The 40,972-nt window shown below is 35.5% G+C and carries 36 protein-coding genes; 24 read left to right on the plus strand and 12 right to left on the minus strand.

Annotated elements, in window-relative coordinates:
• Positions 1 to 499 precede the first annotated feature (499 nt).
• Entirely contained in the window at positions 500 to 2,065 is a 1,566-nt protein-coding gene (locus EXE29_RS14085) for a sensor domain-containing diguanylate cyclase (RefSeq protein WP_120364887.1), read from the minus strand.
• A gap of 323 nt (positions 2,066 to 2,388) precedes the next feature.
• On the opposite strand from EXE29_RS14085, the gene EXE29_RS14090 reads away from it, so the two are divergent.
• From EXE29_RS14090 to EXE29_RS14105, 4 genes are all read left to right on the plus strand, one after another.
• The gene (locus EXE29_RS14090) at positions 2,389 to 2,586 is read left to right on the plus strand and encodes a hypothetical protein (protein ID WP_117008047.1); all 198 of its coding nucleotides are present in this window, start codon (positions 2,389 to 2,391) and stop codon (positions 2,584 to 2,586) included.
• Between the two features lie 168 nt (positions 2,587 to 2,754).
• On the plus strand, positions 2,755 to 2,928 hold the full coding sequence (locus tag EXE29_RS17885) for a type II toxin-antitoxin system HigB family toxin (RefSeq protein WP_350337704.1): 174 nt from the start codon (positions 2,755 to 2,757) through the stop codon (positions 2,926 to 2,928).
• Between the two features lie 512 nt (positions 2,929 to 3,440).
• Positions 3,441 to 3,722 carry a hypothetical protein gene (locus EXE29_RS14100; protein WP_106986345.1) on the plus strand — a complete coding sequence of 94 codons (282 nt, stop codon included), beginning with the start codon at positions 3,441 to 3,443 and terminating at the stop codon, positions 3,720 to 3,722.
• 435 nt (positions 3,723 to 4,157) lie between these two features.
• On the plus strand, positions 4,158 to 5,318 hold the full coding sequence (locus EXE29_RS14105; protein WP_117008027.1) for an MFS transporter: 1,161 nt from the start codon (positions 4,158 to 4,160) through the stop codon (positions 5,316 to 5,318).
• Positions 5,319 to 5,360: 42 nt separating this feature from the next.
• Here EXE29_RS14105 and EXE29_RS14110 read toward each other — a convergent pair whose 3' ends face one another.
• The gene (locus EXE29_RS14110) at positions 5,361 to 6,776 is read right to left on the minus strand and encodes a GGDEF domain-containing protein (RefSeq protein ID WP_120364888.1); all 1,416 of its coding nucleotides are present in this window, start codon (positions 6,774 to 6,776) and stop codon (positions 5,361 to 5,363) included.
• A gap of 254 nt (positions 6,777 to 7,030) precedes the next feature.
• Between EXE29_RS14110 and EXE29_RS14115 the strand changes: the two genes are divergently transcribed.
• Positions 7,031 to 7,513: a hypothetical protein gene (locus tag EXE29_RS14115; protein WP_117008029.1), complete on the plus strand. Its 483-nt coding sequence runs from the start codon at positions 7,031 to 7,033 to the stop codon at positions 7,511 to 7,513.
• A gap of 56 nt (positions 7,514 to 7,569) precedes the next feature.
• Here the strand turns inward: EXE29_RS14115 and accC are convergent, their stop codons facing one another.
• The 3 genes from accC to aroQ are packed head-to-tail and all read right to left on the minus strand — an operon-like array spanning position 7,570 to position 9,841.
• The gene (gene accC / locus EXE29_RS14120; protein ID WP_106986341.1) at positions 7,570 to 8,934 is read right to left on the minus strand and encodes an acetyl-CoA carboxylase biotin carboxylase subunit; all 1,365 of its coding nucleotides are present in this window, start codon (positions 8,932 to 8,934) and stop codon (positions 7,570 to 7,572) included.
• A 17-nt stretch (positions 8,935 to 8,951) separates the two neighbouring features.
• Positions 8,952 to 9,368, minus strand: coding sequence for an acetyl-CoA carboxylase biotin carboxyl carrier protein (locus EXE29_RS14125; RefSeq protein ID WP_106986340.1), 417 nt, complete (start codon positions 9,366 to 9,368; stop codon positions 8,952 to 8,954).
• Positions 9,369 to 9,385: 17 nt separating this feature from the next.
• Entirely contained in the window at positions 9,386 to 9,841 is a 456-nt protein-coding gene (gene aroQ, locus EXE29_RS14130; protein ID WP_106986339.1) for a type II 3-dehydroquinate dehydratase, read from the minus strand.
• Positions 9,842 to 11,080: 1,239 nt separating this feature from the next.
• On the opposite strand from aroQ, the gene EXE29_RS14135 reads away from it, so the two are divergent.
• The 8 genes from EXE29_RS14135 to EXE29_RS14170 all read left to right on the plus strand — a co-directional run bounded on the left by EXE29_RS14135 (position 11,081) and on the right by EXE29_RS14170 (position 16,987).
• Complete coding sequence (locus EXE29_RS14135; RefSeq protein ID WP_130125667.1) at positions 11,081 to 11,560, plus strand: hypothetical protein; 480 nt, start codon at positions 11,081 to 11,083, stop codon at positions 11,558 to 11,560.
• 294 nt (positions 11,561 to 11,854) lie between these two features.
• Positions 11,855 to 12,196: an immunity protein Imm33 domain-containing protein gene (locus tag EXE29_RS14140; protein ID WP_117008031.1), complete on the plus strand. Its 342-nt coding sequence runs from the start codon at positions 11,855 to 11,857 to the stop codon at positions 12,194 to 12,196.
• Positions 12,186 to 12,569 carry a hypothetical protein gene (locus tag EXE29_RS14145; protein ID WP_106986336.1) on the plus strand — a complete coding sequence of 128 codons (384 nt, stop codon included), beginning with the start codon at positions 12,186 to 12,188 and terminating at the stop codon, positions 12,567 to 12,569. Before EXE29_RS14140 ends, EXE29_RS14145 begins: the two co-directional genes overlap by 11 nt.
• A 1,198-nt stretch (positions 12,570 to 13,767) precedes the next feature.
• Positions 13,768 to 14,259 (plus strand): DUF6685 family protein, encoded by a 492-nt coding sequence (locus EXE29_RS14150; protein WP_165382504.1) that lies wholly within the window; start codon positions 13,768 to 13,770, stop codon positions 14,257 to 14,259.
• A 93-nt stretch (positions 14,260 to 14,352) separates the two neighbouring features.
• Positions 14,353 to 14,772, plus strand: a complete 420-nt coding sequence (locus EXE29_RS14155) for a YeeE/YedE family protein (RefSeq protein WP_106986333.1) — start codon at positions 14,353 to 14,355, stop codon at positions 14,770 to 14,772.
• Entirely contained in the window at positions 14,769 to 15,185 is a 417-nt protein-coding gene (locus EXE29_RS14160; RefSeq protein WP_117008035.1) for a DUF6691 family protein, read from the plus strand. The genes EXE29_RS14155 and EXE29_RS14160 overlap by 4 nt, the downstream gene beginning before the upstream one ends.
• Positions 15,186 to 15,189: 4 nt before the next feature.
• The gene (locus tag EXE29_RS14165) at positions 15,190 to 16,062 is read left to right on the plus strand and encodes an MBL fold metallo-hydrolase (protein WP_117008036.1); all 873 of its coding nucleotides are present in this window, start codon (positions 15,190 to 15,192) and stop codon (positions 16,060 to 16,062) included.
• A gap of 163 nt (positions 16,063 to 16,225) precedes the next feature.
• On the plus strand, positions 16,226 to 16,987 hold the full coding sequence (locus EXE29_RS14170; protein WP_117008037.1) for an alpha/beta fold hydrolase: 762 nt from the start codon (positions 16,226 to 16,228) through the stop codon (positions 16,985 to 16,987).
• A gap of 97 nt (positions 16,988 to 17,084) precedes the next feature.
• On the opposite strand, the gene EXE29_RS14175 is transcribed toward EXE29_RS14170, so the two are convergent.
• The 6 genes from EXE29_RS14175 to tssH all read right to left on the minus strand — a co-directional run bounded on the left by EXE29_RS14175 (position 17,085) and on the right by tssH (position 24,869).
• Complete coding sequence (locus EXE29_RS14175) at positions 17,085 to 18,065, minus strand: M15 family metallopeptidase (protein ID WP_120364890.1); 981 nt, start codon at positions 18,063 to 18,065, stop codon at positions 17,085 to 17,087.
• Positions 18,062 to 18,619 (minus strand): hypothetical protein, encoded by a 558-nt coding sequence (locus EXE29_RS14180; RefSeq protein ID WP_130125668.1) that lies wholly within the window; start codon positions 18,617 to 18,619, stop codon positions 18,062 to 18,064. The genes EXE29_RS14175 and EXE29_RS14180 overlap by 4 nt, the downstream gene beginning before the upstream one ends.
• A gap of 144 nt (positions 18,620 to 18,763) precedes the next feature.
• A complete protein-coding gene (gene icmH / locus EXE29_RS14185) occupies positions 18,764 to 19,573 on the minus strand; it encodes a type IVB secretion system protein IcmH/DotU (RefSeq protein ID WP_106986327.1) in 810 nt (269 codons plus the stop codon).
• 12 nt (positions 19,574 to 19,585) lie between these two features.
• Positions 19,586 to 20,950 (minus strand): type VI secretion system baseplate subunit TssK, encoded by a 1,365-nt coding sequence (gene tssK, locus EXE29_RS14190; protein ID WP_120364891.1) that lies wholly within the window; start codon positions 20,948 to 20,950, stop codon positions 19,586 to 19,588.
• A gap of 5 nt (positions 20,951 to 20,955) precedes the next feature.
• Positions 20,956 to 22,080, minus strand: a complete 1,125-nt coding sequence (gene tssA, locus EXE29_RS14195) for a type VI secretion system protein TssA (protein ID WP_120364892.1) — start codon at positions 22,078 to 22,080, stop codon at positions 20,956 to 20,958.
• Positions 22,081 to 22,175: 95 nt separating this feature from the next.
• Positions 22,176 to 24,869 (minus strand): type VI secretion system ATPase TssH, encoded by a 2,694-nt coding sequence (gene tssH, locus EXE29_RS14200; protein WP_120364901.1) that lies wholly within the window; start codon positions 24,867 to 24,869, stop codon positions 22,176 to 22,178.
• Positions 24,870 to 25,256: 387 nt separating this feature from the next.
• Here tssH and EXE29_RS14205 point away from each other — a divergent pair, with 387 nt between their 5' ends.
• The 11 genes from EXE29_RS14205 to EXE29_RS14255 all read left to right on the plus strand — a co-directional run bounded on the left by EXE29_RS14205 (position 25,257) and on the right by EXE29_RS14255 (position 38,966).
• Positions 25,257 to 25,952 carry a hypothetical protein gene (locus EXE29_RS14205; RefSeq protein ID WP_228198816.1) on the plus strand — a complete coding sequence of 232 codons (696 nt, stop codon included), beginning with the start codon at positions 25,257 to 25,259 and terminating at the stop codon, positions 25,950 to 25,952.
• Between the two features lie 19 nt (positions 25,953 to 25,971).
• Positions 25,972 to 26,475 (plus strand): type VI secretion system contractile sheath small subunit, encoded by a 504-nt coding sequence (gene tssB, locus EXE29_RS14210; RefSeq protein ID WP_120364894.1) that lies wholly within the window; start codon positions 25,972 to 25,974, stop codon positions 26,473 to 26,475.
• Positions 26,468 to 27,949 carry a type VI secretion system contractile sheath large subunit gene (tssC, locus tag EXE29_RS14215; protein ID WP_120364895.1) on the plus strand — a complete coding sequence of 494 codons (1,482 nt, stop codon included), beginning with the start codon at positions 26,468 to 26,470 and terminating at the stop codon, positions 27,947 to 27,949. Before tssB ends, tssC begins: the two co-directional genes overlap by 8 nt.
• 48 nt (positions 27,950 to 27,997) lie before the next feature.
• The gene (locus EXE29_RS14220) at positions 27,998 to 28,501 is read left to right on the plus strand and encodes an Hcp family type VI secretion system effector (protein ID WP_120364896.1); all 504 of its coding nucleotides are present in this window, start codon (positions 27,998 to 28,000) and stop codon (positions 28,499 to 28,501) included.
• 80 nt (positions 28,502 to 28,581) lie between these two features.
• Positions 28,582 to 29,058 carry a type VI secretion system baseplate subunit TssE gene (tssE, locus tag EXE29_RS14225; protein WP_120364897.1) on the plus strand — a complete coding sequence of 159 codons (477 nt, stop codon included), beginning with the start codon at positions 28,582 to 28,584 and terminating at the stop codon, positions 29,056 to 29,058.
• Between the two features lie 11 nt (positions 29,059 to 29,069).
• Positions 29,070 to 30,878 (plus strand): type VI secretion system baseplate subunit TssF, encoded by a 1,809-nt coding sequence (gene tssF, locus EXE29_RS14230; protein ID WP_106986319.1) that lies wholly within the window; start codon positions 29,070 to 29,072, stop codon positions 30,876 to 30,878.
• Entirely contained in the window at positions 30,842 to 31,831 is a 990-nt protein-coding gene (gene tssG, locus EXE29_RS14235; RefSeq protein ID WP_117008041.1) for a type VI secretion system baseplate subunit TssG, read from the plus strand. Before tssF ends, tssG begins: the two co-directional genes overlap by 37 nt.
• Before the next feature lie 2 nt (positions 31,832 to 31,833).
• A complete protein-coding gene (locus EXE29_RS14240; protein WP_120364898.1) occupies positions 31,834 to 33,279 on the plus strand; it encodes a hypothetical protein in 1,446 nt (481 codons plus the stop codon).
• A 20-nt stretch (positions 33,280 to 33,299) separates the two neighbouring features.
• On the plus strand, positions 33,300 to 37,142 hold the full coding sequence (gene tssM, locus EXE29_RS14245) for a type VI secretion system membrane subunit TssM (protein ID WP_120364899.1): 3,843 nt from the start codon (positions 33,300 to 33,302) through the stop codon (positions 37,140 to 37,142).
• Between the two features lie 45 nt (positions 37,143 to 37,187).
• Positions 37,188 to 38,147, plus strand: coding sequence for a type VI secretion system-associated protein TagF (gene tagF, locus EXE29_RS14250; RefSeq protein ID WP_117008044.1), 960 nt, complete (start codon positions 37,188 to 37,190; stop codon positions 38,145 to 38,147).
• Positions 38,148 to 38,237: 90 nt separating this feature from the next.
• Positions 38,238 to 38,966 (plus strand): OmpA family protein, encoded by a 729-nt coding sequence (locus tag EXE29_RS14255; protein ID WP_410159316.1) that lies wholly within the window; start codon positions 38,238 to 38,240, stop codon positions 38,964 to 38,966.
• Between the two features lie 117 nt (positions 38,967 to 39,083).
• Here EXE29_RS14255 and EXE29_RS14260 read toward each other — a convergent pair whose 3' ends face one another.
• Positions 39,084 to 40,508: an amidase gene (locus EXE29_RS14260; RefSeq protein WP_120364900.1), complete on the minus strand. Its 1,425-nt coding sequence runs from the start codon at positions 40,506 to 40,508 to the stop codon at positions 39,084 to 39,086.
• Positions 40,509 to 40,972 lie beyond the last annotated feature (464 nt).

The following is a 40,972-nucleotide window of genomic DNA, read 5'->3' on the forward strand; positions in this document are numbered from 1 at the left end:
GAAAAATATTATGGAAATTAGAAAAATTGGAATGTTATAAATAAAGAATATACAGAAAGAGGGCTTGGAGGATGTGATAAGGCATCACAGAATACCGTTAGGAGATAATGCTGTCATTGTTTACATTACCAACTTTTAAGTCCTGCATTATAGAATGTAGACTCATTATTAAAGCGTGACTATTTAGACTGGTTTTTAAAAAAATAAAATATATCAATAATTAGCTGCAGTGAATTGGTATTCGATGTCATATTATTAAGAGCTTATCTTAGAAGTTAAAATACAACTAAATAAGTACTTGCTGAGCTATTGTCACTATATTATTTTCAATTTAAAGAGTGGTGACATTTATATTTTAATCATTGAAATAAAGAAAAACACCATGAGAGAATCTCTTTTATGATCTTTAATAGGCTATATAAGAGCCTAAACAGCATGAAAAACTATTAATATGGTGAGACGTAAAGTAATTTAAATGGATAAGTAAAAGATTTTTTAATTAACATACTTGGTTACGACCTAAATTTTTTGCTTGATACAACCGATTATCCGCTATTTTAAATATTTCTTGTATGTCTTCATTATCTTCAGGATAGAAAGCAATTCCAATCGATATGGTTACCTTCGGCAGATTGTCGGACTGTAAATTTTCCATTCTTTTACGAAGCCTTTCAGCTGCTTTATAAACAGAGTGAGCTTCAGCACTATGTACCAAAACAACAAACTCCTCACCACCTAAACGACAGCAGACATCATTCTCACGGAAATTTTGCTTAATCTGCTGTGCAAGTGAGATTAAGACAGCATCGCCTTGGTCATGTCCGTATGTATCATTAACCTGTTTAAAATGATCCACATCAATCATTAATAATGCAAACTCGCTATGCATTTTTTTTAATTCATTAATAAATAGATCCATACCACGACGGTTAAATAAACCAGTGAGTGGATCTGTATTGATATGTTGATTCAATTCACTAATCTTATCTTTAAATTTTTTAGAACTAAATAGTAAAGCAGTGCGAAAGCGTAAAACCTCAAAGTACCATGGATTAATTTCGCGAATTTTATCATCCGTTTCTGGCTGATTTAATATACCTGCCATTTGCGCAAGACTATGTAACGGTGAGGAAATATAATAAGTTATCCTCCAAATAATTATAAATATGAGAACATAAAATATAAATATTCCAAATGCGGCTTTGAGTAAAATACTATTGGCTTGTTCTAAAAGCTCTTCTGTAGGTTGCTGTGAAACTACTAGCCAGTTCACACTAGGAATATGAGAAAAACCTGCGAGATTGTCTATACCTTTACTATTTACTAAATGAATTGAGCCATTTTTATACTGTTTCATGTAGTCTAGGCCAGTATTTCCGATAATTTTTTCACCAATTCGTGTAGGATCAGGATGGAAAATAATTCGATTATCTTGATCTACGACATACATATAGCTTCTTTTATAATCATAGGAACCAGATAGAAGCTGATTTATTAAATTTTTGCGTTGTAAATATATTGATCCAGTGATCATACCTTGGTAATTTCGGTTTTGATCAAAAATAGGTTGCGTCATTAAGACAATAAGATTATTGGATATTGCTAGATACGGCGGGGAAATATATGTCTTTTTCAGTTTTAATGATTGTTCTATACCGACAGTTCGGTGACTAACATTCGTATTAAATTTAAAATTATGCGGTTCAAAATGTTTGATGATCGCATTTTGATCTACGACAGAAACGGTATTGAAATTATTGGATTGGTATTTAAGTCGATGTAATTCACTTTTGATAATAGTTTGATTACTAAAGTCATGACCAATAATTTTTGCACTATAATTTAATCCTTGTAGCATGCTTTTTAGGTGTTGATCTGCACTAATTGCAACTTTTGAAGCATATTTTTGATTTGTTAAAAGAGAGTTTTCTATTAATTGTTTTTTAATGACATAGTTGATAATGCAAATTGATGCAATAAATAGACAAGAAACACAGATGATATTTAGGATTAAAATCAGCTTTTGTAAATCTAATTTTAAAAATGCCGCAATCTTCTTTAGCACCCGTCATATCCTATGTTTGAGTTGAGTTATCTTAGTATATTTTTAGTACTTCGGCCAATATTTTATGAAACAGATCACATTTTATTCCATATTCTTTTTGTATTCTGAAGACATAGTATATTGTAATGTTTTCCACATCAATAGAATCAATACATAGTGTAATGAATTGAGACAATCTATTTAAATGATGAATCATGCCTGCAAAAAAAAATCTAAAAACGATTTATTTGCTTTATTTTGCTAATTAAGTCACATTTAAGATAAATATTGTTTACTGTACATCAATAAGTTGTATGTGCTTTAGATTGATAGAGGTAAATGATATGAATGCTATTATGTGGGATGAAGAAAGTATTTTTCCAGAAAAAATCGAAAATTTTAAGAAATTCTTAAAAAAATACCTTAAATTAAATAATTGCACTACTTTACTGGAAAATAAGCCTTTTCATTACGATCCCGAACGCGATGAGTTTTTAAATCGAGATATTCAAGAGTATTACCACCTTTGGTCGATGGTCTAACTTATTGAATGACATATTGTAAAATAATGGATTGAAAATATAGCTACTTTACGTCTTAAAATATTAAGTTAAGGTAAATATAAAAAATAGCTAGGATTTGAAAATCAACCGTTTATTATAAAAAGTGGTTACAACTGATGGTGTAAAAATAACAAAACTTTTTGAAGTATTGGGAAGGTTGATGATCCTAATGATTTTGCGGAAATGAAGTTGCTCTTTCTTGCTACAAAAAGTGTGAAAGTTGTATCTTATTTTATAGTAGGTAGAAATAAAATACGGTTACTTGCGGTTGTAATGTATCAGGCAAAGCACGTATACATTCGTTATATCTTTCCCCCATAAAGAATTTGGCAAAGCTAAATTGAATGAGTCTGTATGAATGGGCTTTGTTATATAAAAGTGAAAATAACTAGACCACTTTTATCCAAGTGCTTCAATTTTTTTCAATAACTTATTTGCTCTCGAGACATAACGTGTTGATCTACTAAGGCTTTACATTCTTTATTGCTGGAATGATTAGCTACAAATCTCAATTTAAAAAATTTATCAGCTGTACTTTGTGTGACGGATAAGATTTGTATTGGCTGGATCAAACTGTTCATCAAAGTAAATCTTTGTGCTTGTAACTTGCGGACATTATTTGTGTTGAGCTGTATGCGTATATGAAGGATTTCAGCATCTATGATTGCTCTATGAATATGAATTATCTGGAAGTAGTACAAAAGGTTTACTTGGATAACAATAAATTGTAGGTAGATTTAATTTGTACTGAACATTACTCAGACAAAAAATGATAAAAATCACATTTTTCACTTATTATGTTGCTAAGTATAAATACTTTGTTGAGCATAGAAGTGAAAAAATTATTATTAGTTTTGAGCATATTTATGTCCATTCAAGCGTTCGCTGTTAACATGCAGTCGATTCGAGGAAATTTTGGTTTTGTTGAACTTGGTGATAGTTATAGCAAAATGCAAGATGTATTGGGTCATCCTGAATCTTCTTATGAGCATACTATTCGTGATGCGAGAGGACGAGCTCATCCAGCCATCACCTATAAATATAAAGTAGATAATTCTTACTATGCTATTACTGTCGTAGATGGAAATATTTACAAGATTGACTGGGAACGTTAAGACGATTTTTTATTGAAATCCTATTTTAAAAGCAGTCGAATCGATATATTTAAAAATTTTCTATAATTTAGAATCAGTAATTGCATAAAATTGGAACTAAGAGGATAACTTGCAATATGTTGTTGATTAGAATGAAGGGAATCTGCAATTTTTAAAATTAACTCGTACCACACGCTGATAAAGCAAATAACTTCTATCTAGAACTTCCTTATAATGGTTTTTTATACATAAAAACGATAAATTTAGATAAATATAAATACATGATTAATAATGTGTATTTTTCTCTAAAGTATACAAATTTTGAAATAATTTAATTAAAATAAATTTGTATACTGATTTGTATACCTGTTATCTCCTAAAACCGCCTTTTAGATGCAATGCAATACAACTCTAAAAAGTTAATAACTTGTTGTAAATACTAAGGAATATAGCTTAATGCTTAGCATTCCAATCCAGTCCAAACTAGGTGGATTCTACTTTTTCTACTATGCCATTGTTGGTACATTTATGCCATTTTGGAATCTTTATTTAGAAGACCAAGGGTTTAATTATCAACAAATTGGGTTGCTTTCATCCATTGCAATTATTACACGTTTTTTTGCGCCTTTTATTTGGGGGTGGATTGCAGACAAATCAGGAAAGCGTATGTTGCTGGTACGTATAGCAACATGGATGGAGTGTTGTATATGGTTACTGATTTTTATTATTCCTAATAGTTTTCAATCAATTGCATTACTTATGCTGATATTTAGTTTTTTTCAAAATGCGATATTGGCACAATTTGAAGGTGTGACCTTATTTTGGTTAGCAGAAAAAAGAGCACAATTATACGGTAAGGTCCGTAAATGGGGTTCTATAGGATTTATTATTGGGGTGTTTGGCATTGGAGCGTTGCTCGAAATAGTCCCAATATCAATGTTACCGATTATGTTGTTATGTATTGCCTCTTTGGCTTTTCTTTGGTCATTTACAATACGTGAACCAGCTACAGCACCTACATCGCAAAAAATACTAGAACCACTATGGCCCATTTTAAAACGTCCCGTGGTGGCAAGTTTTTTTGTCATAGAACTGATTATGCTATTTTCACATGCACCGTTTTATAGTTTTTATAGTAATTACTTAAAGCAAGCCAATTATAGTACAACAGAAATAGGCTTTTTGTGGTCAGTGGGAGTTATCGCAGAAATAATCATGTTTGCATATGCCAATTTATTTTTTACGCGCTTTTCATGGCGGATGTTGGTGGCAATCTGTTTAATTTTAACCAGCTTACGTTGGATAATGGCTGGACTTTTCCCTGACTTATTTGCAGTACAATTCTTTGCTCAATGCATTCATGCTTTTAGCTTTGGTTTATTTCATCTCATTGCAATGCGGATTATCTTCCAAAATTTTTCGGCGGGACAACAAGGTCGTGGGCAAGCCCTTTATAGTACGATGTGGGGACTTGGCGTGGCTATTGGTAGTATTTTAGCTGGGCATTATTGGGAAATATATACAGGGCAAGTAATGTTTGTTGTGGCAGGTATTGTGGTTCTATGTGGTTTATTCTTTGTAAAAGGCTTACCTAAAGCGGTGAATCTTAGCCATTAAGAAAAAGTTTGAGATCTAAAATGCACGATATTATTGCTTCTTTTAGCAGCTCATTATTACCTTGTTACGGCCTTGTTCCTTTGCTTGGTAAAGTGCAAAATCGGCTTTATTAATTAGATTTTGAATTGTTTCGGGTGATGTGGCTGCATATTGCGTCATGCCTATACTCACGGTAATTGGAATATCTGCTTGGCCATGAATTTGTATTGGTGAAGTTTCGATAATATTTCGCAATCTTTCCGAAATACGCAGAGCTTCATTGTGTTGAATGTTTTCTAAAAGAATAACGAATTCTTCACCACCTAGTCGTGCAAACAAATCTTTATCGCGTAAATGTTGGCGAATCTGTTCGGAAAACTGCTGTAAAACTTGATCCCCAGCATAATGGCCGTATTGATCATTAATTTTCTTAAAATGATCAATATCTAACATGAGTAGCGTAAAACTACGTTTAGGGTGAAGTGTTAAGAGCTCTTCACTGAGTTGGAAGAAGTAACGGCGGTTCATGGCTTGGGTTAAGCTATCGTAATTTGCAAAATAGAGAACTTTTTTATATAAGTGATGTCTATTTTCACTAATGATACACAGCAGTAAGGGTGCGAGACTGAGCATACACAAACCAATCCGCACTGACATGGACGTACTGAGATAAATCTCAGGGGATACAGCGACATAAAACTGGTTGAGACTGTGGTAGGTTGCAAGTAAGGCTAAAAAGTTAATAACAGTGACAGTAAAGAGTCGATAGCTAAGTGCAACCCAAATTAATGCAGCTAAAGGATAGAGTAAAGCACCAGGTCCAGAAAATAGATAAGTTAGGGCCACACAAAAAATAACAGCAATTGCCGGAAAAGCTTTTTGAATGGGGTAGGTTTTAGTACGACGATTATGAATAATTTTTTTGAATTCGTCATAGGTTGGGAATGCCAATACCAAAGGTAAAATTAAAATACAGTTCAACATTTCTCCTGTCCACCACATACTAAAATCGACCAGTAGGCGGTCTGTAGACATGAATGTATTGGGGACAAACGGAACGGTAAAAATAGCAAAGACAGCACTCGCTAAACATCCACCAAAAGTACAAATGCTAAACAAGCCTAAAAAAGTTAGACCTTGATGATATTTTCTATAGTTAATTTGGAAAAATTGTATAAAAAACAATGAAACGGCTGTATTAATTAAATTTGCGAAAGTTAAAATAGTGGTCAGTTGTAGAAAGTTACCCGTGAGTAAGTATGCAAGCATGTAGCCACAAAAAGCAACTAGCCAGCCACTGCTTGTATTTAAATTTGGATAGCGTAGAAAAATAGCGAGCAAGACAGCATTGGCTGGCCAAAAGAAAGCGAGAAAAGAAAGTGGTCGAGAAGCAATACCAACGAGACAGCTGATCAAGATAATCAGGGCAACGCCCAAAAAAACACTACTTTGTATGATATTCGGTGAGGCTGTACGCATAAATGGATTGACTTCCCTTATATAGCCTAAGTAATACGGTATTTATTGAAGCATTTTACTAAATTAATTATAAATGCACGAGTTGTCTCCGATGAAGCTCATTGTGTGAATACCATAAATATAAGGCATTAAATATGATAACGGGCATTGTTGAATATATTGGTGAAATGATTGTTATAAATTGGTGATTATTGGTGGTTTTTTAAAAAAATGTGTTAATTTAGCACACATGGATAATATGACTGAATAAACGTATGAAAAAGACATCTTTAACCATTTTACTAATGTTATGTGCTGGTGTAGCTTCTGCTTCAGATAATAAAAAAAATGATCAAAATCAAACTGTCACGCCACAACAAAATGTAGCTAATTCATTTAGGGTGATTACTCGTCCTGAAATTGTGGGTCTATGGGGAATGGAAATTCCAAATAATCGCAAGTGCATCGAATATTATAATTTCAAAAGCGATAATGATGTCATTATTAAAAGCGGTGAGGAGTGGTCATCTGGTATTTACGATTACCAACCTTCAGCACAACCAGACGAACAATTGCCTGCTTTAGTGTTGCAAGTAAAATTTGATAACAACCAAAAAGATTGTTCAGGCCAGCAAGTCGATCAAACTGGAGAAATTTCACAGTATTTTGTGAAATGGAAAAATCCAAGCACAATTAATTTCTGTAGTAATGATCAAGCTGAAAAATGTTTTGCAACTCTATATCGTGTATTGCCATAAGTGATTTAAAGCCAATAAAAAACCGCTCAATTGAGCGGTTTTTTATTTACTGTTGTTTATTCTTTTTCAGAATGACCTTCAACTTGTTTCAACATGTGCTTTTCTAAGTAATGGATATCCATTGCTTTTTGGCAGAAGTTTTCATCTTGTAGGATTAAATCTTTATGTAAAGGAATATTGGTTTTAATCCCTGTCAAAATGATTTCGTCTAAAGCTTGCTTCATACGTGCAATACAAGTTTCACGGTCTTTGCCATGAGCAATCAGTTTTGCAATCATAGAGTCGTAGTAAGGCGGAATACTATAACCTTGATAGATGTGAGAATCTAAACGAATGCCCGCACCACCTGGTGCATAGAAATGCTCAATTTTACCTGGTGAAGGCATAAAGGTTGTTGGATCTTCAGCATTAATACGGCATTCCATGGCATGACCCTTGCACTCGACATCTTCTTGTTCGATGTTAAGTCCGAGGCCTGCAGCAATGCGTAATTGTTGCTCAATAATATCGATACCTGTCACCATTTCAGTGACAGGGTGCTCTACCTGTACGCGTGTATTCATTTCAATAAAGAAGAATTCATCTTCTTCAAAAAGAAACTCGAAAGTACCTGCGCCACGGTATTGCATCATTTTACAAGCATTCACACATGCTTCTAAAATTTCTGCGCGTGCTTGTTCTGGTAAGCCCGGTGCTGGTGCTTCTTCAAGTACTTTTTGATGGCGGCGCTGTAAAGAGCAGTCACGGTCATACAGATGAATTGCATGGCCATTACCATCTGCTAACACTTGTACTTCTACATGGCGAGGTTTTTGTAAAAAACGTTCCATATAGACTGTATCATCGCCAAACCACATTTCAGCATCACGTTGTGCAGCTTGTACAGATTCGAGTAGGGTATCTACACGTTCTACAATACGCATACCACGACCACCACCACCAGAGGCAGCTTTTACGATCAGTGGGAAGCCAATTTCTTTGGCTTCAGCCAAGGCATTGTTTGGTGTAACTGCATGAGCAGAACCAGGTACAGTAGGCACACCAGCTTTACGCATTGCCATAATGGCAGAAACTTTGTTCCCCATCAGGCGAATATGTTCTGGGCGTGGGCCAATAAAGATAAAACCTGAGCTTTCTACAATTTCTGCGAATTCAGCATTTTCAGATAAAAAACCATATCCAGGGTGGATTGCATCAGCACCTGTAATTTCAGCCGCTGTAATAATGGCTGGAATATTTAGATAACTTTCACTGCTCGCACCTGGACCAATGCAGACTGCTTCATCACAAAAGCGTAAATGCATGAGGTCTTTATCTGCATCGGAATAAATCCCTACGGTTTTAATTCCTAAAGTTTTGCAGGCCCGTGTAATGCGTAGTGCAATTTCACCACGGTTTGCAATTAAAACTTTTTGCAACATTATTTTTCCCCGAGGTTTTAGGCGCGGTAGCGGAAAAGTGGTTGACCAAATTGAATCACTTCGCCATTTTTCACTAGAATTTCTTCAATCACACCACTTTGAGTTGCCTCAATTGGGTTCATGATTTTCATTGCTTCAATAATACCGAGTGTTTCACCTGCAGACACAGTTTGACCAACTTTTACAAATGGTGCTTCGCCCGGATTTGGTGCTGCATAGAACACACCAACCATTGGTGAAGTTTCAACAGCACCACGAGGTGATTTTGCTGCTGGTGTAGGTGCAGCAGGAGCAGGCATTGCTGGAACAGCTGCTGCTACAACTGGATTTCGACGTGTGAGAGCGATAGATTGATCGCCTTCTTTCACTTCGATTGCCTGTAAGTCAGATTCAATCATCAGGTCGATGAGTTTCTTGATTTTACGGATATCCATGAGACAGTATTCCTAAATTAAGATTGCAAAGTTGGTTGAATTTTGTCGATTGCAAAGTCAAGCGCTGACGCGTAGCCTTTTGCACCTAATCCGCAGATAACACCTACGGCTTTATCAGATAAATATGAATGATGGCGGAAAGCTTCACGTGCATGTACATTAGATAAATGTACTTCGATGAATGGAATTGCTACGCCAAGAAGTGCATCACGCACCGCAACCGATGTATGTGTTAAGGCTGCTGGATTGATAATGATAAATTGAACGCCGTCTTGTTGTGCTTGATGGATTCGGTCCACTACAGCACCTTCCCAATTGCTTTGGAAAGTTTGCAGAGAAATAGAGGCTTTTTGTGCTTGTTCGGTGAGTTGCTGGTTTATATCCTCAAGTGTGAGGTGTCCATAAACTTCTGGTTCGCGCTTTCCTAGCAAATTAAGATTCGGTCCGTGAATGACCAAAATGGTCGAACTCATTCAGCATGCTCCAATTAAAAAATTGCAAAATTACTTTGCAAGATATCTGCAAAGTTTGCGTATTATGGCACATTTTTCCATATTTTATTTATAAATTCTTTGAATTGACATGAATCTAGTGTGCCAGATTTGGGCTATATAATGCGAATTTTGCGGACATTTGGCAATGTTAAAAGATTACAAATTTTATAGTTATGTCTGTTTTTTACATTGTAAGCCGAATTGGCTAAAACTGTTATTATCATTTGTGTAACGGATGTTTTGATGTTGAAAAATGTAAGGAGGAAAATAGTCCTGCTTTAGATCCTATTGAACCTGCGCCGTATAGTGAGTCTATAAGATTGAGTTGAATCGATCGGTTGTTGTACTCACTCTTTCAAAATTTAAATGCATAATTTGATCTATGTGGAATCAAAATTAAACGTTTAAATTTTAGTGTACTTTTATGTTGAGCTTTTCTAAATTCACATTAGATATTAAACATAAATTATGATTAAAAACAGTATTTTGGCTAGTTACTCTAATTTAAGTCAGCGTATAAAGAAGAATTTGAATGTTTGGAAATAAAAAATCTAAATCTGATGTGTTACTTAAAACAATAACTAAGGGCTCATAGTTGATCAATTTTGTACTCACTGTGTGATACAGCACTTTTTAAGAAGTACGAAATTTTGAATAGGTTTGTAGATACATTGCGCATATACAAAATTTAAAAGCCATTGAGTGTACTTGAGAAAAGTTCAAAGCCTTGGATTGACGAATGTGCTCAATATTGTTTATTGAAGTTTCTACTTGTTTGAATGGATTTTAACCACAGGAATGGCAAAAGCACTATTTATGGGATTGGTTTATGTTTCATATATATATTGATGTTATTTCGATGGTATCTGTTTGAGCATTTTTATAGCATTAATGGCAGTCTAGGTTGACGCTATTCATGGGTAAGATAAGGTTTTGAGTGGAAGATGATGAAATCGGGGGGGGAATTGAGAACATTAGTCCAATAGTAGTTTAAAAGCAGTATGTAAATTGTCAGTATTAAAACAAAAGTACATTTTGTCGTGAGTGTTACTGTTTACTTTCAGCCTCTACAGAATCTTAAATGGCTCAAATGATTGCATATAATCATTTCAGATCATATTGTTGTGCTATGTTTAAAATATGAACAGAATGGTATTTAATACTTTATGGAAATAAATACATAAATATTGTCTATTTAAATGTTATGAGGGTGAGCTTGTGAAAAAATACATTTTAAAAAGTCTTGGACTGACCATGGTACTTAGTGCTCTTGTTGCATGTCAGACTACGCCTATGCCTCAAAAGAATGCTGCCTTGGGTTTGTTGATCTGTGAGCCAAATGAACTTTGCCCGATTGTGCAAGTGAGTTGGAATGAGCAAGCTTTAGATCATGTTGGTATTAAAGTATCATTAGATAGCGTACAACAAAATTACGATATCCAAAAAATTACCTTTAGTAATGGTACAGAAGAGTTAAGTTACGGTCCTACTGCGAAGACGACAAATCGTATGTACTTTGGTATGCACCGTTCTCAAAATAATTTTAGTATTCCTACATCGCTTGTTCATACATTGAAAGGAGATAATATTTCAATGTCAGTTCATACAAATCAAGGGACTTTAGAGCGTTATATTTATAAATCAGGCCAAGAGTCTTTAATTTATCAGCAACTCAAATCGATACGCGCCCAAAAATAAGCTTAATCATCGGCTTACAAATTTGAATAGACTCCAAGTGAGTAAGCTTACTTGGGGTTTTATATTGAGATCTCGAATAGTTACAAACTGTACTTAATGTATAGTCTACACGCTTGAAATCATCCGTCAGCTATCATTTGTAGAAAAAACTCACCGCGATTCAGTAAAGCACTTTATTTTACATTGATAAGAAGCTCAGACTGAATGAAGCTAAATCTGACTTCACTTGATTGTATAAGGTTAATGAAAGCCTTAAACTGCGTGCATGATTAAACACAGAAAAGAGCTTTAAAGATGGATGCTGATTTAATTGAAGAACAGCAGTTGGTCTGTGAAGAGTTTGGTTCGGCATATCGCGCCGTAAAAGAAACAGATACAGTAGCAATTGCCTTGCAAACCTTAAATAAAGAACCTGTAGTTGGTCTGCGTAAACTACCAGATGATAATAATGTATCGTGGTTTATTTATGGTGGTGAGTTAGATGCTTCAGAAGATTTTTTTGAGCTCATTAGTGTAAAAGAATTGATGAAAGAGTTCCCTGAAGCACTTCCATATTTAGCGCTGGACACTGGTTATAGGTTTATGATCGATTCAGATGATTATGAAGATGTGTGGAAAGAAGGCGATGAAGCATAAAAGTCTTTATGCATTTCTGCTGACTTGTACTGTGCTGTCATTAAGTCAGATGGCACAGTCTGAGGTCCTAACACAGCAAAATTATGATGCACAGATACAACATTATCTTGATGTAATTAAAGCAACTAAGCCTATTTTGGATGATCCAAAATCAACAGCAGATGCATCGGCGAAAAGTGAGGCTTTTTGCCAACGTATAGATGCCTATCAACGTATAGTGAAGTTGTCTGAAGACAATAGCCAACTCGATATGGCTTCTATCATGCACATGGCAGCTAAAAACTTTTTGGATCGACAGCAACAGAGTTTAACTAAATCTGGTATGACGACTGGCGCAATGTGTAAAACTACACCAGCAAAACCAGAGAAATGATTCAAAAATTGTAAAGAGAAGGCTTAAGTTGAAGCCAACTTGATAAAATGGCATATAACGACACAAAAATAGACAAAAGTGATAACTAGTTCGCATTAATATATAGGCTTAAGCTTAGACATAAATAATACTTCCCTGGTTATTTATGCTCTGGCTGAATAACTTCATCGTCATGCTTGATGTTATTCAATTAGCCACTGAAGAGTGGCTTTTTTTGCCTTATTTTTTTCCTAAGCTTCTTGCCTCAAGTATTCACTTCATACACGGCGCTTAGTAGCCAGCTTTGGATGATTTCTAACTAAGCTTTTGAGTTGTTTTTAATAGAATAAGCCTAAGCATCCTTCTTATATCTTATACAGCTTTATTGTTTTATATCGCTTCCAAAGAGAAAGAGTATTGATACGCTTTTAAGTATCTATGTATGGGAGGACGTGTTCTACTATCGCTAATCTGGTATTGATGTACGTGTGCTGTACAAATGACGTTGTACCCGTTCAAAGAGCTGTCGTATTTCATTATTTAGGTGACTTAAGCATTGTATATATCTAATAAAAATAAGATTGAGCGAGTATTTCATCTCAATTTTGAATTTTATGTCAAAAAATAGACAATAGTGAAGTTAATATGAATAAAAATATATGTTTGTTCGAAATTTCTCGGGGATATATCTCGTGAATTTTAAATATTATTAAGTTTTTTTAATAAAAATATAGGGTGAAATTCTATGATAATTGCCGTATTGGCGTGATTAGGATGCCTTAATGGATTTGAATACTTAACAAATAGAAGAAATTATCGAAACAATGGAGTAGAGGTGATGTTCGGTTCATTCTGGAGTGAAATTTTAGCTCAGTTTTCTCATAATTTTGCTTTGTATCGTTATTTAAAACAGAAGAGGACTACTAAGTTAGATTTAACGCAGCACAACTCGATTGATTTATCTGATGTCTTTGCATGGCATAATTTAAAAATTAAGGCGCTTAAGGATTATCATTTTTATAATAATGAACTTTATACGCATTTCATTTCTCATTTTAAGACCAGTGCCGAGGAGTTAGAACAGTTACGTGCTGTATTAACCCTATATTTGAAACGCAAATATATACTCAATATCAGGTTGATCTTTCAATGTTAAGTGGCTTCTCAAATTCTAAGTCGCCATTACAAGAGTTTCAAACGATAGATGCATTTTGTAGCGATGTTGTCATATCGGGAAATTAGGATCATTCATTCGCCAAATACAAGCACTGATGAATTTGTGGTTTTTGCTTGGTTAGAAAAACTATTTATTTCCAATTCTGGAGGTTCTCACCATTTGGCGGCCGCACACTATATTGCAAAGCAATTGAATTATGCGGTTCCCTTAATTGCAAATTTAAGGTGCTATGTATTGAATGAACATTACTTCAAAATATTCGATCAACATTATGTCGCCTTTGTATTGCCAAGGGCCGAATTGGATGATGCCTTTCAATATTTTGAGCAGAGTAATATACGCTTTATAAAATTAGTCGAAAGGCATAAAGAATTAGAAATCTTCTTTTTTGCTAGATCTACAGACAATCATAAAATTATTTCTATATTCGAAGAAAAGTATCGTTCACTCAATGAGATGATTTCTTGGTGTGTCGCTAAGCAAGCTCACAACGTCGTATTACAACAAATTCTATCTAAAAATAGTTGTTTATAATGAATTGTTCAAAGAATAGATGAAATAAGACTTGCATAAACAAAAAATATACATATTATAAAAACATATAATGTTTATTGGATCATCACTCCCATGCATGACTTTCTTTGGGCTTTTTTAGGTGGCGCCCTATTAGGCATTTCTGTCGTTGGTTATTTGTATATCAATGGCAAGATTGCAGGTATTAGTGGCATGATTGGTCAGATAATACATCCAGAAGGGCTTTTGCAGAAACCCGCATTTTGGTTTTTACTAGGGATTGTCGTGATCCCATTTATTTACGGTCTATTTATACAACCAGAAATTGTACTTAATGCGAGTATATGGCAATTGATTGTTGCTGGCTTGTTAGTCGGCTTTGGTACACGCCTTGGTTCAGGTTGTACTAGTGGGCATGGTATTTGTGGAATCAGTCGGCTCTCAAAGCGTTCATTAATTGCAACAGGCATATTTATGTTAACCGGTGCTATTACAGTATTTGTGGTACGTCATGTTGTAGGAGCAGGCGCATGAAAAATATTTTTGCTTTTCTGTTTGGTGGATTATTTTCAATTGGGTTAATGCTGTCAGGTATGTCTAATCCTGAGAAAGTATTAGGCTTTTTAGATGTTGCAGGCCAGTGGGACCCGAGTCTGGCATTTGTAATGATGGGTGCAATTTTAATTACATTTATACCATTCCAATTGGCTGTGCGCCGTAATCGACCCAAAACAGTTTTTGGTGATGCAATTGATTTACCACAAGCAACACAAATTGATTCTAAATTAATTTTAGGCGCTGCAATCTTTGGAATTGGTTGGGGTTTAACAGGTGTTTGTCCAGCACCAGCATTTACTTTAATTGGCTTAGGTTATACACAGATTTTATATTTCATTGTTGCGATGTTTATAGGCGTATTTGCCCATAAAAAAATTACAGGACATTAATTACATGGCGATAAAACCTTGGATTCAACATTTTTTTGATGAGCGGACCAATACGTTTAGTTATGTTGTTACTGATCCTGAGACAAAAAAATGCGCCGTAATTGATAGTGTATTAGATTATGATGCGGCTTCTGCGACAACGTATACCCAAAGTGCTGATCAAATTTTAGCTTTTGTTCAACAAAATAGCCTAAGCGTTGAATGGATTCTTGAAACTCATGTCCATGCAGATCATTTGACTGCGTCCCAATACCTAAAAGAAAAGGTGGGGGGTAAAGTTGCTATGAGCCACAATATTAAAATTGTGCAAGATACGTTTTCACAGATATATCATTTAGATATGAAAAGTATTAATGCTCAGCAAGTATTTGATTATCTATTTCAAGATCATGAAGCATTTAAGATTGGCAACTTATCAGCATATAACATACCAACACCTGGACATACCCCAGCATGTTTAAGCTATGTGATCGGTGACGCCGTATTTGTGGGTGATACGCTCTTTATGCCAGATTATGGAACAGCACGTTGTGACTTTCCAAAGGGCAGTGCATCGACCTTATTTGACTCGGTGCAAAACTTGTATCAATTGCCAGAGCAGACACGTGTATTTTTGTGCCATGACTATTTACCAGAAAATCGTTCCGAATATCATTGCGAAAGTAGTATTCAACTACAGAAACAGAGCAATATTCATATCAATGAAAATACTCAAAAACAAATGTTTGTTGATATGCGTCAGCGCCGTGATGCGTCATTGAGTATGCCAAAACTGATTTTACCGGCTATACAAGTGAACATGCGTGCAGGCCATTTCCCTGAGCCTGAGCAAAATGGCATTCGCTATTTAAAGCTCCCTTTGAATTATTTTAAGTAACCCATTCAATTTTATAACAAGGCTGATTATTTCAGCCTTTTTTCATTTACTAAAGCAAGTCAAAATAGCCTAAGCAAAAAAATTAAAATAATTTCACAATTGATTAAATTCTTAATAGACCACATCATAAAGTGTATTCAAAAGTTAGACCAAAGATAGCATTATGATTTTAAATTTCGAACATCATGAAAATCCCAAAAGTAATTCAAACCCTATTATTTTTATTCACGGATTATTTGGCAGCTTAAGTAATTTGGGAATGCTGGCTCGAAGCTATTTTGAAACACATGATGTCATTCAAGTCGATGTTCGCAATCATGGTAAATCAGGGCATGCGACTGATATGAACTATGCAGTAATGGCTCAGGATCTTGTAGAAACCTTAGATTCTTTGAAAATTGAAAAATTCAGTTTGGTGGGGCATTCTATGGGCGGAAAAATTGCCATGTATTTAGCCCAACAACATCCGAATCGAATTGAAAAATTAGCAATACTTGATATTGCACCATTTGCATATACGCAAAATCATCATGACCAAATTTTCAAAGCATTAATAGCTGTTGAACAGGCAACTTTATCTACGCGTAGTGAAGTCATTGCATTGATGAAACAATACATTCAAGAAGAAATGGTTATTCAATTTTTATTAAAATCATGGCATAAAGGACAGTGGCTATTTAATGTAAATGCTTTATATACACATTATGCAGATATTATCTCTTGGCCAACTTCTACAGTATTTACTGGACCTACATTATTTTTAAAAGGTGAAAAATCACCGTATATTGAAAAAGATGAACATTTTGAAGCGATTCGTACTCAATTTCCACATGCAGACATTCAAAATATTGCAGAAGCAGGACATTGGTTGCATGCAGAGCAAACCACGGCCGTACTTAATACATTAAATAGTTTTTTAAAATAATGAAATGAGCTGAGTTGAAATCATAAAGGGTTTCAATATACATGATTAAAAAAAGGGCATCTGAGCTGAATAAAGCGGAATATCAATGTGAATCCATTTATGGATTCACGTTGATATTTGAAGCTTGCAACTGACCTTCTGACGTGAGTTTTTCCGCCATTTCACGCGTTTTTACTAGACCAGGCATGCGGTACTCAGTATGTCCATAATCTTGTATCGATTTCCAACGGCCACCCCAAGTTAAACCGACAGATTCTGCTACTTGGCCGTAGAGTTGATATCCGCGCATGGCCCAAGGGTCACGTTCAGAAATAACCACTTTACCATCACGTTTAAATGCAATATCGGCAGCTAAGCCAAACTGATGATAGCTTTGAAATCCTTTGGCACGAGTTGTATTAATATTCGTCGCTAAGTTATTTTGCCGTTCAGGGCTACGATATCCCTCAAGTAAAACCATCTCGTAGCCATGCTGTTCACGCATCGTTTTCATGACCATCAATAAACGCTGCTTAAAACGCGGATTCATCTTATGCCATTTACGATCAGCTCCAGCTAAATCATTATGGCTATGTGCTTCAAATACGGCGTCATCAGGCATCGTTAAATTTGTTGGGACGGTATTGGTTGCAGAGATTACTGAGTTATTCATGCTTTCTAAGGCCAATGCTTCTGCAATGGCATCTTGTACTAGGTTTTCTTCTACTTCGGCGGGTGCATCTAACATTTCACCATTTAGCATTGCAAAAATCTGTGGATCAACTTTTTTTAGATAGTCAGCTTCCATTTTTGACGCAGTCACGGGTTGAGTAAATGCAAATAATAAAATACTGGAAAACAGTACAGCTCCAGCGATTAATATCCACCATTGTTGTAAATGCCAATGCGATTGAATTTGCTCAGGTGAGGCTGCCGAATTCAGCTCATGTGCAAATTGTTTGGCATTTGTCCAACGATCTTTGCTTTTTGGAATTAAAGATGCAAAAAAACTGTGAAGTATTTGTCTAAGCTCATACGACAGCAATAATGCCGAGACAAAGCTTAAAATTAAAAAACATGTAAAAAGCAGAATAATCATGATTCAGCTTTGGGTTCTTTTGGTGTTTCCTTAACTGGCGTAACTGTTTTAGTTACAGTCACCTGTAATGAGCCACGTGGAGACTCTGGTTCAGGTTCTTCAATGACGGTTGGTTTAGTCGGTTTTACGGCTGCTTTAACAACGGGCGTCGGGATAGGTGTAGGCTTAACTTGAGTTTGTAAAGGTCGAGTTTGTGCGGGATTAGGTTTTGTTGTTTTAATGGTATTAACAACAATATTTTTAGGTTCTGTTTGGGTCAAGGCAAATGGATCTTGAGTATGACCAGTAGTAGGTTGTGTCCTTGTCAGCTGTTGCGGTTTTGCTGTTGGATGTTTAAATACATTTACAGGATCAACAGCCTGAACATTAGGGTCATCATTTGAAGTATGAACTGTTTGCTCATGTTGTGTTTGCGTATGATCAGCAATATTTTCATCCGCTGTCATGACACGTGCTGGTGCTACATTCGACTCACTGAGTACATGCTCTTGTAACTCTGTAGGCTGACTTGTAAGAAGATCTGTATTTTTACTGTCACTCGCTTGCATATTCATAAAAATGAAACCTGCAATTGAAATCACAGAAACACCTGCTAAAAAACCAATCACAGCGGTTATTAGGGGTGATATTGTTGTCTTTTTAGTCGATTGTAATATTCGAACATTATTTGATTTTTCGTTTGCCATTTTATTCTAGTCTTATGGTAAATGAATGGTGATATAAGCTTGTTCTGCTGGTGCGCTAATTACGTTTTGATATTTAGATAAAGCAGCATCATTTTGTTTACCCAACATATAGTGTAAGCCCACAAAAGAAATTACAGAAAACAAAAGTAAAAAAATCAAAATCCAAAAGAATGGAAGCTCACGATGAATAATATGTTTGATTTGATCAGGTAAAGCAGCAAAAGGAGAAAATGCGACTTTTTTTCCTTTTAAATAATCAATTTCATCCCCAATACGTGAGACCAATAGATTCAGATGCTCTATAGATTCAATACGATATTTACCATGAAATCCTAACAACATGCAGTAGTGATAAACTTCCAGTGCAGCCAGTCGTTCTTTACCTTTACTTCGGATCTCTTCTAATTTCTCAAAAAAACGATAGCCTGCAAGTTGTGAGCCAAACAAAGTCAGCTGTAGTGGGTTTAACATCCAATTATTTTGTAAATCAAAAAAACGTGCATCCTGTTGTGTCACAATCGTTTCATCAATTAATGCGCAAAATGCGTATTTAGCATCCTGTATATCATCGGCATTAAACTGTAATTTACGTGCTTGATGATCAAATCGATTTAATAAATCTATAATTTTTTGTTTAAAGCCTTCCGGATCTGATGGTACATATTGATTTTTTAATAAAAAAACAATGTAAAAACCATCATGTAATAAATCAACCATATTTGCAGATGCAGTTTGTGCTTTGACTTCCGTTTGTGTCGGTACATATCCAGTGCCAATCGTGCCATCATCAAACAGAGAGGGTACATTATTCTTCATATTCATTTTTATATTGCCTTATCCATTCATTACTGCAATCAATTCAATTGAAATATCTTGGAAGCCTGTCGGGATATATACACAAATCGCTTCAGAATCCAGCATGCGTTGATACAATTCATTATTTGGTTCAACTTCAAAATAGCTGACACCAGAACGAACTGGAATTGCCGTTGGGACTTGCATTAAATGTTGCAGTGTCACAGCAGGTAATGCCGCCATGACACGTTGTTCTACATCTACTGTACTACCAACTTTAAAGCGTAGAGGGACATAAGAAATTAAATCATGTGTAGGCATAACACCACTTGAAACAGCCAAATACAGGCGAGTATCACGGGTAATTTTGTCAGACTCTAAACTACCAATCCAATAAGAAGGTCGAGTTTCTTTTAAGCTAATACTGATATAGCGATTTGAAATAATCGTATCTAATAAATCACGTAATATTAGATCAAGCTGACCAAAGCTTTCTTCAAGGTGGGTGTGCTTATATTCTGGCAAATGTTCGACATCGTAAGCAGTTGAAAAGGTCAACATAGAACCCGTTAAGCGCAACAACTCAAAATATAAGCGCTCTGGATGAATCAATGGATAACGCAGTAAATGATTCAGCGTTGCATGAGCTGTATTTAATGCATTCACCAACCAAAAAGACACAATATCGCCAGAACGGAATTCAATGAGTTTTTGCTCATTTTCACGGTTATTGGCCTGAATTGTCTTAATTTTCGCTTTAATAATATTTAAAGTTCTTTTTAATCCAGCCAATAAAGAATCACAGGCTGAGATATGTAAAATTGGCGGAATAAATTTAGAATCTAAGATAAAACTGCCAGAACTTTGACGCTTTAAACGACCAATTTGGATATATAAATAGCCATCTAAACTTTGAGCTGGCTCATGTGCATGTTCAAACAATTTTAACTCTGCACGACGCTTTAATAAGGTAATGTCCGCCAAAGATGCATCTGTAAATAAATCATAGGCTTCAGTCAAGTGAGAATAATATCGACTAGACTGCGTATGTTGTTCAAAACTTAAGTTTTTCTTATTGGCTTGCATAATTGGGAGTGCCAAATATACATGCATTTCATTTTTAAGATTTAACTCATCAAGAAGTACTGGCTCTGGCAGTAAATCTTGTGCCGGCGCTTGATAAATTTCACCATCTTGCCAAATCATCTCAACTTTATTTAGAGCCAAAACTTGTGTCGAAAGTTGTACTTCATCAAAATCTAATTGTTGAATGCCATAAGCAAATGGAACAGTAGATCGTACAGTATGATTTAGTCTTTGCTCGTGATAAGCATCTTGCATTTGGAAGTGTTGGGGTCTAAGGAATAGGCCTTCTCCCCATAATATTTTTTCAGCTTTTAACATTTAAGTTACCAATCATTATTTGCATCATTATTTTGTACGCCCAACATTTCTTGGACATTTTCTAACGGATTTTCATTTTTAATGACTTGGGTTAGCCATTCATGTAATGGCATTTGGCCCCATTTAATAGTTTTTTGTAGCATATAGCTAACAGGACTATGAGGCTCATTGACTTGGAAATAATCCGAAATTTCTTGTAATAAACGCATCGCTTGATCACGATTTGCCAAATGACTTTTTTGTTGTGGTTGAAAAGTAGTTGTACTATGTTCAACATGCATATTGGTAGCCTGTTCTACATGGGGTGTTGTAACATTCATCGGTGTATCAATAGGGGGGGATGGACTGCTTTTATTTTGTTCGGTAGATTGTAAAAAAGCCTCGGCTTTATAAATTTTCTTTAAGTTCAAATGAATACTTTCAATTTGGGAGTCAATTCCAGCAAAACTTGGAGCATCTAATCCCATTAGTTGATCCATCGTATCTTTTAACAATTGCCACTGCGTTAGTGTTTCTAAAAAAGCCTGATAGTTTTGATATTGAATGCTTTTGGATGTATTGAAAAGCGCGTGATCAAATTGCTCCATTAAATTAACGGGATTTTCTTGATCTTCATCTTCTGTATTTAATTTACGTTTTTGATTTTGTTGATGCAAAAAAGATTCGTAGTCAGAAAGGGTGTAGTACGGCGAAACATTTACCACTGGAATACTTTTGCATAATGTCGGTAAAAGATTAATAAATCCCTGCAATAAACCTAAGCGTTGATCTAAATCTTCATCTTCAATTTCGGGAAATAGCTGAAACCAATAGCTATTTAAACTCTGTTGCATTAGAGCGAGGCTTTTATGTAGGCCATCAAAACCATATAAATGTGCCCATGCTTCCATTAACCACGTATAAAGGCGAATATCCTTGCTTTTTTCAGTAAGCAACTCAATGGTTTGTGATTGAACAAAGGACCAATCTGCTTGTTTTGGTTCAGCTACCCAATCACCTTGATCCAATAACGGGTCATCTTGTGTTTTTGCCTTTTTTATTGCATGAAATTCATTAGAAAATGAATAATCCGTACCACAAGGCTGTTGCTCGCTAATGGGCTGTAATAGGGTTTCGAGTTCTACACTCATAATTTGCCTTTATTTTTTCTGATTCTATTTAAACTATCTATTTGGCAAGAAGTAATTATAAATATCACTCCTAGCCACGTTGGGGTCAAAAGTGTTTATTTAATACTTTCAACTTCTGATTTTTTGCTTTTTTTAGGTTTTACTTTCTTTGTTGTCTTCACATCTGCTACGGGATCAAGTAAATAGATAATCTCATCATCTTTCACATGAATTTCGATATGCTTAGGAATATTATTTTCACTCATAGCAACCAAAATTTTCGTTGCTAATGCAGGTAAAATAGTTGCATTCAAAATGTTATCTACATTACGTGCACCACTATCTACTTCAGTACAGCGACTTAAAAGTAATTCAATTAAGTCATCGGTATAAGTTACTTGTGTTGCATATTGTTTTTCTAAGCGTGCCGTAATTTTGCCTAATTTATGATGAATAATACGAACCAGTAAATCATCAGACAATGGATAATAAGGCACAATTCGCATACGACCTAAAAATGCAGGTTTAAATTGTTTGTATAAACTTGGCTTAAGTTGCTCAAGTAATGCTTCTGCAGTAGGCCATTCTTCTATAGGTGCATTTAAGCAAGCTTGCATGATGGCACTTGAGCCTGTATTTGATGTAAGCAATATCGTTGTGTTTTTAAAATCAATCACACGACCTTCACCATCTTCGAGTGTCCCTTTATCAAAGACTTGATAAAATAATTCTTGAACATCGTTGTGTGCTTTTTCAATTTCATCGAGTAATACAACTGCATAAGGATTACGGCGCACGGCTTCGGTTAATACACCGCCTTGTCCATAACCCACATAACCAGGAGGTGCACCTTTTAATGAAGATACCGTATGTGCTTCTTGGTATTCGGACATGTTAATGGTGATTAGGTGTGATTCTCCACCATAAAGTTCATTAGCTAAAGCCAATGCAGTTTCTGTTTTACCAACACCACTTGGACCCACGAGCATAAACACACCTTGTGGTTTATTTGGATCTTCAAGCTTAGCTTTCGATGTCTTAATGCCTTGAACGAGTTGATGAAGGGCATAATCTTGACCCATGACACGCTGTTCAAGTTTTTCTTCTAAAGTTAATATTTGTTTAATTTCATCATTGACCATTTTTCCAACAGGAATGCCAGTCCAATCGGAAATAATTTCATTAATGATTTGGGCATTTACACGTTCAAAGACCAATGGTGTTTGGCCTTGGCTTGCTTTAAGTTGTTCACGTAAGCTTGCAAGTTTTTGAATTTCTGTTTCGTCAGTTAAATCATTTATTTCAAGTTGCTGAATTTCTCGAACCCATTGTAGTTCTTGCATCCATTGAGTTTTAACCTGCTCAATTTCAGATGCTAAGAGCGACAATTGAGCTTTTAAAGCATCTAAGCGTTCATGATGAATTGGGATGTTTTTATGTTCATTTTCTAAAATGCTTAATTCAAGATTTAAATTGTGCTGTTTCGCTAGTAACTGATCCAATTTAACAGGTTGAGCATTTTGTGTTAGGGCAACCCGTGCTGCTGCGGTATCTAAAACGCTAATGGCTTTATCTGGGAGTTGACGCCCAGTAATATAACGGTGTGAAGCATGAACAGCAGTGACAATGGCTTCATCATCAATTTGCAAATTAAAATGTTGTGCCATGACTGGAATCATAGCCCGCAACATATCAATCGCGACTTCTTCGGTAGGTTCTTCAACTTTTACTACTTGGAAGCGACGACTCAAAGCAGCGTCTTTTTCGAAGTATTGTTTGTATTCAGCCCAAGTTGTTGCAGCGATAGTTCGTAATTCACCACGTGCTAATGCAGGTTTAAGCAAATTGGCTGCATCATTTTGTCCAGCTTGGCCACCAGCACCAATTAATGTATGTGCTTCATCAATAAACAGAATAATAGGGTGTACTGAAGCCTGAACTTCTTGAATCACAAGTTTTAAACGATTTTCAAATTCACCTTTGACACTTGCACCAGCTTGTAACAAGCCCATATCTAATACATGCAATTGCACATTTTTTAGAGCATCTGGAACTTGGTTGTTTGCAATTTTTAAAGCCAAACCTTCAACTACAGCAGTTTTACCAACACCAGGTTCCCCAGTTAAAATGGGGTTGTTTTGACGGCGGCGCATTAAAATATCGAGCATTAAGCGAATTTCAAATTCACGGCCTATGACTGGATCGATACCACCACTTTTAGCCTTTTCAGTGAGGTTAATGGTAAATTGGTCTAAAGCAGGTGTTTTTGCAACTGGTGTGCTCATGACAGTTGAGTCTGCGTGTTCAATATTTAAATTTTGAACTTGAAATTCATTTTCAACACTTTCATGGCATACATCTAAAAATTTATGCTTCATGGTGTCGATAGGGAAGCGTTCAAATAAGTATGAAGCACGCGCTGCAATTTGATACAAATCAGGTGCAGTCAATAAGGCTACCAATAAGTGACCACTACGAATAATAGGATTTTGTTCTGCTGATGCCAATAACCAAGCTTGTTCTAATAACCGTACTATGGATTGTGCGAAAATTGGTGTACGGGCATTGCCCTTAGGGAGTTGTGTAATACTTTCTTTTAAATCTTGACTTAGGCCATCACGCTCAATTTTGTACTTTTCAATTAAATAATAAAGATCATTTTTTATATTTGATTGTAGTAATTCTAGAAAAAAATGTTCAATTTCGATCTCATAATTTTGTTGCGATATGCAAGTATTTGCCGATTTCTCGAGACAAATACGCGCATGAGGTGACAATTTTGTGATTAAAATTTTTAAATTATTCATAATTTTCTCAATTTTTAGACACACTTCAGCATATTAAAATTGGGTTTTGCTGAGGTACCTGATTCTAACTGTTTTTAGTATTTTGTTTTAAATCAATTGTTTATATTAAACAAATCAAAACTATGTTGGATATTTTACATAATTTTTTAAAAAAACAAAGATAATTCCATTGCATGTTAAGACTTAAATACAAAATTATTCAAGAGAAACTGACAAAAATTGTTAATTATTTTCTATTTTTGTATTGACTTCATAGCTAGTTCTTTTGTTAGAATTGTTGGCATATTTTTTAATCAAGAATAATTGAGAGTATGATTGCAAGAAATTTGTGATCAATCTCACATGAATAATATTATATAAATTAAAATTAATACCAAGATAGAGGCTATTTTGAATAAGTATAATCTCATTTTAACGTTTGTCCTTACGGCAAGCTTAACGCAATTCAGCTTTGCAAAAGATCAGACGCAAGAAATCAGTAAATCTTGTTTAAAAGATTATCCGGTTGCTGTGGGTGATACAGATGCTGAACTCGTTAATTTTTACAATCAACTTTGTGATAAAAGCAATCGAAAGAATGATGCTTTAAAGCAAGAATTATCATTAAAAATTGCGCAACGCTATCAAGGTTTAGGTTATAACTTAAAAGCATTAGAAGTGATCAATCAATTGCGTAGCCAAAATGTGAGCTCACGTGAATTAACCGATGTAACATTTTTGGCTGGTGTAAGTATTGCTCAAAATGCTCTGAATCAAATGCGTTCAACAGAATTACGCTCTTTAACTGAAACGAGTTATGCACCTGCAAAAAAACTCGCGGAAACCATTCGCTTTGCTCAGCCGACAGTTGAAAAGCCATTAGAATCTGAAGACGAAAGTTTTAAGAGCAAATCAAATAAGTCATCGAAGTCTTCCTTAAAATCAACGACACAATCGAAAAGAAATAAAAGCACTGTATCCGCAGATAAACCTTCAAAACCTAAAACCTTTGCAAAAACTACTGCAACTGTAAAAAAAGAACAACCCGCTGTTAAATCAGCACCTGCTCATTCTGGCTCATCTCCATTTGCGTCATTAAATAAATAAAAAAATAGGAAATTAAATTATGTCAAAGCGTGAAAGCGTTCAAAAAAAATTACAACGTATACGTCCGCCGCGTGTACAGCTTACTTACGATGTTGAAGTAGGTGATGGTAAAGAAGTAAAAGAATTACCTTTTGTTGTTGGTGTATTAGGTGACTTTTCTGCAGCTTCAGAAGTGGAAAAGACCAAGCTGAAAGATAAAAAGTTTATTAATGTTGATTTAGACAATATTGATGAAGTAATGGAATCTTTAGCACCACGTGCAAGCTTTCAAGTCGAAAATACATTGACTGAAGAAGGTGGGAAAATTGGTGTAGATTTAACCTTTACCAGCATGGCAGATTTTACTCCTGAGCACGTTGTACAAAATGTAGACCCGCTTCGTAAGCTTGTAGAAGCGCGTGAGCGTTTAACTGATTTACGTAATAAAATTTCGAATAATGAACGACTTGAAGATCTATTAGATGATGTTTTAAAAAATACAGATCAAGTACGTAAATTAAGTGCGGAGGTTGAAAGTGAATAATTTTAATACCGCTACAGCATCTGTTGCAGAAGTTGAAAACTATTCTTTACTTGATTCAATTGTTGAGCAAAGTCGTATTGCACGTAATGATCAAGAACATGACCGTGCAAAAAGCCTGATTGGCGAATTAGCCAAAGAAGTGATGGCTGGTACAATTACTGTGTCTGAAAATATGTCACTTTCAATTGATAAGCGTATTGCAGAGATTGATGCATTAATTTCACAACAATTAAGCAAAATTATGCACCATGCAGAGTTTCAAAAAATTGAATCAACTTGGCGTGGTTTATACTATTTTTGTCAAGAAACACCTTCAAACTCTTTAATTAAAATTCGTATGTTGAATACAACAAAAAAAGAATTGGTTAAAGATTTCCAAGGTGCTACAGATTTCGATCAAAGTACTTTATTCAAAAAAATCTACGAAGAAGAGTATGGTTCATTTGGTGGGGCACCTTATGCAACTTTAATTGGTGACTTCGAATTTGATCGTACACCTTCTGATATGTATTTATTGGAACAAATCTCACATGTGGCAGCAGCAGCACACGCACCATTTATTTCAGCAACGTCTTCAGACATGTTTGGTCTAGAGTCATTTACAGATATAGATCGTCCTCGTGATGTGAGTAAAATTTTTGAAACTGCTGAATATGTTCAATGGCGTTCCTTCCGTGAAAGTGATGATGCGCGCTATGTTGCGTTAACCATGCCACGTGTATTAGGTCGTTTGCCTTACCATCCTAAAGAAGGTAATGCAACGGAAGGCTTTAATTATGTTGAAGAAGTGTCTGGTGAAAACCACAATGAATATTTATGGATGAATGCCGCGTATGCCTTTGGTACACGTTTAACCAATGCCTTTGATCAGCATGGTTGGTGTGCAGCAATTCGTGGTGTTGAAGGTGGCGGTTTGGTTGAAGGTTTACCTGTTCATACCTTTAAAACCAATGATGGTGAAGTTGTATTTAAATGCCCAACAGAAATTGCAATTACAGATCGTCGTGAAAAAGAGTTAAGCGACCTCGGTTTTATTCCATTGGTACACTGTAAAAATACGGACTATGCGGCATTTTTTGGCGCACAATCAACGCAAAAACCAAAAAAATATGACAGCGATACGGCGAATGCTAATTCAGCATTATCAAGTCAAATTCAGTACATTATGGCTGTATCCCGCATTGCACATTATTTAAAAGCAATGATGCGTGACAAAGTCGGTAGTTTTGCATCTGCAGGTAATGTAGAAGCCTTTTTAAACAGTTGGCTCTCACAATATGTGTTATTAGATGATGGCGCTTCTCAAGAAGCCAAAGCTCAATATCCATTACGTGAAGCTTCTGTAAAAGTTGTAGAAAACCCAGCTGAACCGGGTCACTACAAATCTGTGGTCTTTTTAAGACCGCATTTCCAGTTGGATGAGTTGTCAGTTTCTTTGCGACTTGTTACTGAGCTTCCTCAGTCTTCAAATTAATTTTTGATGCAACAGTATAATAACTTTAAATAAATAGGAAAATTAAAAATGAAAGATATATACGTACAGTTTCGAGGCAAATACAAAATTGATGGTGAGTCACGTGACACTGAACATAAAAACTGGTTAGAAGTTAATTCATGGTCTCACAATATCCGTCAACCTAAATCAGCAACATCTTCAAGTGTTGGTGGCCATACAGCTGAACGTGTAGAACATTCAGACATGATTTTCATAAAAGACTTGGATGCAACAAGTCCGAAATTATGGGAAGCATGTTCTGCTGGTTATACATTTGATGAAGTTCAAATCGATTTCTATCGTGCGAATGGCGACAAGCGTATTAAATATCTTCAAATTAAATTGAAACATGTTTTAGTTTCAAGCGTTACACCAAACGTGAATGACGAAGGTGTTCCACACGAAGCATTTGGCTTGAAATATGCTGCTGTTGAGTGGACATACAACCAACAAGATATTAACGGTACACAAAAAGGTGCTGTTACTAAGAAGTGGTCATTGTCTAATAACACTGCGTCTTACGCTGCATAATAATTTAAAAAGTAGGGGTTGGCGTCAGCCAGCCTCTATCATTTTATTATTTAATAGATTTGCCAATACATAAGAATGAAATGAACCTAGATCAACTTTATCCATTTGGATTTCGGACAACATTGTTCGATCGTATGTTGCCTAACGACCAACAAGCACAAAATGGCTTGTCATTAAGTGAACTACGTGAATCCGTTGCATCTGATTTAGAAGATTTACTGAATAGTCGAATGGCGAATTTTGGTGAGTTAATTGAGGATTTTCCTTTGGCTAAAAAGTCAATTTTGCAATTTGGCATTATCGATTTTGTTGGTCTGTCAACTGCAAACCCAACAGATTGTGACAAAATTTGCCAATCCATTGAAAAGTCAATTGCCGCACATGAGCCTCGTTTAAAGCAAATTAAGGTTGAAATGTTGATGGAAGGCAACAATATGGGGGCGCTGTGCTTAAGTATTCAAGCATTTTTAAATATTCATCCTTTATATGAGCCAGTCGTATTTGATGCATTATTAAAACCGACCACACAACAATATGTTATTTCTCCTAAAAGCTAAGTGAGTTATCCGTGATTGAAGAGCTACTCCCATATTATGAAAAACAATTACAGGAATTTGCACAGCAATCGCGTGATTTTTCAAACAAATATCCAAAAATTGCACAACGCTTATCTTTAAATCAAGAACAAATTGATGATCCACATATCGAACGTCTTATCCAAGCTTTTTCTTTGGTGGCTGCACGTATTGATAAAAAGCTAGATGATAGCTATGAGGTTTTTACACGCTCTATTTATGAGGTCATGTTTCCTCAATATCTTAAGCCTTTTCCAGCAAGTTCTGTGGTGTCATTTGAAGATATCAATAAAATAAAAACATTGACTGAATTACATTTCATTCCTAGATCGACTATTTTAAAAGCGAAAAGTGTTCGTGGTGTTCAATGTGAGTATGCAACCTCATACGATACGGCGATCATGCCTATTTCCTTGCAAAATATACATTTTAAGACGCATCCAACAGCGCAAATGCATCTAAATCATAATGCGACTTTAAGTTTTGTCTTTGATATTTTCAATAAAAGCCATCGTTTACTAGAACAACAACACCTGCCTATTTACTTAGATGCTATTTCGCATTTTCCATTGCAAGTGCTCGACCATATTTTTAGAAAAGGAACGCATTTTAGTATTAAAGCAGGTCAAGAAAGTTATGATATTGCTAATCCTTTTAGCTTAATGGGTTTTGATGAGGCTGATGGAATATTACCGTTAGATCAGCATACGCATCATGCTTATCGTTTACTCATGGAATATTTTTGCTTTCCTGAAAAATTTAATTTTTTAAAACTTAATTTGAATGCTATCTCACATTTAGCTTTGGAACATTCTAGCTTTGAGTTGCAAATTCATTTTAAATTAAATTTAAATGACCAAGCTTCTATACGAAATTATTCAGAGTTAAGCACCGCTAATTTTAAATTATTTGCAACGCCAATTATCAATTTATTTAAAAAGCAGGCAGAACCACAAAAAATTAATCATAAGCGCATGGATTATCCATTGGTCACAGATGCGCATCATCCTGATTATTTTCAGGCGTATTCAATTTTAAAAATGAATATGGTCCGTGAAAAAAGTGCACAAGATGAAGTTATGCATCCTATTTTACCGTTCTTTGCGATGAGTCATTATCAGCATGATCAGGTCAAGTTTTTTTATAGCTTAAAAACTTCAGGTTTAAATAATAAATCACAAGAAATGAGTTATAGCATTATTTCTAAGTCATTGGATCCTGCGAGTACAAAATCTGATTTTATTAGTACTGAACTTTTGTGTACGAATCGTGATTTACCTTATGAAAGTTATAACAAAGACCAAAATATATTAACGCTAAATGATAGTAGTTTGGCGCGACGTGCATTAATGCTGAAACGTCCAACACAACCTTTTTATTTTGAGCAAAATAAGCAAGAACAATGGCGAATTATTTCTCAGCTTTCATTAAATAATATGTCGTTAATGAAAGGGGATTCCGTTGCTCATATTAAAGAGCTTCTAGAGTTATATAACCTACCAAAGAGTAAAGAAAATCAATTAATTATAGATGCGATTAAAGAAATCGACTTTTCACTTGCGCAAAAATTAGTGAATAGCAAACCATTTCCATTATTTGTACGTGGTGTCAAAGTAAAAATAAGCTTGGATTTAGAGGTTTTTCGTGGGTTTAGTGCCTATATTTTTAGTCAGTTGTTAAGTCATGTCTTTAATTTAAGAGTTAATTTGAACAGTTTTGTTGATGTCGAAATATTTGACGTACACACCCAACAGGAGATATACCAATGCGTGCAGAACGTTGGTGGCAAAATGCTTCTGTAATCCAAGGATTGTTTGATCAACCTCAAAGTTATGATTTTGTTCAGGCCGTACGCTTGCTTAGGCACGCACCTGTAAAAACGCAACAGCATTGGTCTTATGACTTTAACTTTCGAAGTTCTCTCAATTTAACATTTCCATTAACTGAAATTGAAAGTTTGAAGCTTGAGGATGAACAAGTCCATTTAACCAATTTAATTATTGGCCTAACGGGTATGCAAGGGGCTCTACCTTATAGCTATACCAATAAAATAAAGCTAAGTGGCCGGCATCAACGTGATGAAACTTTAAGTTTTTTATCGCTATTCAATCATAAGTTAACCGCACAATATGTTGATGCGAGTATTAACTATCAGCTACCGATCCGTTATGAAATTGAAAATGAAAATAGTTATTTAAATATTATTCATGCATTAGCAGGTTATGTCAGTGAACAGCATGCACAGCAAGAATTAGATGATTATTTTGCTGAATTTTCGGGTTTGATGCAGGGGCAAAACAATAATGCACATGCCTTAAAAACCATGTTGAACTGTATTTTTAGTCAACATTTCGATATTACAGAATTTATTTCTGAGAAATTTAATTTAGCACCTGATCAGCAAACTTGTCTGGGGGGGACGCATGATTTTATGCTGGGAATAAATACATTTTGTGGCAGTACAGTTCGTCAAATTGATGAAAAAATTGAAATTGTGATCGGGCCTTTAACACGTGAAGATTATCTAAGCTTTTTACCTCATCAAGAGCAAAGTATAAAACTAAAAAAAATTATTCAAACTTGGTGTACACCGACATTAACTGTAGATGTACGACTTATTTTAAAAAAACAAGAGATTCAGCCTTTGTGTTTGAGTGCAAATAGCCATTGCGGTTTATCTCAAGGGGCTTTTCTAATGCCTACACAACAGCAAGACAATGCTGAAACGTGTTATGCATTAATTGGTGGACAATAACAATGATTAAATTATTTCTTAGCACCTTGATTGGCTTAGTTATTTTAGTAAGTGCCTGTGTGATTTATTTTTGGCGTGATACTGCTTATGACCCATCTGCAATAGATTTAGGTCTATATTTTTTAGCTTTACCGTTAATGATCACGACTGTTTTTTTTGCACCTGTCTTCATCATTAAAGCAATGAAGGCACAAAAAGAAAAAAAGCAACAGCAAGCTGAGCAAGAAGCTTTGCGTTATGAACAACAACAAATTGATGCCTTAGAACGTGAGCGTCCAAAAGAATTACCAAGTGAGCAATTTGAACTGCATATTTATTCCGCACATTCTTGGCATAGTTTTGGTGAAAATACTGAAATCATTGACAGTATTAAAGCATTTAAAAGTCCTGAGCTGTACCGAAAACTTATGAATAGCTATGGTTTGCCTATTTTAAGTTATCGTATTCAGGACTTAGATGATTTGATTGATTCAACCTTAGATGAGGATGATCTGCCTGTCATGAGTATGAGAGAAAAGCGGATCCATTCTTTAATACGTCAGCAATTTGAACAGCATGCTGAAACTTTAGCGATGGTTTCCAATCATTTAAAGCAATCAGCATTATTTTATGATAGTGAATTGGCTTACCAATACAAAATGCATCCAGGCTGGACGCAAGAAAATTTTGTAGATGATCATGAAGAAGATAAAACACCTGTACAGGAAGTGCCACGCTTAAATCGTTTTACTGTACATATTTTATTGGCTGAAAACTTAATTCACCAATGGAATGAGCAAAGTAAATTTGAACTTCAGGAAGCGTTGAGCATTCAATATGCGATTTTGCCTGAGCAAATTCAGATTGAGCATCATTTTTTTAGTAGCCAAACAGCCTATAGTGAATGGACAAAATTACTGAAAGATGCCGCGAATACAGCCAATGAAGTGAACTTTTTAATTAGTGTAGATTCAGAAATTGATCAGGAATGTTTAGATGAACGCTTTTGGTTAAATGAGCAGTATATTGCATCTGAATTTGTATCAAGTTGGTGTGTAGCGAATACATCGACAGTATTACTTGATTTACAACCACTTACTACATTATGGTTGAGCGTGAATGAAAATAATTTTTCGAATTATTTAAAAAATAATCAATTAAATGAATTAGAGCAGTTTCAGCAAGAGCATCCCTTTGTATTGGTATTAGATGATGCGAACGATGTTAAAACAACCAAAACCTTACAGCGCGTATTTGAAGACACTGCGATAGATTTTCATCATTTTTTATATACAAAACAAAATCTTGGACATACACAAAATTTATCAAAAGTATTTGGTTTTATGCTGGGTATGCACCTGCCAGAAGAGATGATCAATATGATTTACAGTACCGAGCAAGATTCAACGTATGCTTTTTTCAAAGCTTATGAATTTGATCAGTCTGAAACAGTCATTACTCAAAATTAAGAAAGTATAAAGAGAATAACGTGAGCACATTATTTTATACCTTGCTTGGCTACGTGTGGCAGTATGTCACTAACCCCAAAGCAATGATGGCACTGTCAATGTTTGTTGCTTTAATTGCAATGAATAATTCCGTACCGCCTAAGATTTTTTGGATTTTAGTCGCGATTTACATCATTGGCTTAATTATTTGGGGCATTTATGAGCTGGTTCAATATCGAAAAAATCGCCAACAAGGTGAAGAACTAGCCGAAGCTATTGCTAAAGATACAGAGTCTGAATACGGAAAACAAAAAGATAAAGAAGAATTGCAGTTAATTCATCAGCAAATGAAAGACTCAATTCAATTGATCCGTAAGTCTAAGCTTGGTGATAAAAAGGGCAATGCTGCTTTATATGAATTACCGTGGTACATGGTGATTGGCAATCCTGCAGCAGGTAAAAGTTCTGCAATTTACAATTCTGGTTTACGCTTTCCGTTTGAAGAAACACATCAAAAGATGGTGTCTTCGGGCTTAAGTGGGACACGAAATTGTGATTGGTTTTTTTCAACTGAAGGTGTATTGCTTGATACGGCGGGGCGTTATTCTGTTTATGCAGAAGACCATAATGAATGGTTAGGTTTTTTAGGCTTACTGAAAAAAAATCGTTCTAAAGCACCTGTAAATGGCCTAATTTTGGTCGTTAGTGTGGCGGAATTAGTAAGTCAAAGCCCAGAAAAAACCATTAAATTAGCAAAAAACTTGCGTGCACGAGTGCAAGATATTACCGAGCGCCTAGAAATTTTTGCACCTGTATATGTTGTTTTTTCTAAAATGGATTTGATTGCAGGATTTACTGAATTTTTTGAATGTTATGACAAAGATGAATTTGATCAAGTCTGGGGTGCAACTTTACCTTATGATCCAAATACATCAGATCAGGCGACTGAGTTATTTGAAAAACACTACGGTTTGTTATATGACGGTTTAAAGGGTGTAAGTACAACACATCTTAGTCGCCGCCATTCACAAAATATTTCGCCAAGTGTTATGACCTTTCCATTGGAATTTAAAACCTTAAAACCTGTTTTAAAAACCTTTATTGGCACATTATTTCAAGACAATCCCTATCAGTTTAAACCGGTTTTTCGTGGCTTCTATTTTACCAGTGCTTTACAAGAAGGTACGATTGAAAGCCCAATGACTGAGCAATTGGCGGAAGATTTTCACTTAATTCGTAGTGATGATACCAATTTTGGGGTACCGACCAATTCTATTTCTCAAGATCATGGTTATTTCTTAAAAGGGCTATTTTCAAATGTTATCTTAAAAGATAAAAACCTTGTAAAACAGCATATTAATCCTGCAAGAAAGCGTCAGCGCTTTATGTCATTTTTAGGCGCTTTAATTGCAGTTGCAATTATTTTGAGTGTTTGGGTGTGGTCATATCGAAATAACCAACAGTTAATTGCTGAAGTTCAAGCCGATTTAAATAAAGTCGTGCAAATGGAAAATAATGCTTCAGGAAATTTAGCAACACAAATGGATGCTTTGCTCATTCTACAAGGTCATTTACAACAACTTGATCATTTTGATGAGGATCGACCTTTAAAATACAGCTTCGGTTTGTATCAAGGCAATGCAGTGCGTGAAAAATTGAAGGCAGAATATTTGAAGGGCATCCAACAAATTGTACTTCAACCTGCACAACAGAACATGGCGCAATACTTACAACGTGTAAAAAGTAATGAAGCAACTTTGCGCGAAAATCATGTCAATGTGAAGTTAAATCAAGCTGTTCAAAGTAAGCAACCATATTTAGAACCTTCAGATACAAGCCCACAAGATGCTTATAATGCTTTAAAAGCTTATTTAATGTTAAGTAATCCTCAGTACAGAGAATCAAGTCACTTAAGTGATCAAGTAACGCGTTTTTGGCGTTCATGGTTAGACTCAAACCGTGGCCAAATGGAACGTGGTGACATGATTCAAAAAGCGGAGCAGATTTTATCTTATGCGATGACCTTGGCCAATGATCCGCTGTTTCCACGTATGAATTCTGACACACAATTGGTAGATCAAACACGACAAATCTTAATGTCAGTAAGTACAGGCATACCTGCACGAGATCGCGTATACAACGAAATTAAAATGCGTGGATCGGTTCGTTTTCCTGCACTAACGGTGAAACAAATCATTGGTGAAGCCGGTCAGTCTACAATGTTGGGTTCTTATGCCTTACCAGGGATATTTACTTATCAAGCTTGGGACAATTATGTAAAAGATGCCATCGAACAAGCGGCCAATAGCCCAACCGATTCTAAAGACTGGGTATTGAATATGAACCAATCAGATGATTTGACCTTTAGTGGCAGTCCTGAGCAAATTCGTAAACAGCTTACCGAGTTATATAAGCAAGAGTACATTGCTGAATGGCGTAAATTCTTAAATGCTACGCATTATGCAAAAGGCAACAGTTTTGCACAGCAAGTTAAAATTATTGATGTGCTTGGCGAGCCTGAAAATTCACCAATTCGTATCGTGTTGAACCGCGTTGCGCAAGAAACCAGTTGGGATAATCCAGTCGTACAAGCAGAGTTAGCTGCACCTCAAAAAGGATTTATTGCATGGTTTAAACGCAAAGTACTCAGCCGTGATGAAGCTAAAATTGCACAAAGCAATGCATCTACTGCTACACAAGGTGTGATCTCAAAAGAATTCCAAATGTTCTATCAGTTGGTGCGTAAACGTGACGATTTACAAAATAAATCCTTACTCGATGAATATATGGCAAACCTAGGTCAAGTCCGCAGTAAGTTTAATGATTTACGTAGTGCTGGTGACATAGGCCCAGCCAGTATGGCTTTGGTTAAACAAACCATTAACGACCAAACGTCGGTATTCAACATTACACAAAAATATGTTGATGAAAAAATGGCAGTGGGCTTGAAAGAAGCTGATCAACAGCAATTACAAAAACTTTTGATGGCACCATTAACACAGTCATTTGAAACTTTGGTGATTCCAGCACAAGATGAGTTAAATAAACTGTGGACGATTCAAGCTTATCAACCATTTGGCACCAATTTATCAAATAAATATCCATTTAAAGCTGGTGCAACTGTACAAGCAACAAGCAATGAAATTGGTCAAATTTTTGGTGAAAATGGCAGTATTGCACGCTTTGTAAAAGAGTATCTTGATCCACTGGTTATTCGCCGTGGTTATACCTTAACGTCTAAGACATGGAAAGATTTAGGTATTAGCTTAAATCCACAATTTGTGGCGAGCTTTCAAGCTTATGTTGCGCCAAGTAATGGTGTGGCAACGGGTGAACTAAACCAGAATTCATCAGCACCTGCAGCAACAAACCAATCTAATTTCCAATTCTACCCACAAGAAAATACGCAATTATTGTCTTATACCGTGGAAATTGATGGACAGCGCATGGTGTTTGAAAACGGGGTACAACAGTGGGTGAACTTCATTTGGCCAAATAAGGGCGCGATTCCAGGCGCACGTATTACAGCCATAGATTTAGAAGGCAAAACACATACGATTGTTGATGAACCTGGTGAATATGGTATTAACCGTTTAATTGAAGGGGCAACACGAACACAGTCGGGGAATACCTTTGAAATGTTGTGGCGTAGTAAAGAAGATCCAAAACTGTTTGTAAAAATGAATTTCCGCCTCATTAGTGGTAGCGGAACAGCTGGCATAGGTTCAAATCAGGGCTATAACGGAATGATTTTGGCCGATAAAGTTGTTACGAGTAAAGCAGTGCGTGTTGTGGCAGCACAAACAATAAATACAACACAAGCACCAGTAGCGGCATCTGCACCATCACCAGTACCGCAAGGTCAAACTGGGAGCGCGCCATGATGTATCTAAAATATGTAAACATGGATGTTTGAAGGGGAAAATAGCATGTACGAAGTCAAAACGACCCCTTTGTATTATGGAAAATGCCCAGCCCGAGGTGACTTTTTAAAGACACGCGGGCAGTATTCTCTCATACAATTGATCGATCAATGGATGACTGAAGCGCTTGAACATGCCATGCAAAATCAAGCGTTTCAGGAAAAATATGCGAACCTACCATCGTTGGACTTTTTTATTGCTAGTCCACAAGATAAAAGGTTTTTAGTTGCTAACTTAATTAGTAGTGAAGACAGTTCTGGTCGTCAATTTCCTATGGTGCTATGTCATCTGTTAGAAATTGATGATCCACAGGACAATATTCAATATGCACCATACCGTTATAAACAAACGCTCATTGATTTATATCAACGTAATCGAATTATGCGTTCTATTCGAGATCCAGATATTTTATTGGATAAATTGAGTAAATTAAGTGATGACATTCAAATTTTTGGTACAGATGAAACGGCTTCATTCTATGAACATCATACGGTACATTCGTTCGCCAAATTATTGCATTTAAGTACAGAGCAATTGGCTCAAAGCATGATTGCTCTGGGTTTACTATTACAACCTGTAATAAAACAAGGGACCTCGAAACTAAATAAAGTTCTGATTTTACCTATTAATAATATTAGTTATTGCTATGAAATTGCAGCTTTTTGGGTCAATTTGATCAGCAGGTTTGTGGCAAAGCAAAATGCCGAGCTACTCATTGGCATTTTACATAGCGATGCGCCTGTACTGTTATTTGGTTTCCAAGGTGCTGATATTCGTGCATTAAGTGATGTATTCACACAAAATATGCAAAGTGATCATTGGGTGTCGTTAACAGCTACTGAATGGATCGAGCCATATTTAGAGCAAAATGCAGGTTTAGCAACCTTGGAGCAAGGTTTGTGTGAGCGTCAAATGAGTTTGGCTCAAGCATTTAAGTTATTTAGACAAACTTTCATTGAAGTCTAGTGATCACAAAAAAGACCAAATTTTGGGCATACTCTCATGAAGATAAATTCTAAAGTAATGAAAAACAATAAATTAATTAGGCAATGGTTGATGCTTATATCTACTTTAAGCCTCAGTTTTATAGCATTTGCACAAGAACCGATTATTGTGGAAGGCGCTGTACCAAATGAGATGGCCAAGCAGGAAATCTTAAATAAACTGTATACCACCTATGGGCGTGAAAATGTCGTCGATAAGATTCAAGTTAAGATGGTCACCGCGCCAAACGGGTGGAGTAGTAATGTCAGTGCCACCATTAATGATGATCTAAAAAAAGTGAAACAAGGTAGTTTAACTGTACGTGGTACACAGGTGAATTTAACAGGGAAAGTCACGAACCCCAATGATATACAGCCAGCAGCACAACGCTTACAAAGTTTAGTACCCAATTATAAAGTAAATGCTCAGTTGAGCGTAAATGCAGCTGAACAACAAATTATTGATGCAACACTCAAAAATCGAATTATTGAGTTTGAATCGGGCAGTGCTGTTTTAGCACCGTCAGGTACTCAAATTTTAGATGAAATGGCTGTAGCCTTAAATAAAGTGGGTGGAAAAAAGGTCAAAATTATTGGCCATACTGATAGTTCAGGAGATCCTGCTAAAAATTTAAGCTTAAGCCAAGAAAGAGCTGTTGCTGTTAAAAACTACCTTATTGGTAAAAACATTAATGCGGACAGTATGTCAACGGAAGGTTTAGGTTCGAATAAACCTGTTGCAGATAATACAACGCCTGAAGGCCGTAAGAAAAATCGTCGTATAGAATTTGAAGTACTATAAATTTCATACTTATTCGAATTAAAAAACCGTTCTAAAAACGGTTTTTTAAACAATTATGTAATGACATTTAAATTGCATTGTCATTATTTTGTAGATTTAAAGGTGATAAACATGAGGTTAATCTTGAATTCTGCGCCACGGTCGCGCAGATTCAATTTGGTATGCCAGCTCTATAAGTGTTTTTTCATCACCTAAATTGGCAGAAAATTGCATACCGATAGGCAAGTGGTATTCTTGAGTATAACTCATAGGCAATGAAATGGCTGGTGCACCTGCGATGTTTTGAATCGGGGTAAATGTTACATAATTTTGAATACGCTGAAATAGTTCATCAAACTCTAATTGCGGGGAAATATAGCCGAGTTTTGGCGTTGTATGTGCGAGTACAGGTGAAAGTAAGACATCATAATGTTGGAAAATTTGTTGGTATTGGCTTTGTATTTGTTTTAATCGATAGATAAATAAAGGTGTTTTATAAAAATTATTTTTATAGAGTTGGGCTAAACCACAGGTTAAATGATCTAATTTTTGACGTTCAAAATCACTTCCAAATAGTCTATTACCAAAAGTAAGTAACATAAAAGAAAGTAAGCCCCAGTAATGACTAAAGTCATCTACAAAGTTTTGAGCAAAGGGCAGTTGATAATATTCAACATGATGGCCAAGAGATTCCAATAACTGAGCTGTTTTTTCTAAGCAAATTGCTGTTTCAGAATCGACACTGCCAGTAATTGATTGCTGTATAACACCAACGCGAAGCTTTCTATTTGTACTGTGCTCAATCTTTCCAATTTTAGGAAGTTTTGGATTCACATAACGTTGTTCCATGCCTGCAAAGAAATGTGCAGTATCCCGAACACTGCGTGTAACAACGCCTTCAGAAATAATATTAATTGGTAACATGCTGGCAGCATCACTATTATAAGTGCGACCACGTGTTGGTTTTAAGCCAATTAAACCACTGCAAGCTGCTGGAATTCTGATGGATCCACCACCATCATTTGCATGTGCAATAGGCACAACACCAGAGGCAACTAATGCTGCTGAGCCACCAGATGATGCACCACATGAATAATCTGTATGCCATGGGTTTTTTGTTGCGGAACCATCTTGGTATTCTGTGGTTGCATTTAAGCCAAATTCAGGCAAATTACTTTTACCTAAAACAATAAAACCTTGATCTAAAATCTGTTGACTAATTTTAGGGTGTTTTTTTACAGCTGTACTATGGATTGCTTGAGAACCATGATGTGTAGGTAATCCTATGAAGTCTGTATTGTCTTTAAAGAAAAAAGGAACACCTGAAAAAATGCCTGTTGATGATTGATTTGAATTAATATTCTCTAATGCATTGTCAAAACGCTCTGATGCAATTGCATTAAGTTCTGGATTTACTTTTTTTGCGCGTAAAATAGATGCTTGAATAACTTCTTTTGAAGAAATTTCTTTATTTTTAATCAGTTGAGCAATTTTTACAGCATCAAAATCTTCTAAAACATCATTAGTGAAGCTGTGTACACGTTTAATTTGTGTATTTTGCATTATAAGTCCTTATTTTTTAATATTTTAAATCCATTTTTATACTTTGACATAATGTATTGTCAAGTTGATTATATGCTGTGAAGGAAAAATAGGCAATGTAGTCAAATATGGTCAGCTTGATTAACTGACTCTATTTATAGGGAAAATTGCTACATGTAAGAGTAAAATTTTAAGACTATGGATCTTTACTTTATATAAGGGCATCAAATTATAAAGCTGTTAAAAACAACTATGCATTTTTAAAAGTAGAGGTTCAACATACTTAAAGAATCTAATGATAATTTTATGGAATTAGAATTTTACTTGCATAAATAGATAAATATTGAAAACTTCAATGTTGAAGCTCTATACATAATTTGTGAACCGTATTGGTACATTAGAGATTTTATCTACGGCTAAGTTAAAAGTTCTATTATTTGTGAGGAATATAGTGAAAGTTGATACTAGCTTGATAGTGATATATT

Source organism: Acinetobacter sp. WCHAc060006 (assembly GCF_004209135.1).
Taxonomy (GTDB): domain Bacteria; phylum Pseudomonadota; class Gammaproteobacteria; order Pseudomonadales; family Moraxellaceae; genus Acinetobacter; species Acinetobacter cumulans.

What these genes read in the sequence shown, in the direction of transcription:
- tssE (WP_120364897.1), top strand. Translation starts at nt 28,582, where the DNA reads ATGAACCTAGATCAACTTTATCCATTTGGATTTCGGACAACATTGTTC.
- aroQ (WP_106986339.1), bottom strand. Translation starts at nt 9,841, where the DNA reads ATGAGTTCGACCATTTTGGTCATTCACGGACCGAATCTTAATTTGCTA.
- EXE29_RS14165 (WP_117008036.1), top strand. Translation starts at nt 15,190, where the DNA reads ATGGCGATAAAACCTTGGATTCAACATTTTTTTGATGAGCGGACCAAT.
- tssA (WP_120364892.1), bottom strand. Translation starts at nt 22,080, where the DNA reads ATGAGTGTAGAACTCGAAACCCTATTACAGCCCATTAGCGAGCAACAG.
- EXE29_RS14140 (WP_117008031.1), top strand. Translation starts at nt 11,855, where the DNA reads ATGGATGCTGATTTAATTGAAGAACAGCAGTTGGTCTGTGAAGAGTTT.
- EXE29_RS14115 (WP_117008029.1), top strand. Translation starts at nt 7,031, where the DNA reads ATGAAAAAGACATCTTTAACCATTTTACTAATGTTATGTGCTGGTGTA.
- accC (WP_106986341.1), bottom strand. Translation starts at nt 8,934, where the DNA reads ATGTTGCAAAAAGTTTTAATTGCAAACCGTGGTGAAATTGCACTACGC.
- EXE29_RS14105 (WP_117008027.1), top strand. Translation starts at nt 4,158, where the DNA reads ATGCTTAGCATTCCAATCCAGTCCAAACTAGGTGGATTCTACTTTTTC.
- EXE29_RS14260 (WP_120364900.1), bottom strand. Translation starts at nt 40,508, where the DNA reads ATGCAAAATACACAAATTAAACGTGTACACAGCTTCACTAATGATGTT.
- EXE29_RS14240 (WP_120364898.1), top strand. Translation starts at nt 31,834, where the DNA reads ATGATTAAATTATTTCTTAGCACCTTGATTGGCTTAGTTATTTTAGTA.
- EXE29_RS14155 (WP_106986333.1), top strand. Translation starts at nt 14,353, where the DNA reads ATGCATGACTTTCTTTGGGCTTTTTTAGGTGGCGCCCTATTAGGCATT.
- EXE29_RS14220 (WP_120364896.1), top strand. Translation starts at nt 27,998, where the DNA reads ATGAAAGATATATACGTACAGTTTCGAGGCAAATACAAAATTGATGGT.
- icmH (WP_106986327.1), bottom strand. Translation starts at nt 19,573, where the DNA reads ATGAATATGAAGAATAATGTACCCTCTCTGTTTGATGATGGCACGATT.
- tssB (WP_120364894.1), top strand. Translation starts at nt 25,972, where the DNA reads ATGTCAAAGCGTGAAAGCGTTCAAAAAAAATTACAACGTATACGTCCG.
- EXE29_RS14150 (WP_165382504.1), top strand. Translation starts at nt 13,768, where the DNA reads ATGTTGTCATATCGGGAAATTAGGATCATTCATTCGCCAAATACAAGC.
- EXE29_RS14160 (WP_117008035.1), top strand. Translation starts at nt 14,769, where the DNA reads ATGAAAAATATTTTTGCTTTTCTGTTTGGTGGATTATTTTCAATTGGG.
- EXE29_RS14175 (WP_120364890.1), bottom strand. Translation starts at nt 18,065, where the DNA reads ATGATTATTCTGCTTTTTACATGTTTTTTAATTTTAAGCTTTGTCTCG.
- EXE29_RS14145 (WP_106986336.1), top strand. Translation starts at nt 12,186, where the DNA reads ATGAAGCATAAAAGTCTTTATGCATTTCTGCTGACTTGTACTGTGCTG.
- EXE29_RS14255 (WP_410159316.1), top strand. Translation starts at nt 38,238, where the DNA reads ATGCTTATATCTACTTTAAGCCTCAGTTTTATAGCATTTGCACAAGAA.
- EXE29_RS14110 (WP_120364888.1), bottom strand. Translation starts at nt 6,776, where the DNA reads ATGCGTACAGCCTCACCGAATATCATACAAAGTAGTGTTTTTTTGGGC.
- EXE29_RS14170 (WP_117008037.1), top strand. Translation starts at nt 16,226, where the DNA reads ATGATTTTAAATTTCGAACATCATGAAAATCCCAAAAGTAATTCAAAC.
- tagF (WP_117008044.1), top strand. Translation starts at nt 37,188, where the DNA reads ATGTACGAAGTCAAAACGACCCCTTTGTATTATGGAAAATGCCCAGCC.
- EXE29_RS14180 (WP_130125668.1), bottom strand. Translation starts at nt 18,619, where the DNA reads ATGAATATGCAAGCGAGTGACAGTAAAAATACAGATCTTCTTACAAGT.
- tssK (WP_120364891.1), bottom strand. Translation starts at nt 20,950, where the DNA reads ATGTTAAAAGCTGAAAAAATATTATGGGGAGAAGGCCTATTCCTTAGA.
- EXE29_RS14125 (WP_106986340.1), bottom strand. Translation starts at nt 9,368, where the DNA reads ATGGATATCCGTAAAATCAAGAAACTCATCGACCTGATGATTGAATCT.
- tssG (WP_117008041.1), top strand. Translation starts at nt 30,842, where the DNA reads ATGCGTGCAGAACGTTGGTGGCAAAATGCTTCTGTAATCCAAGGATTG.
- EXE29_RS14090 (WP_117008047.1), top strand. Translation starts at nt 2,389, where the DNA reads ATGAATGCTATTATGTGGGATGAAGAAAGTATTTTTCCAGAAAAAATC.